The 42,544-nt window shown below is 71.2% G+C and carries 42 protein-coding genes and 1 pseudogene (1 of these 43 running past the window's edge); 22 read left to right on the top strand and 21 right to left on the bottom strand.

Features of this window, described 5'->3' with window-relative positions; translation table 11 throughout:
* Window positions 1-225: the 5' portion of a hypothetical protein gene (locus ACFPIH_RS44400; protein WP_381176953.1), read on the bottom strand. The gene continues 1,755 nt to the left of window position 1, outside the view; 225 of the gene's 1,980 nt are visible here — the first part of the coding sequence; its start codon is at window positions 223-225; the stop codon falls past the left edge of the window.
* Window positions 226-372: 147 nt separating this feature from the next.
* On the opposite strand from ACFPIH_RS44400, the gene ACFPIH_RS44405 reads away from it, so the two are divergent.
* Entirely contained in the window at window positions 373-1,650 is a 1,278-nt protein-coding gene (locus tag ACFPIH_RS44405; protein ID WP_381176950.1) for an MFS transporter, read from the top strand.
* Here the strand turns inward: ACFPIH_RS44405 and ACFPIH_RS44410 are convergent.
* Window positions 1,534-2,577, bottom strand: a complete 1,044-nt coding sequence (locus ACFPIH_RS44410; RefSeq protein ID WP_381176947.1) for a GlxA family transcriptional regulator — start codon at window positions 2,575-2,577, stop codon at window positions 1,534-1,536. The genes ACFPIH_RS44405 and ACFPIH_RS44410 overlap by 117 nt on opposite strands.
* A 71-nt stretch (window positions 2,578-2,648) precedes the next feature.
* On the opposite strand from ACFPIH_RS44410, the gene ACFPIH_RS44415 reads away from it, so the two are divergent.
* The gene (locus ACFPIH_RS44415) at window positions 2,649-3,968 is read left to right on the top strand and encodes an MFS transporter (RefSeq protein WP_381176944.1); all 1,320 of its coding nucleotides are present in this window, start codon (window positions 2,649-2,651) and stop codon (window positions 3,966-3,968) included.
* Between the two features lie 24 nt (window positions 3,969-3,992).
* Here ACFPIH_RS44415 and ACFPIH_RS44420 read toward each other — a convergent pair whose 3' ends face one another.
* Entirely contained in the window at window positions 3,993-5,522 is a 1,530-nt protein-coding gene (locus ACFPIH_RS44420; protein WP_381176941.1) for an AAA family ATPase, read from the bottom strand.
* 58 nt (window positions 5,523-5,580) lie between these two features.
* Window positions 5,581-5,796 (bottom strand): hypothetical protein, encoded by a 216-nt coding sequence (locus ACFPIH_RS44425; RefSeq protein WP_381176938.1) that lies wholly within the window; start codon window positions 5,794-5,796, stop codon window positions 5,581-5,583.
* A gap of 151 nt (window positions 5,797-5,947) precedes the next feature.
* On the opposite strand from ACFPIH_RS44425, the gene pglX reads away from it, so the two are divergent.
* Entirely contained in the window at window positions 5,948-9,433 is a 3,486-nt protein-coding gene (gene pglX / locus ACFPIH_RS44430; protein WP_381176935.1) for a BREX-2 system adenine-specific DNA-methyltransferase PglX, read from the top strand.
* A 38-nt stretch (window positions 9,434-9,471) separates the two neighbouring features.
* Here the strand turns inward: pglX and ACFPIH_RS44435 are convergent, their stop codons facing one another.
* Complete coding sequence (locus ACFPIH_RS44435) at window positions 9,472-10,056, bottom strand: flavin reductase family protein (RefSeq protein ID WP_381176932.1); 585 nt, start codon at window positions 10,054-10,056, stop codon at window positions 9,472-9,474.
* A gap of 61 nt (window positions 10,057-10,117) precedes the next feature.
* Here ACFPIH_RS44435 and ACFPIH_RS44440 point away from each other — a divergent pair, with 61 nt between their 5' ends.
* Entirely contained in the window at window positions 10,118-11,017 is a 900-nt protein-coding gene (locus tag ACFPIH_RS44440; RefSeq protein WP_381176928.1) for a hypothetical protein, read from the top strand.
* Window positions 11,018-11,020: 3 nt separating this feature from the next.
* Here ACFPIH_RS44440 and ACFPIH_RS44445 read toward each other — a convergent pair whose 3' ends face one another.
* The 5 genes from ACFPIH_RS44445 to ACFPIH_RS44465 form a co-directional block, all read right to left on the bottom strand.
* Window positions 11,021-11,821, bottom strand: a complete 801-nt coding sequence (locus ACFPIH_RS44445) for an enoyl-CoA hydratase/isomerase family protein (RefSeq protein ID WP_385878818.1) — start codon at window positions 11,819-11,821, stop codon at window positions 11,021-11,023.
* Between the two features lie 34 nt (window positions 11,822-11,855).
* Complete coding sequence (locus ACFPIH_RS44450) at window positions 11,856-14,081, bottom strand: acetate--CoA ligase family protein (RefSeq protein ID WP_381176922.1); 2,226 nt, start codon at window positions 14,079-14,081, stop codon at window positions 11,856-11,858.
* A gap of 145 nt (window positions 14,082-14,226) precedes the next feature.
* Window positions 14,227-15,744, bottom strand: a complete 1,518-nt coding sequence (locus tag ACFPIH_RS44455) for a flavin monoamine oxidase family protein (protein ID WP_381176919.1) — start codon at window positions 15,742-15,744, stop codon at window positions 14,227-14,229.
* 122 nt (window positions 15,745-15,866) lie between these two features.
* Entirely contained in the window at window positions 15,867-17,090 is a 1,224-nt protein-coding gene (locus ACFPIH_RS44460; protein WP_381176916.1) for a flavin-containing monooxygenase, read from the bottom strand.
* A gap of 298 nt (window positions 17,091-17,388) precedes the next feature.
* Window positions 17,389-19,017: a subtype B tannase gene (locus ACFPIH_RS44465; protein WP_381176913.1), complete on the bottom strand. Its 1,629-nt coding sequence runs from the start codon at window positions 19,015-19,017 to the stop codon at window positions 17,389-17,391.
* A gap of 166 nt (window positions 19,018-19,183) precedes the next feature.
* Here ACFPIH_RS44465 and ACFPIH_RS44470 point away from each other — a divergent pair, with 166 nt between their 5' ends.
* Window positions 19,184-19,633, top strand: coding sequence for a DoxX family protein (locus ACFPIH_RS44470; RefSeq protein WP_381176910.1), 450 nt, complete (start codon window positions 19,184-19,186; stop codon window positions 19,631-19,633).
* Entirely contained in the window at window positions 19,630-20,034 is a 405-nt protein-coding gene (locus ACFPIH_RS44475; RefSeq protein ID WP_381176907.1) for a Zn-ribbon domain-containing OB-fold protein, read from the top strand. Before ACFPIH_RS44470 ends, ACFPIH_RS44475 begins: the two co-directional genes overlap by 4 nt.
* Before the next feature lie 7 nt (window positions 20,035-20,041).
* Here the strand turns inward: ACFPIH_RS44475 and ACFPIH_RS44480 are convergent, their stop codons facing one another.
* Entirely contained in the window at window positions 20,042-20,713 is a 672-nt protein-coding gene (locus tag ACFPIH_RS44480) for a hypothetical protein (RefSeq protein ID WP_381176904.1), read from the bottom strand.
* A gap of 115 nt (window positions 20,714-20,828) precedes the next feature.
* Between ACFPIH_RS44480 and ACFPIH_RS44485 the strand changes: the two genes are divergently transcribed.
* Both ACFPIH_RS44485 and ACFPIH_RS44490 read left to right on the top strand, forming a co-directional pair.
* Window positions 20,829-21,440, top strand: coding sequence for a GNAT family N-acetyltransferase (locus tag ACFPIH_RS44485; protein ID WP_381176901.1), 612 nt, complete (start codon window positions 20,829-20,831; stop codon window positions 21,438-21,440).
* A 43-nt stretch (window positions 21,441-21,483) separates the two neighbouring features.
* Window positions 21,484-22,353: a GNAT family N-acetyltransferase gene (locus ACFPIH_RS44490; RefSeq protein WP_381176898.1), complete on the top strand. Its 870-nt coding sequence runs from the start codon at window positions 21,484-21,486 to the stop codon at window positions 22,351-22,353.
* Between the two features lie 8 nt (window positions 22,354-22,361).
* Here the strand turns inward: ACFPIH_RS44490 and ACFPIH_RS44495 are convergent, their stop codons facing one another.
* Window positions 22,362-23,033, bottom strand: coding sequence for a pyridoxine/pyridoxamine 5'-phosphate oxidase (locus tag ACFPIH_RS44495; RefSeq protein ID WP_381176895.1), 672 nt, complete (start codon window positions 23,031-23,033; stop codon window positions 22,362-22,364).
* Between the two features lie 300 nt (window positions 23,034-23,333).
* Between ACFPIH_RS44495 and ACFPIH_RS44500 the strand changes: the two genes are divergently transcribed.
* On the top strand, window positions 23,334-24,740 hold the full coding sequence (locus ACFPIH_RS44500; protein WP_385878822.1) for an RNA-guided endonuclease InsQ/TnpB family protein: 1,407 nt from the start codon (window positions 23,334-23,336) through the stop codon (window positions 24,738-24,740).
* Here the strand turns inward: ACFPIH_RS44500 and ACFPIH_RS44505 are convergent.
* Both ACFPIH_RS44505 and ACFPIH_RS44510 read right to left on the bottom strand, forming a co-directional pair.
* Window positions 24,656-25,633: an expansin EXLX1 family cellulose-binding protein gene (locus tag ACFPIH_RS44505; RefSeq protein WP_381176887.1), complete on the bottom strand. Its 978-nt coding sequence runs from the start codon at window positions 25,631-25,633 to the stop codon at window positions 24,656-24,658. The genes ACFPIH_RS44500 and ACFPIH_RS44505 overlap by 85 nt on opposite strands.
* Before the next feature lie 96 nt (window positions 25,634-25,729).
* Window positions 25,730-26,899: a thiolase C-terminal domain-containing protein gene (locus tag ACFPIH_RS44510; protein ID WP_381177302.1), complete on the bottom strand. Its 1,170-nt coding sequence runs from the start codon at window positions 26,897-26,899 to the stop codon at window positions 25,730-25,732.
* Window positions 26,900-26,990: 91 nt separating this feature from the next.
* On the opposite strand from ACFPIH_RS44510, the gene ACFPIH_RS44515 reads away from it, so the two are divergent.
* Together ACFPIH_RS44515 and ACFPIH_RS44520 are read left to right on the top strand one after the other, a co-directional pair.
* Window positions 26,991-28,184 (top strand): acyl-CoA dehydrogenase family protein, encoded by a 1,194-nt coding sequence (locus ACFPIH_RS44515; protein WP_381176884.1) that lies wholly within the window; start codon window positions 26,991-26,993, stop codon window positions 28,182-28,184.
* On the top strand, window positions 28,181-28,684 hold the full coding sequence (locus ACFPIH_RS44520) for a nitroreductase family deazaflavin-dependent oxidoreductase (protein WP_381176881.1): 504 nt from the start codon (window positions 28,181-28,183) through the stop codon (window positions 28,682-28,684). The genes ACFPIH_RS44515 and ACFPIH_RS44520 overlap by 4 nt, the downstream gene beginning before the upstream one ends.
* A 46-nt stretch (window positions 28,685-28,730) precedes the next feature.
* Here ACFPIH_RS44520 and ACFPIH_RS44525 read toward each other — a convergent pair whose 3' ends face one another.
* On the bottom strand, window positions 28,731-29,366 hold the full coding sequence (locus tag ACFPIH_RS44525) for a TetR family transcriptional regulator (protein WP_381177299.1): 636 nt from the start codon (window positions 29,364-29,366) through the stop codon (window positions 28,731-28,733).
* Window positions 29,367-29,500: 134 nt separating this feature from the next.
* On the opposite strand from ACFPIH_RS44525, the gene kbpA reads away from it, so the two are divergent.
* Both kbpA and afsK read left to right on the top strand, forming a co-directional pair.
* A complete protein-coding gene (gene kbpA, locus ACFPIH_RS44530; RefSeq protein WP_381176878.1) occupies window positions 29,501-30,247 on the top strand; it encodes an AfsK-binding protein KbpA in 747 nt (248 codons plus the stop codon).
* 191 nt (window positions 30,248-30,438) lie between these two features.
* A complete protein-coding gene (gene afsK / locus ACFPIH_RS44535; protein ID WP_381176875.1) occupies window positions 30,439-32,820 on the top strand; it encodes a protein serine/threonine kinase AfsK in 2,382 nt (793 codons plus the stop codon).
* A 259-nt stretch (window positions 32,821-33,079) separates the two neighbouring features.
* On the opposite strand, the gene ACFPIH_RS44540 is transcribed toward afsK, so the two are convergent.
* Window positions 33,080-33,292 (bottom strand): hypothetical protein, encoded by a 213-nt coding sequence (locus ACFPIH_RS44540; protein ID WP_381176872.1) that lies wholly within the window; start codon window positions 33,290-33,292, stop codon window positions 33,080-33,082.
* A 42-nt stretch (window positions 33,293-33,334) separates the two neighbouring features.
* Between ACFPIH_RS44540 and ACFPIH_RS44545 the strand changes: the two genes are divergently transcribed.
* The 8 genes from ACFPIH_RS44545 (at window position 33,335) to ACFPIH_RS44580 (ending at window position 40,240) form a co-directional block, all read left to right on the top strand.
* Window positions 33,335-33,811: a hypothetical protein gene (locus ACFPIH_RS44545; protein WP_381176869.1), complete on the top strand. Its 477-nt coding sequence runs from the start codon at window positions 33,335-33,337 to the stop codon at window positions 33,809-33,811.
* Window positions 33,742-34,284, top strand: coding sequence for a hypothetical protein (locus ACFPIH_RS44550; RefSeq protein ID WP_385878826.1), 543 nt, complete (start codon window positions 33,742-33,744; stop codon window positions 34,282-34,284). Before ACFPIH_RS44545 ends, ACFPIH_RS44550 begins: the two co-directional genes overlap by 70 nt.
* Before the next feature lie 111 nt (window positions 34,285-34,395).
* Entirely contained in the window at window positions 34,396-34,977 is a 582-nt protein-coding gene (locus ACFPIH_RS44555; RefSeq protein WP_381176863.1) for a SigE family RNA polymerase sigma factor, read from the top strand.
* A gap of 2 nt (window positions 34,978-34,979) precedes the next feature.
* Window positions 34,980-35,798 carry a hypothetical protein gene (locus tag ACFPIH_RS44560; protein ID WP_381176860.1) on the top strand — a complete coding sequence of 273 codons (819 nt, stop codon included), beginning with the start codon at window positions 34,980-34,982 and terminating at the stop codon, window positions 35,796-35,798.
* 53 nt (window positions 35,799-35,851) lie between these two features.
* Window positions 35,852-36,832 (top strand): hypothetical protein, encoded by a 981-nt coding sequence (locus ACFPIH_RS44565; RefSeq protein WP_381176857.1) that lies wholly within the window; start codon window positions 35,852-35,854, stop codon window positions 36,830-36,832.
* Window positions 36,829-38,292: a peptidoglycan-binding protein gene (locus ACFPIH_RS44570; RefSeq protein ID WP_381176853.1), complete on the top strand. Its 1,464-nt coding sequence runs from the start codon at window positions 36,829-36,831 to the stop codon at window positions 38,290-38,292. The genes ACFPIH_RS44565 and ACFPIH_RS44570 overlap by 4 nt, the downstream gene beginning before the upstream one ends.
* Complete coding sequence (locus tag ACFPIH_RS44575) at window positions 38,289-38,993, top strand: ABC transporter ATP-binding protein (protein ID WP_381176850.1); 705 nt, start codon at window positions 38,289-38,291, stop codon at window positions 38,991-38,993. The genes ACFPIH_RS44570 and ACFPIH_RS44575 overlap by 4 nt, the downstream gene beginning before the upstream one ends.
* Complete coding sequence (locus ACFPIH_RS44580; RefSeq protein WP_381176846.1) at window positions 38,990-40,240, top strand: ABC transporter permease; 1,251 nt, start codon at window positions 38,990-38,992, stop codon at window positions 40,238-40,240. The genes ACFPIH_RS44575 and ACFPIH_RS44580 overlap by 4 nt, the downstream gene beginning before the upstream one ends.
* 98 nt (window positions 40,241-40,338) lie before the next feature.
* On the opposite strand, the pseudogene ACFPIH_RS44585 reads toward ACFPIH_RS44580, so the two are convergent.
* The 5 genes and pseudogenes from ACFPIH_RS44585 to ACFPIH_RS44605 form a co-directional block, all read right to left on the bottom strand.
* A pseudogene (locus ACFPIH_RS44585) lies at window positions 40,339-40,494 on the bottom strand (IS5/IS1182 family transposase); the annotation flags it as partial.
* A 152-nt stretch (window positions 40,495-40,646) separates the two neighbouring features.
* On the bottom strand, window positions 40,647-40,979 hold the full coding sequence (locus ACFPIH_RS44590; RefSeq protein WP_381176843.1) for a hypothetical protein: 333 nt from the start codon (window positions 40,977-40,979) through the stop codon (window positions 40,647-40,649).
* A 182-nt stretch (window positions 40,980-41,161) separates the two neighbouring features.
* Complete coding sequence (locus tag ACFPIH_RS44595) at window positions 41,162-41,626, bottom strand: hypothetical protein (RefSeq protein ID WP_381176840.1); 465 nt, start codon at window positions 41,624-41,626, stop codon at window positions 41,162-41,164.
* A gap of 212 nt (window positions 41,627-41,838) precedes the next feature.
* On the bottom strand, window positions 41,839-42,066 hold the full coding sequence (locus ACFPIH_RS44600; protein ID WP_381176837.1) for a hypothetical protein: 228 nt from the start codon (window positions 42,064-42,066) through the stop codon (window positions 41,839-41,841).
* Between the two features lie 59 nt (window positions 42,067-42,125).
* Window positions 42,126-42,362: a hypothetical protein gene (locus ACFPIH_RS44605; protein ID WP_381176834.1), complete on the bottom strand. Its 237-nt coding sequence runs from the start codon at window positions 42,360-42,362 to the stop codon at window positions 42,126-42,128.
* Between ACFPIH_RS44605 and ACFPIH_RS44610 the strand changes: the two genes are divergently transcribed.
* Window positions 42,361-42,544, top strand: a 184-nt coding sequence (locus ACFPIH_RS44610; RefSeq protein ID WP_385878831.1) for a hypothetical protein, incomplete at its 3' end; no start/stop codon positions are given. The two genes, ACFPIH_RS44605 and ACFPIH_RS44610, sit on opposite strands and share 2 nt — an antisense overlap.

The raw sequence follows: 42,544 nt of genomic DNA on the forward strand, positions 1-42,544 counted from the left end.
CTCCGGACTCCCGGCCAGGCGCACCAGAAAGGGCAACGCGGCCGAGGCCGCCGAGCAGATCCAGCCGCCCTGGTGGAAGATGCGGATGACGAGCTCGAACGCCGCGTCGTCGGCGTCCTCCGGATCCCCTCCCGCGCACCGGCGCAACAGGGCGGGCACATCCTCGGCAGACCCGTAGCTGTGCTCCAGCGCCGCCCAGTCAACCGCGTCCAGTCCCTCCCACATGCCCGCGACCCTATAGCCGGCCTGCCACACGGGCGACGAGATATCGGTGCTGTGGGAAGCCGCGAATCGATCGCACCACATCGAGGTCCCGAGGGCCGGATGACCGAACCGAAGAACCTGGCAGGGAACGGCACCTACCGTGATTCCATGACCTATCGCGACGTCGCCTCGAAAAGGGTCATGGTCTGGGCCTGCACCGCGGTGGGCGCCCGTATGCCGGTGGCCATGGCGCCGTTGGCGTTGGTGTTCCTCGTGCGCGAGCGGCCCGGCGGGTACTCGCTGGGGGCGGTGCTCGCGGCGGTGTACGTGATCGGCGAGATCGTGGGCGCGCCGGTGCTGGGGATGAGGCTGCGTCCCGAGCGGGCCCGTGCGCACCTTGCCGTCGGCCTCGCGGCCGGAGCCGTCGGGTTCGCGGGGCTGGGGGCCCTTCCGGGCGCGCATCCGGCCGTCCTCGCCGCGTTCGCGGTCGTCGCGGGGGCCGCGCCCGCCGCTGCCACCGGGGGGCTGCGGACACTGCTCACCGCGCTGGTGCCGGAGCGTGCGGTGGCGCAGGCGATGTCCGTCGAGTCGATGCTGACGGCCGGGGTGTGGGCGCTCTCCCCGGCCGCGGTCGCCGGTCTGGCGCTCGGTGTCGCGCCGCGCGTTCCCCTGGTGCTCGCCGCCGTTCTCATGGCCTGCTCGGTCGGTGGGCTGCGGTTCCTTCCGGCTGCCTGGGGTGGGGGTGACGAACGGGAGGGTGGCGCTTCGCAGTTGCGGGTGCTGGCCGGTGCCTGGCCGGTGTACGTCATGGGCGCGGCGAGCCTCACCCTGCTCGGGCTCTCCGAACTCGTCCTGCCCGCGCTGCTCGAACAGCGCGGCATCGGCGTCGGCTGGTCCGGCCCGCTGCTGGCCGGAATGGCCGTGGGCGGAGGGCTCGGTGCGTTCGCGTACGGCCTTCGGACCTGGCCGGGAAGGCTGCGTACCCGCAGCGTGGTGCTGATGGCGGGGACGGCGGTGTGTGTGGCGGCTGCCGCTCTGATACCCCGCACGGCGGGCATCGCGCCGGTACTGGTCGTGGGCGGCGCGCTCCAGTCGGCCGCGATGCTCACCCGCAACCTCGCCCTGCGCGAGGCCCTGCCGCCGAGTGCCCTGGCCGCCGGCTACTCGGTCATGTACGCGGCTGCGGGAGCGGGTTACGCGGCGACCGGCTCCCTCGCCGGGGCGCTGCTCCAGGTGGTGGCGCCGTCGACGGCCGTTCTGGCCGGGGTGGGTCTGACCGTGGCGCTCACGGGAGTCGGCTGGTGGGGCGAGGCGCGCCGCGCCGCCGGTTCAGCGCAGGGCGCCGACACCGCCGTGGCTCTCGGACCCGCCGCCGATGGTTGCGGTGTTCTCGGTCCGGAAGGTACGGCGGTACGCGGTCGGGGTGACGCCGAGCGCCGCCTGTAGGTGCTGGCGCATCGACTGGGCCGTGCCGAAGCCGGCGTCGCGGGCGATCTGGTCGACGGACAGGGAGGTGGTCTCCAGGAGGTGCCGGGCCCGTTCGACGCGCTGCTGGGTGAGCCACTGCCCCGGGCTCACCCCGGTCTCCTCGCGGAAGCGGCGGGTGAAACTCCGTACGGACATGGCCTCCTGGGCCGCCATGTCCCGCAGCTGGATGGGCTGGTGGAGGCGGCCGAGCGCCCAGGCACGGGCGGTGGTGGTACCGGCCTGCTGCGGGTCGGGCACGGGCCGCTCGATGTACTGCGCCTGACCGCCGTCGCGGTGCGGCGGTACGACCGTACGGCGGGCGACCTCGTTGGCGACGGCGGTGCCGTGGTCGCGGCGGACCATGTGCAGGCACAGGTCGAGGCCGGCGGCGACGCCCGCCGAGGTGAGGATGTCGCCGTCGTCGATGAAGAGGACGTCCGGGTCGACGTCGATCTTCGGGAAGAGTTGTTGCAGGTGGTCGGCCTCGGCCCAGTGGGTGGTGGCCGGGCGGCCGTCGAGGAGGCCGGCGGCGGCGAGGACGTAGACGCCGGTGCAGATGGAGGCGAGGCGGGTGCCGGGGCGGAGATGGGCGAGGGCGGCGGCGAGGTCGTCGGTGAGCACGCCCTCCTCGAAGACCGGGCCGAGTTCGTACGACGCGGGGATGACGACGGTGTCGGCGGTGGCGAGGGCCTCCGGGCCGTGCTCGACCGTGATCGAGAAGTCGGCGTCCGTCCGCACCGGCCCCGGCGGCCGGATCGAGCAGGTCACGACCTCGTACAGGTGCCGCCCCCGGGCGTCCTTCGGGCGGCCGAAGATGCGGTGCGGGATGCCCAGCTCGAAGGGGAGCAGACCGTCGAGGGCGAGCACGACGACGCGGTGCGGGCGATGGTCACGGCCTTGGCTCATGGCCCGATCCTAGCGAATGCTGGCCTTCGGGCCAGTGGTCGAGGGAAGCCGGACATCGGACCCTTACTGACGTGACCCAGACAAGCCAGGCTCCCGCAGCCATAGAGGAACAGAAGCCCGCTTCCCGTACGCGCATCCACCGTGCGTGGTTCGTCGCCGCCGTCACCTTCGTCACGATCATCGGCGCGGCGGCCTTCCGCTCGCTGCCCGGTCTGCTCATCGACCCGCTGCACGCCGAGTTCGGCTGGTCGCGCGGCACGATCGGCGCCGCGGTCTCGATCAACCTGGCCCTGTACGGGCTCACCGCACCCTTCGCGGCGGCTCTGATGGACCGCTACGGCATCCGCCGGGTGGTGGCGGTCGCCCTCACCGTGATCGCGCTCGGCTCGGGGCTGACGGTGTGGATGACGGCGGCCTGGCAGCTGCTGCTGTGCTGGGGCCTGCTGGTCGGCCTGGGCTCCGGCTCGATGGCGCTGGCCTTCGCCGCGACGGTCACCAACCGCTGGTTCACCGAGCGCCGCGGCCTGGTCAGCGGCATCCTCACCGCGGCCTCCGCCTCCGGCCAGCTGATCTTCCTGCCGCTGCTGTCCTGGATGATCACACGGTACGACTGGCGCCCGGCGGCCGTGACGGTGGCTCTGGCCGCCCTCGCCGTCGTCCCCTTCGTATGGCTGCTGCTGCGCGACCATCCGGCGGACGTGGGCCAGAAGCCGTACGGGGCGAAGGAGTTCGTCGAGAAGCCAGCGCCCGTGACGGGGGCGGCGCGCAGGACGGTCACGGTCCTGCTGAAGGCTGTGCGCACGGGGCCGTTCTGGCTGCTCGCCGGCACCTTCGCGATCTGCGGCGCCTCCACGAACGGCCTGGTCCAGACCCACTTCGTGCCGGCCGCCCACGACCACGGCATGCCGGTCACCGCGGCGGCCACCCTGCTCGCGGTGATCGGCGTCTTCGACGTCGTGGGCACGATCGCCTCCGGCTGGTTCACCGACCGCTTCGAACCGCGCCGTCTGCTCGCCGTGTACTACGCGCTGCGGGGGATCTCGCTGCTCTTCCTCCCGATGCTGCTCGCTCCTTCCGTCCACCCTCCGATGATCTTCTTCATCGTCTTCTACGGCCTCGACTGGGTCGCCACCGTCCCGCCCACCCTCGCGCTGTGCCGCGAGCAGTACGGCGACGACAGCGCGATCGTCTTCGGCTGGGTACTGGCCTCGCACCAGGTCGGCGCGGCGCTGGTCGCCTTCCTCGGCGGTGTCGCACGGGACACCTTCGGCTCGTACGACGTCGTCTGGTACGCGTCCGGCGCGCTGTGCGCGGCGGCGGCGCTGATGGCGCTGGTGATCAGGCGGCGGCCGACGGGCCTGACACCGGCGGTGGCGACGGCGGCGGCCTGACGGCACACCGTCCGGACGGCGCACCTAGCTCAGAAGTCCGGTCGGCACTGCCCGGCCGTACAACTCGTCGAGACCGACCAGCAGCACGTCACCCCCTGCCGCCTCGGCCCGCAAGGAGTCACTGAAACCCGCCGCGCTGAAGCACGCCAGCCCGCAATGTGACGTGTCCATACCGCGGGTGGCGAGCAGGTCTCTGGCGCGGCCGAGGCGTTCGAGGTGGGCGTGCCCCATGACCGTGCCCCATTTCGCCTCACCCAGCAGGGCGACCGAGGGGCGGCTTCCGCCGGATCCCGGTTCGACCACGGCGACATCGATCTGGATCTGCCGACGGTCCCTGGGATCGGTTACGACTCCGCCGCCCACGGTACCCAGGGAGGTACTCAGCATCGCGCGGCCCGCTCCCAGCACGTACTCGCGGCACACCGATTCGAAGTGCGGACCGGCCACCTGTGCCGCGAAGCGTTCGCCCGCCTGCGCCCACACCTCCGCGGCCTGACCACCTTCCAGCCGGGCCCAGGCGGGCCGCATGACGGCCTCGTAGAAGTTGATCAGAGGTTCGGTGATGCGGTACTGCGACTTTCCGGCTCGGAAGACATCGGGTTCGCGTACCAGGAGATGGCTGTCCTCCAGCACGTTGAGCGGATGCGAGATGTCGACGGACTTGCGGCCGATGTAACCGGCGATGCCTCCGCGCGTCGTATTACCCTGCGCCACCGCGGCCAGCACCGAGTGGTACAGCGCCGTGTCCCGGATGTCGGCTTCCTCCGCAAGGAGGTACCGGGCCTCCCGGAACAGCGGGCTGAACGGCGAGAGCACCGTGCGGCAGATCCAGTCGTCGAAGCCGCCGAGGTTCGAGGGGACGTCGTCCGCCAGGAACTGGCGGCGGTACGCGGGGGTTCCGCCGAGGACCGCGTGCAGCCGGACGGCGAGGGCCGGGTCGTCGGCGACGCCCCAGAAGTCCGCCGCCGCCCGATAGCCGAAGGGCCGAACCACGAGTTCCAGCTGCGCCCGGCCGCGCAGCGGCGCACTGCTGGCCAACAGCCCACCCATGACGGACATGGCTGAACCGCACAGCAGCAGCCGCATGCGGCTTTCCTCCACTTGGAAGCGGTCGATCATGCGTTGGAAGAGGGACGGCAGTTCCGGGGCGGCCTTCACCAGGTACGGGAACTCGTCGATGACCACGAGGAACGGGCTGTCCACGGCCGGCCCCCCAGCGGTCCGGTGTCCCGGGACGGCGAGCCCGAAGAGATAGGAGACGGCGTCGTCCCAGGTGGCGAAGGAGAACGGCACCGGGGATCCCACGTGCTCGGCCAGAGCCGCGCTGAACTGACGGAGCGATTCCGCCTCGGTCGCGTCAGTGGCCCCGAAGTAGAAGCCGCCGCACTGCTCGACGAGCGCCCGCAGCAGGTACGTCTTGCCCATGCGGCGTCGGCCGCTGACGACCCCGAGCGCCGCGTGCGGCAACGGCCGCGTGACGAACGAGATGAGCGCGTCCCACTCGGGTGCCCGGTCGAAGACACGCGACGGTTTGGTCGGCCTGGCTTGCTGCACGAATGCTCCCTGGTGGGCTCGCTAGGATCGTACCCCTAAGGAGTGTAGTCCTAACTCGTCATGCGATCAGAAAGCTTCCGATCGTGATGCCCAAGGTCGCCACACTGAAGAAGGTGATCCCCGCCGCCGCGAGGGTGCCGGTGATCCGCTCTCCGGTCGGACGCCCCTGCGTGGCGAGCCAGAAGACGCCCGCCGCGACGATCGCGATCGTCACCCCGCCGATCAGGACGATTGCCACCCACATCCATCTGGCCTCGCTGCCGTCGCCGCTCATGCGAACCATCCACCCCTCCGTCGGGAACTGCTCCGAACCAACGGGAGAGGAGCGTAGCGGGCGGCTCCAACACTCACAAATATTTACGACACTCACGCGCTGATAGGGTTTGCCCTGCACAACACCGCACGAGGAGGACCGGCAAGATCTCATGTCCATCGACAGCGGCCTCCTGGCCGAGGACCTGCGGAGGCTCACCGCCCACCTGGAGTCGGAACTGGCTTCGAAGACCTCGGCCGACCCCGCCGTGAAGCAGCTGCGCGACGAGTACGACTCCGCCCTGATCCATCACCTGACGGCGAAGACGTGGCAGGTCTGGCTGGGCGACCGGATCGCCCGGGCCGCGACGGCCTGGGTGCTCGCGACCGTGATCATCCGGTTCTGTGAGGACAACGACCTCCTCGACATCTCCTTCGTCAAGGACCCGTCACCCGGTGAATCGGCCGTCCACGCTGTCGACCGGCTCCGTCGCCATCCCGCGTTGGCCACGGTGTTCGGCGGCGCCGGCAATTCCCTGTGGCGGATGAGGCCCGGCCCGGAAGCCGACGCCGAACTGCTCGCCTTCTGGCGCCGCCGGACCCCGGACGGGGCTCTCGTGCACGACTTCACCGACGAGTCGCGGTCCACTGGGTTTCTCGCGATTCTTCACTCGACGCTGGATGAGAGCGCCACGCAGTCGTACGGACAGGTGCCGACCCCGTGGTTCGTAGTCGATCTCATTCACGACCTCACCCTCGAACCCGCCCTGGCCGAAATCGCGTCCGATGCGGTGAGGCTGTCCGGCTTCCGGTTCGCCGATCCCGCCTGCGGCACGGGCGGATTCCTCCTGGGGGCATACGAACGGCTCTTCCGCCGGTGGTCCGAGGTCAGGCCGGGTATGAGCGCCTGGCAGCGGGCGGCCCGGGCGTTGCGGTCCGTGCACGGCTGCGACATCGACCCGTGCGCTGTTCTCGTCTCACGGTTCCGCCTGCTGATGGCCGCGATGAACAGCACGGGCGAGGGTCGCCTCGACGACGTTCCGGACCTACAGGTGGTCGTGGCGACCGGCGACTCGCTTCTGCATGGCCGCCCTGTCGCAAACGGTGTGCCGAGGTCGGCCGGCCTCGACTCGGCGGCCGACCTCGACGTGTACGCGGCCCGTCAGGGGCTCCTCGGCCTCGCCTCCTATCACGTGGTGACGACCAATCCGCCGTACGTCTCCGTCAAGGACAAGGCCCTGTTCGCGGCCTACCGCGACGCCTACGAGAGCTGCGGCGGCCCCTACGCGCTCTCTGTTCCGTTCACCGAACTCGCCTTCCGCCTTGCGCTGCCCGGCAGGGACGCGGGCCGAGTCGGCCTGCTGACGTCCAACTCCTTCATGAAGCGCGAGTTCGGACGGCACCTTGTCGAGCGCTTTCTCCCCACAGTGGAGATCTCCCACGTCATCGACACCTCCGGCGCCTACCTTCCCGGGCACGGCACCCCGACCGCGGTTCTCGTGGGCCGGAACCGTGTGCCCGGCCCCGGCACGCCTGTACACGTCGTCGTCGGTCGCCGAGGAGAGCCCCAGCAGCCGGCAGAAGCCGACAAAGGTGTCGTCTGGCAGGCACTTCGCGCCCTGGCATTCAAGGCCAGGGCGAAGAACGAGTGGGCGGAGTCCTACCCGCAGGACCGAGCACAGTTGCGCGCGTTCCCCTGGACTCTCACCCCGTCGGACGCCCAGGCCGCGCTGCGCCGTATGGAAACGGGACAGCGGCTCAAGGACCGAGTGGTTCGCATCGGATACGCCGCGAACACCGGCTCCGACGACCTCTTCTGCGCCTCCGCCGGCGCCTTCCGGCGAGCCGGGGCGGAGGAGGGTGCCACTGTCCCCGTGCTGACCGGATCCGAGGTGCGGGACTGGTCGGCGGATCCGGCGCTGAAAGCGTTCTTTCCTCGCTCCGGCCACGACCGGACACCCGTCGACCTGCGACAGCTGCCTGGTCACCATCGGCGTCTGTGGCCCTACCGGACAGTGCTGCGGAAGAGACCCGGCGCCAAGAAGACGGCACCGTGGTACGACTGGCATCAGATCACGTCCGGTTGGGACATGCATCCGTGGTCGATCGTCTTTCCCTGGGTGGCCACGCATCCTCATTTCAGCCTTGTCCGAGGCTCTGCCGTCCCGCTCAATTCGGCACCGGAGATCAAGCTGGCGTCGAGCGGCACGGAGGCCTCCCATCTTGAACTCCTTGGTGTTCTCAACAGCTCGGCTGTGTGTTTCTGGCTCAAGCAGATGAGCCAGAGCAAGGGGCAACCTCGTGCCGATCAGCTCCGTGGAGGTGAGGCCTGGGAGAAGATCTACGAATTCACCTCCACCCGCCTTCTCGATCTTCCTCTCCCCAGCGGGTTCCCGTTGAGGGAGGCGGAGGAACTGGACAGCCTCGCGGTCGAGTCGAGGCGTGTCCTGGCGGAGGTCACGGATCCCGGCAGCAGGCTTACCCACCGCTTCCTCGCTGAGGCCGAGAACCGGTGGCACGCGCTGAGATCGCGGATGATCGCCGTCCAGGAGGAACTCGACTGGAGGGTCTATGCCCTGTACGGCCTGGTTGCCGACGACGGACAGCTGACGACCTCGGGGGACGTACCCGGGATCGCCTTGGGTGAGCGGGCCTTCGAAATCGTGCTCGCCAGGAGAGTCGTGGCGGGCGAGGCACGCACCACGTGGTTCGACCGCCACGGGACGCAAGCGGAGCCCGGAACCCCCGAGAGCTGGCCCTCGGCCTACCGAGACCTGGTTGAGCGTCGTGCGCACGCCATCCAGGAGAACCCATGGCTCACGCTCCTGGAACAGCCTGAGCACAAGCGCCGCTGGGCTGCCCCGCCATGGAGCGTCCTCGTCCACGGCATCCTGCGCGACCGCCTGCTCGAACTCTGTGAGTCGTCCTGGCTGTGGCACGAGCAGTCGCCCGGCGGCCCGCGCCCTGTCGCTCGAACGGTTCGGCAATTGGCTGACATTCTGGGAAAGGACGAGGACTTCACCGAGCTGACAGAGCTCTACTCGCCCGGATCGAGCACGAGCGAGACGTTGCTGACACTGCTGGCCGACGAGCACGTCCCCCAGGCGGCACCCCTCCGGTACAAGGCGTCAGGCCTCGTCAAACGACGCCTGTGGGAAGAGCTGTGGGAGGCGCAACGCAGGGCCGACGGCCAGGGGCTCGCCGATACCGGAGTGCCTCACGACGTCCCGCCACGGTTCGCGGCGGTCGACTTTCTCCGACCGTCCTACTGGCGGCAGCGCGGCAAGTTCGACGTTCCGAACGAACGCTTCGTCTCCTTCGCCCCGACCGCCTCGCCTCTGTCGCCCACGACGACGATCGGTTGGGCGGGCTGGAACGCGTACGAACGCGCCTCGGTCGTGCTCGACCTGCTGGAATCCGACGCCCATGCGCACACGCAACGCCCGGAGTCTGCTCTGCCACTGCTCGGCGCACTCGCGGAGCTTCTGCCATGGGTCGCGGAGTACGAACGCCGACCCGACCAGGACCATGCCGTGGAGGAAGGGGCTCTGCGGCGTGCTTACCACGAGCGTCTCGCACGCATCGGCCTGACGGAGGAGGACGTGAACTCGTGGCGCCCTCCTGCGCCGAGACGAGGAAGACCGCGCCGAAACGGCTAGGTTCCTCTTTCGTCCTCCGGCCCGGGCCAGTGGGTCGGTCAGAGGAACCGGCCCTTGTGGAACAGCAGGGGCGCGTCGTCCCCGTCGGCCGCTCCCAGCGCGTCCACCCGGCCTACGACGATGAGGTGGTCGCCGCCCGGGTGCACCGCGTGGATCGTGCAGTCGATCCAGGCGTGCGAACCGGTGAGGCGCGGCGAACCGGACACCGGGGCGGCGTCGTACTCCACGCCCGCGAACTTGTCCGCGCCGCTCACCGCGAAGGCACGGCACAGGGCGCCCTGGTCCGCGCCGAGCACATTGACGCAGAAGACGCCCGCGCGGGCGATGCGCGGCCAGGTCGTGGACCTGCGGGCCACCATGAAGGCGACCAGGGGCGGGTCGAGGGAGAGGGAGGAGAAGGACTGGCAGGCGAAGCCGGCGGGACCGGTCTCGCCGTCGGCGGCGGGTGCGGTGACAACGGTCACGCCGGACGCGAAGTTCCCCAGCACACGCCGGAATTCGCCCTGGTCCACGGGCGCCCGCTCGTCCTCGCGGACGCAGCGCAGTTCGGGCCGGGGCAGCGGTTCGACCGGCCCCGCCCGCAGATAACGAACGGCCGCTGCCGCCATCCCCGCATGTCCCATCACGTCTTCCATTGAAGCTGACGGTCCATCAGATAGGAAGAGGTGCGCATACTCTGCCGCAATGGGATGGGACGGCATATTCACGAAGACGAGGCCGAAGCGGGCGCGACCTGAGACGACCGCGGCCGTCGCCGTCGCCGCGGCGCAGCTTCCGGCGCTCTTCCTGCTCTGGTGGATCCACGATTCGACCGCCGACACCTACGGCCGCGACTACGGCGGTGCCTTCGGTCTGCTCTGCCTGTTCGTCCTCGCGCCCGTGTACCTGCCGGTGCTCGGCCTGCTGCACGCGTGCGTGCAGATCCTGCCGGGCGCCGCCCTCGCCGACCTCGCGTCCGGCCGGGTGCGGTGGTTCTGCCAGTTGCCGGGTGCGGTCCTGGTCGGTACGGGGTGGGCCGCGGTGTCGTCCGCCCTGTGGGGTGCGCCGTTCGTGATCACCGCACCGGTGCTCGCGGGACTCGGCGTGCTGCCCGTCCTCGCGATGGCGTACGCGCGGCGTCGGGAGTGGGGTACCCGGGGCATCTGGTGGCGCGCGGCGACGGGGTCCGTCGCGTTGTCCGTACTCGCCCTCGCCGGCGGGCTGGTCGCCACCGCGACGGGGCTGATCGAGGAGTACGAGCCTCCGCGGCTGTCCGCCGCCCGGGTCACCGGTGTGTGGCGCGGCGCGAACGGGTCGGAGCTGCGGCTGTTGCCGGGCGGGCGGGCCGAGTTGACCAGGATGCCGGTGCGGGACTCGGCCGTGTGCGACGGCACCGGCACCTGGAGCTATGAGAAGGAACGCGCGTACGACTCCCGGGACGGCGTCGTCGTACGGCTCGGGGCGGGCAGCGGCACCGGCAGCGGCTGCGGGGACGAGACGGCCTGGACGATCGGCGGCACGGAGCGGGCCCCCGAGCTGTTCGTGATCCTCGGGGACCCGGACAACGGGGACCTGTGCATTCTGAAGCCGGCGGTCGCCGCCTGAGCCTCAACGCCCCCTGAACTCCGGCCCCCGGCGCTCCACGAAGCTTGTCACTCCCTCCCTCGCGTCCGCCGTCGTCATGTTGATCTCCTGCGCGGTGGCCTCGGCCGCGAAGGCGGTGGCGCGGTCGCTGTCGAGGGAGGCGTTGACCAACTGCTTGGTGAGGGCGAGCGCTCGGGTGGGGCCGGTGGCGAGGCGGGTCGCCCAGTCACGGGCCGTCTTGTCCAGGTCGGCGTCCGGGACGACCCGGTTGACCAGCCCCAGACGTTCCGCGTCCGGTGCGGTGAGCGCGTCGCCGAAGAACATGAGTTCCTTGGCGCGCTGCGGGCCGATCAGACGGGGGAGGAGATACGCCCCGCCGCCGTCCGGGACGAGTCCGCGCCGTACGAACACCTCGATGAAACGGGCCGATTCGGCGGCCAGGACCAGATCGCAGGCGAACGCCAGGTGCGCGCCCAGGCCTGCGGCCGTGCCGTTGACCGCCGCGATCACCGGCTTCTCGCAGTCCAGTACGGCCGCGATCAGGCGCTGGGCGCCCAGCCGGAGGGTGCGGGCCACGTCGCCGGCGACTCGCTCGCCCGCCGCCGACGCCCCGCCCCGCAGATCCGCGCCGGCGCAGAAGCCGCGGCCGGTCCCGGTGAGGACGACGGCCCTCACGGCGGGGTCCGCGGAGGCCTCGGAAAAAAGTTGGATCAGGCGTTCTCGCTGGTCAGGGGCGATGGCGTTGAGGGTTTCGGGCCGGTTGAGGGTGATGATCGAGACGTGATTGTCAGTGGCGTGCCGTACCAATGGAGTCGAAGCAGACATCACGGTCTCACGGGGGGAATCGGACATGTTCATCTCAGCTGCACACCGCCAACGCGTCCAGGGCCACGGCGCCCTGCCCCGAGGGCAGCACCAGCAGCGGGTTGATGTCGAGTTCGGCCAGGTCGCCGCCGAGTTCGAGGGCCATGCGCTGGACCCGCAGGACGACCTCGACGAGGGCGTCCACGTCGGCCGGGGGTCGCCCGCGGGCGCCGCCAAGGAGGGCGTGGCCGCGGAGCTCGGCGAGCATGTCGCGCGCCTGGTCCTCGCCGAAGGGGGGCACGCGTACGGCGGCGTCGCGCAGGATCTCGACCAGGACACCGCCGATCCCGACGGTCACCGTCGGCCCGAAGAGGTCGTCGTGGGTCATCCCGACCACCATCTCCACACCCGGCTCGACCATCTGGCACACCAGGACGCCGTCCAGGGAGACGCCCTCGTAGCGGGCGATGTCGGTGAGTTCGCGGTAGGCGTCGCGGACCTGGCTGGCCGAGGTCAGGCCGATCTTCACCAGGCCCAGCTCGGTCTTGTGGGCGATCTGCGCGCCGGACGCCTTCATCACCACGGGGTAGCCGACCAGCCCCGCCGCCCGTACGGCCGCCGCCGCGCTCGTCACCAACTGCTCGCGCGGGACCCGGATCCCGTACGCCCGCAGCAGCTGTTTCGCCGCGTGCTCGCTCAGCTGCTGGCCCGGTCGCATCAGCGCCCGCGCCTTGCGGAAGGACGGGGACGGCGTGCGGGGCGCCTGGTCGAAGGGGGAGTGGTAGCCGCTCACGAAGCGGTGGTGGTCGAGATGGGCGCGGACCGCGGTGATGCAGTTGGACAGGGTGCGGAAGGTCGCCACCCGGGAGGAGCCCAACAGCACGTCCCGGTAGGCCGGTTCCGTGCCCACCGGGGAGCCCCACACCACGCACACCAGCTTGTCCGTCTGTTCCGCCGCGTCCACCAGGTCCTGCACGAGACGATCGCTCAGCGGCGGGAAGGGACCGGTGATGGGGCAGATCAGCACCCCGACCTCGGGGTCGGCGAGAATCGCGTCGATGATCTTCCGGCCACGCCAGTCGCCCACCGGATGGCCCCCGTTGTCCACCGGGTTCGCCACGTTCAGGTACTCGGGGATCCACTCGTGCAGCTCGGCCTGCCGGGCGGCCGAGAGGGTGGGCAGCCGCAGGCCGGCCGCCGTCGCCAGGTCGGCCGCGTGCGCGCCGGTGCCGCCGGAGATGGAGTACACGACCACCCCGTCCGCCTGCGGGGGGCGGGCGCGGGCCAGCAGGGCGGCGGTGTCCTGGAGTTCGTCCAGTCCGTCGACGCGGATCACGCCGTACTGCCGCATCGCCGCGTCGACCACCTCGTCCGCGCCGGTCAGCTTGCCGGTGTGGGAGGCGGCGGTACGGGCGCCGGTCTCGGTGCGGCCGACCTTGACCGCGACGATCGGGATCCCGCGCCGGGCCGCCCGGTCGGCGGCCAGCAGGAAGGCACGGCCGTCCTTGAGGCCCTCGACGTAGCAGGCGATGGCACCGACCTCGGGACGTTCGGCGAAGTAGGAGAGGAAGTCGGCGGTCTCCAGGTCGGCCTCGTTGCCGGTCGGCGCCCAGTGGGAGAGCCGGATGCCGAGCTCCTGGAGGGCGAAGACCGGGCGGCCCTGGTGGCCGGACTGGGTGATGAGGGCGATCGACGGCCCCTCGAGGTCGTCACGGAAGTCCTCGAAGGCGTTGAGGTTGGTGTTGGGGCCGAGGAGTCGTATGCCGGAACGCTCCACGGCCGCCGCCAGCCGGGCCTGCGCCGCCGCGCCCGCCTCGCCCGTCTCCGCGAACCCGGAGGCGAAGACGACCGCGAACCTCACCTTCGCCTCGGCGAGCCGCTCGATCACGGGCAGCGGATCGGCGACCAGCAGGACGGCCAGGTCGACCTGTTCGGGCAGGTCGGCCACGGACGGCACGCAGGGGATGCCGAAGACCGACGCGCGGGTGGGGTGCACGGGGTGCAGCCGTGCCCCCACCCGCTCGGCCCAGCCCACCAGCTGCCTGGTGACACCGGTGTTCGGGCGTCCCTCGGCGTCCGAGGCGCCGACGATCGCGACCGACTCGGGCCGGAAGAACCGGTCCAGGTCGGGCACGTCCGAATACAAGGGGCGACCGCTGACGTCCAGGTCGCCGGTGTCGGCCGGCCGCCCGTGCACGGCGGGCCCGGGTTGCTCGCCGCACGCGATGACCCGGGCCCGGCGGGAGTCGGTGGTGAGAGTGCCGTGGGTTGATCCAAGCATCGGTCCGCCCCCTCCTGTTGTGACTGCCAAGTAGCTGACGCTCTGTCAGATTACAGAACTGACGGGATGTCAGGAATGGGCGTGCACGGACAGGAAGTTCCGCTGTGCGGACGGGTCGGTCCGGGCGTGGCCGGAGCGCCCCTGGCTACAGGACGGCCAGCACCTCCCGCGCGACCCGCTCGCCGGAGCGGACCGCGCCGTCCATGAAGCCCATCCAGTGGATGGAGGTCTCCGTGCCGGCCCAGTGGATGCCGCCCACGGGCTCGCGCAGGGACGGGCCGTACTGGGTCAGGACGCCGGGCGCGGCGATGGAGACCGGGCCACCTCGGGTGAAGGCCTCGTTGTTCCAGCGTTGCAGGACGAAGGAGGAGGGGGAGGCCGCTTTCGCGCCGAAGTACGTCACGTAGTCCTTGAGGACGGCCGCCTTGACGTCCGCCTCGCTCGCCGCGTCGTACGCCCGCATCTCGTCGGCCTCGATGAAGCCCATCAGGGCGCCGTAGGAGGTGTCGGGCGGGGAGTTGTCGAAGGTGGAGCTGACCACTCCGGTGTCGCTGACGACCTGGCCGTTGAGGCCGTCGGCCCGCCAGAAGGGGGTGTCGTAGATGGCGATCGCCTTGCCGACCGAGGCCATCGGGAGCCGCTGGGTGAGCTGGTCGCGGGCGGCGGGCAGCAGCGGGTCGTACGAGATACGGGCGGCGAGCGGCGGGGGTACGGCGACGACGACCTTCTTGGCGGTCACGGTGACGCCGTCGGCGGTCACGACGTACTTGGAGCCGGACTTGGCGACCGAGCGCACCGGCGCACTCAGCACCACCCGGTCGCCGAGGGTGGCGGCCAGCTTGATCGGGACCTGCTGGGAGCCGCCGACGAAGCGGGACTCCTGGGCGCCGCCCGCGGTCTCGGTGAGGCGTTCCAGGGTGCCGACGTTGGACTCGTTGCCGGCGGCGGCGATGTAGAAGAGGACGAACAGGAGGGAGAGTTCACGGGGTTCGGCCGAGAAGATCGACGTACAGGCCACGTCGAGCAGGAACTTGGCGGACGGGACGACGGCGTTGGCCCGCAGCCAGGTCTCGAAGGTCTGCCGGTCCCACTCGGCGGCCTTAGCCGCGGTCCAGGGCGCGTCGACGGGAACCGTCTTGGCCATGTCGTCCAGCGAGGCCTGCACGATCGCCGCGTTGGCGAGCCCGGCGACATCGATCGGCGGGACCGAGCCGAGTACCCCGTCGGTGGCGTAGGGGGTTTTCTTGCCGTCCTTGTAGAGGAGGTTGTTGCCCGTGTTGTAGGTGGTGAAGGTGGCCACGCCGAGGGAGTCGGCGAGTGCCTTGATGCGGTCCTGGGTGGGGCCGATGAACTCGCCGCCGCCCTCGGTGACCCCGCCGTTGGCCAGGGACAGGTTGAGGACCCGGCCGCCGACGCGGCCGCGGGCCTCCAGGACGGCGACGGTCTTCCCGGCCGCCACCAGGTCGCGGGCCGCGGTCAGCCCGGCCAGGCCGGCGCCGACGATCACGACGTCCACGTCCCGGGTGGCCGCCGCGGAGGCGGTACCGGCGGCGGTCGTGGTGAGGGCGGTCGCGCCGGCGGCTACGGCGGCGGTACGGCCGAGCAGGGAGCGACGGGAGATCCCGGTGCCGGTGTCGCGGGGATGCTGTCTTTCACTTGCCACGTGCGTCCTCCGTAGAGAGGGGGCGGAGCTGGAAAGGTGAATAGGGCTCACATTCTGGCTCCGCACGAGGGCGCAGGACAACGCTCTCGTCACATCTGACGCACGGGTAAGGAGGTTGTGGATCAGGAGAGTTGACGGCGAACGGCCTTCGCGATCCGCTCGGCGTCGATCGACAGCTCGCGGAGGGTGCCGCTGATGGGGGTGGTGAAACCGGTGAAGTACAGGCCGGGGGCGTTCTTCGGCGCACGCGGGCCGTTGACGACCGGGTGCCCGTGCTCGTCGAGCACGCCGAGGTGGCCGACCAGGTCGCCGAGGGCGCGGACGTATCCGGTGGCGGCGACGACGGCGTCCGGGGAGATCCGGGTGCCGTCGGCGAGGACGACCTTGCCGCCGTCCTCGAAGCCCTCGACGGCGGCGACGACCTCCACCCTGCCCTTCTTCACGGCGTCGATCAGACCGACGTCCTGCACCGGGATCGCGCCCTCCCGCACCCTGCTGTACAGCCCGGTGCCGGGGCGCGGCAGTCCGTGCTCCGAGAGGTCCGGCACGCTCAGCTTCGCCATCGGCCGGGCGATCCGGTCGACGAGGGCGACCGGCAGGCGTCGTACGAGGATCCCCGTGTACTGGGCGGCCCAGCCGGCGGTGGAGCGGCGGACGATGTGCGGCGCGGTGCGCACGGAGAGCCGTACCCGCGACGCCCCGCTCTCCACCAGGTCGACGGCTATCTCGGCGCCGGTGTTGCCGACGCCGATGACGAGGACGTCCCGTCCGGCGTACGGCTTGCCGTTGCGGTAGTCGGCGGCGTGCGTGAGCTCGCCGGTGAAGGTCGCGCGGCCGGGCCAGCCGGGCAGGCGCGGGGTGTGGTTGTAGCCGGTGGCGACGACGACCGCGGAGCCGGTGAGTTCGCGTCCGCCGGTGGCGCGCAGCAGCCAGCCGGCGCCGTCGGGGGTGCGTTCGACGCGGGAGACCTCGACGCCGGTGACGGTCTCCAGCTCGTGCACCTCGGCGTACTTCTCCAGGTACCGCACGACGTCGTCGCGGGCCACCCAGCGTCCGAACCGGCGCGGTATCGGCAGTCCCGGCAGGGCCGAAAGGCGCCGGGTGGTGTGCAGATGCAGCCGGTCGTAGTGGCGACTCCAGGACGCCCCGACATGGTCGGCCTTCTCCACGACGACGGCGCGGATCCCCCGGGTGCGCAGGGCGTACGCGGTGGCGAGTCCGCCGGGGCCGCCGCCGATGACGTAGACGGGGCGGTCGGCTGGGTTCGCGGAGGTGATCGCGGTCGCCGTCGTGGGGGCGGTGGGTCTGGGCGCGGGGGCTGGCTCGGACGGAGCGGAGTCTTCCATGAGCGCGAGCGTAATCACGTGGACGGTTGATGGGTCTCGGTCAAGAGGGGAATTGATTGCGGATCGATCACGCTTGGGGGAGGTGCGGGTGGGACCGGTGACGTACTTCACCTGGTCGTGGATGCCGCGTGACAGGACGAAAAAACAGCGCGCGAAAACAGCGCGACGCCTGGACCAGGTGCGCGTGGGCCAGGCGTCGCGTGCGGTCGACGTCAGTAGCTATGACGGGAAACGGACGCCGCCGCGTTCAGGATCCCTCCCGGAGGGGCCGGGAGGGAGGGGATCCGCCGAGGGCCTACTACTTCTTGACCTTGGTCCTGTGGCCGGTGACCTTGGCGATCCAGGTGATGAAGTCGCCGGGGTCGGTGTTGGCGCCGTGGCCCTGGTCCCAGTAGTAGAGGTGGTTGACGTCGTCTCCGAGGGTGTGCGCGGCGGCGGCGAGGTTCGCGGAGACCGTGTGCGAGGTGTCGGAGTCGTTCGTGCCGAGCCGGATCCACCAGTGCTTGGTGCGGGCTGGGTTGGGCTTGTCGACCAGGAAGTACATGGGGTTCATCAGCCGCAGCACTTCGGGGAGGTCGCTGTCGAGGCGCTTGCCCGTGACCCCGGTGGTGTCGTTCCTGAGGCTGTACGCCGTGAAGTGGCGGGCCTCGGTGGTGCCCTTGCCGAACAGGTTGTTCTCGCCGGCGGAGAGGTCGAAGGCGTCGAAGGCGGGGGTGGTCTTCTTGCGGGCGCCGACGTGGGTGAGGAAGTCGGCCCAGCTGAAGGTGGCCCTGCCGTTCTGCCAGGTGATGAAGGTGTTGGCGGCGAGGTAGGTCTCGCGGTCGGAGTCGGAGAGATCCGCGAGGTAGGTGGTGGCGGACGGCTCCAGGTACTGCCTGACCAGGTACTCGTCGTAGTTGCGGGCGGTCAGCGTGCCGAAGCGGCCCAGCCCCTTGACCTTCAGCGAGGCCTGGTACTCGGCGAACTGCGACTGCAGCGCCTTCGACACCGTCTGGTCGACCTGGCTGCCGGTGCTGAGCTTGTTGGCGCCCCAGTTCCACTCGTAGGAACCGTCGGCGTGCTCCAGGTCGGTGATCGGGCACCAGGCGCCGGTCGCGAAGATCGCGTCGGAGGCGTCGGCCGCGCCGAGCTCCTCGAGGTACGTGTCGTAGAGCGGGCTGTCGCCGGACGCGCCGAGGAGGGCGGACAGCGCGCCGCCTGCACTGGTGCCCGCGGACACGATCCGGTCGGTGTTGCCGGGGATGCGCCCCTTGTTGGCCCGCACATACCGCACGGCGGCCTTCAGGTCGACGATCGCCGCGGGCGCCACGCCGTAGTACTCACCGGCGGAGTCCGTGAGGGTACGGCCACGGGCGCCGGGCTCGACGACGACGTACCCGGCGGCGAGCGCGAGGAGCTGGTTGGAGCTGGTGGCGCCGCCGTCGGCGTTGGTGTTGCCGTTGCCGTTGGCGTTGGGGGCGGCCGAGGCGGAGGCGTCGCCGGTCGGCGCGCCGCCGGGGGCGCCGCCGGACATACCGCCGCTGCCGACCCCGGTGGCGTCGGCCACGGACGAGGGCATGTACCCGCCGACGGAGTTCGCGAACAGGATCGGCGCGTCGCTCGCGTCGACCGCGGTGCCGTCGATCACGACCGGGACGCTGACGGTCAGCGACTGGTACTTCTCGTCCACCGGGTCGGCGACATAGGTGATCGCCTTCCAGAAGTGGTAGGTCACGTCGTGTTCGTCGCCGTCGGTGTCCGTGACGGTGGTGGTGAGTTCGGTGTAGGCGTCGGGGTCGAAGGCGAGGGATCCCGAGGCGGAGGACGAGGCCGACGACGTGTTGTCGGACGCCTGCGCACTCAGGGCGACGCCGCCCACCGCGGCGACACCGGCGGTGGCGCCGATCCCTATGACGACCGACCTGCGGTTGACTGCCCTGTGCTTCACGGTACGACTCCCTCGCTGCTTTCCGGGTTGCGTCTGTGAACCTAGCGGGGTTGCGAACAAAATTGCCAACAATCCGCGGCCATTCATGGGGGACCCATAGCTTCATGGCGGACGCACAGCTTTCGCGGGCTTCCCGGATCCCGCGACCTGACGTACCGTCAGATTCATGGATACGATCTGGCTCACCGGTGCGGAATGGCTGGCCGTGCTGCGGATCGGGCTCGGGCTGTGGTGGCTGGAGAGCTGGCGGCACAAGGAGAAGAAGAGCTGGTTCGAGGGCTCCGGCATCGCGTGGGCGGCGGACGTCGCGGCCAAGCACCGCTGGAACGCCGTACGTTCCGGCTTCGCGATCGTCGTACAGCCGCGACCGCGCGTGATGGCGTACGTCGTCGTCTACGCGGAACTGGCCCTGGGCCTCGGCCTGATCGCGGGCTTCCTGACCCCGATAGCCCTGGTCGCAGGCCTGCTCCTCAACCTGGTCTACCTCGTCCTGATGATCCACGACTGGGCCGAACAGGGCCAGAACGGGATGATGGCGCTGATCTCGGTGGCCGGGCTGGGCGGGATGGCCTGGCAGACGTGGTCCGTGGACAACGCGCTGGGGCTCTTCCGGTGAGCGCGCGTTACGACCTTCCCGAGGCCGACGCCTTCACGCGGACCTACTGGGACGCGGCGGCGGAGGGCCGCCTCCTCATCCGACGCTGCGGGACCTGCGGCCGGGCCCACCACTATCCGCGCGAGTTCTGCCCGCACTGCTGGAGCGAGGACGTGACCTGGCAGCTCGCGAGCGGTCGCGCCACCCTCTACACCTGGTCCGTCGTCCACCGGAACGACCTGCCGCCCTTCGGCGAGCGGACCCCGTACGTCGCCGCGGTGGTCGATCTCGCGGAGGGGCCGCGGATGTCGACGGAACTGGTGGGGGAACCGGGCGAACTCTCGGCGGGGATGGAACTGGAGGTCGTCTTCCGGGAGGGCGTGCCGGTGTTCCGGCCTCTGGCGTCGTCCGAACGGCCGTGAGCGACGCCTACCAGCCGACGGCCGCCGGACCGAGGCTCAGCCCGGTCCTGCGGAGCCATTCCTCCTGGACGTCGCGGTTACGGGTGCCTATGGAGAGGTAGACCGCGTGGGTACCGGGGGCGGGTTCGGTGCACTGGTCGGTCCACACGCTGTTGAGACAGAGCTGTACTCCGCAGAGCTTCGACGAGGGCAGGCCCCGCAAGGCCCCGTACCAGGACACGTCGAAACCCAGCGGGCCCACGGCCTGGACCATGACGTCCAACTCCGCCTCCGTGCAGCTGTCGTCGCGGTCGCGCTCCCTGAACGACGGACCGCTCCAGACGGGAAGGTCCAGTTGGAGTCCCCCTTCCTCGATCAGGGGCCACACCTCGGCGATCTCGGCGCGCAACTCGACCTCAACCTGGTAGGCGTCGCCGACGCGCAACGCGTCGGTCCGGCCGATCACGCGCCAGAACTCGACCAGTCCGTCCGTCGGGAGAGGGCTGCCGTCACGGCATGTGAAGGCGCCCCAGGTGAAGTGGCGGCGTGCGTGGCGGAACTGGTCCACCGTCATGACAGGGCCGAACTCGGGAATGGGGTCGTCGACCCACTCCGCGAACACACCCAGCAGCTCACGGGCGCGCCGCAGGGCGCTCATGGCGTCCGGCAGCGGCTCGAGTACCTCATAAAGCAGGGACATTCCCATGCGCACCTCCCGGGAGCGGAGCGTACGCACGGCGCGCGTCGGCGTCGCCCGAATTGTGTGCCGCGGGCCGGTTGGGAGCGCGCCCGGGCCCGAGGTGTTGAATGGCCGGATGACCGACAGCCGCCAGTCGCGACACTCCCGTTCCGCCTCTCACGTCCCTGGCCTTCAGGGCCACGGCCTTGCCCTGCGGGCCTGGGAGCCGGATTCCGCCGTTGACGTGGACGCGTGGCTGCGTGGGCACCTCGACCCCGAGTTCCGGCGCTGGAACACGCCGATACGGACGGTTTCCGACGCCGTCGGCGCGCGGGAGTCGCTGAAGGCCAGGAGCGCGGATACGGCGGTGGGGACGAGTGTGTCGTTCTGCATCACGGACGCCGACGGCGGGGCGATCCTCGGGCAGGTCTCCGTGCATGCGATCGATCGGATTCTGAGTCATGGCGGGGTCGGGTACTGGGTGCTGCCCGAGGCGCGCGGCCGTGGCGTGGCCACCCGGTCCCTGTTGCTCGCGTCGCGCTGGGCCTTCGACGAACTCGGGCTGCATCGGCTGGAGTTGGGGCATGGCATGGGACATGACGCGTCGTGCCGGATCGCCGAGCGGTGCGGTTTCCGGTACGAGGGGACCCGGCGCGGGGCGATGTGGGAGCCGGAGCGGAGGAACGCGTTCCGGGACGTTCACGGGCATGGGCGGCTGGCCACGGATCCGGAGCCGGCGGCGCCGTAAAACGGGGGGCGGTGGGGCCACGGGGCGCGTCATGATGCGTGCCATGCGTCCCGATGGCTGGCATCTCACCCACGACCTCGAAGGCTTCCTCGCCCGCGCCGGCGACTTCCTCGCCTCGCGGCCCGCGCTGCACACCGTCCCGCTGACGGTGACGGACGGCCTGCGCGGCAGGGGACTGCATGTGTACGGCGACGAGGCCCCCGTCTTCGGCGTCCTGGTGGAGGAGGGGCAGGTGGCGGCCGTCTGCCTGCACACCCCGCCGTATCCGCTCAATGTCACTCCCCTCACCGAGGAGCAGGCCGACGCGCTCGCCGAGCGGCTGGCGTCCGCGGGGCATCCGCTTCCCGGGGTGTCCGGGGAGAGTGACACGGCCGCTGCCTTCGCCACGGTCTGGCGGCGGCGCACCGGTGCCCAGATCGCCGTCCAGCAGCGTCAACGTCTCTACCGGCTGGGTGAGTTGACCGTCGCGGAGCCGGTCCCCGAGGGCTCGCCCCGGGTCGCGACCGGCGCCCACCGTGCCCAGCTGATGCGGTGGTTCGAGGAGTTCGGGGAGAGCATCGGTGAGGCCGGCCTCCAGGACAGCGGGGGCTGGGCCGACTCCCGTATCTCCCACGGCGGGGCCGTCTTCTGGGAGGCACCCGACGGAACCCCCGTCTCCATGGCGTCCCGCACCCCCGAAGTGGCGGGCCAGATACGGGTCAACGCCGTCTACACACCGAAGGGACTGCGCGGTCGCGGCTACGCGGGCGCGGTGACGGTCGAGGTCAGCCGAGCCGCCCTCGCCTCCGGCGCCCGCGAGGTCCTCCTCTTCACCGACCTCGCCAACCCGACCAGCAACGGCCTGTACCAGCGGATCGGGTACCGGGCGGTGGCGGATTTCGCGGTGTACGCGTTCGGGGAGCGCGTGGCCTGATCAGGTGGTCACGGCCACAGCAGCAGCCGTGACCAGCCGCCCGTCTCTTCCTCCCTGCGGTAGGTCAGCCTTACGTGGCGCCGCCGCTCGTCGCCCTGGAAGAACTCCACCTCCGTCGGGTGGAGGTGGTACAGGGTCCAGGTCGGGGACTCGGCGGTCGGGTCCTGCCGGGCCTGGTCCCAGGCCGCCTGGGACACCTGCGCAAGTTCCTCCAAGGAGGACAGCGGCTCGCTCTGGCGGCCGGTCAGGGCCGCGGCCAGGGCGCCGGTCGAGCGGGCGTGCAGGTCGGCCCGGGCCTCCCCGGAGGGGGCGGAGGTGACCGGGCCGCGGACGCGGACCTGGCGGCCCAGGACATGCCAGTAGAAGGTGAGGGCCGCGTACGGGCGGGCGGCCAGCTGGCGGCCCTTGCGGCTCGTGGCGTGGGTCGCGAAGGACCAGCCGTCCGCGTCGGCGCCGTGCAGCATGACGACACGGGCGTCCGGGACGCCGTCCTCGTCGGTGGTGGCCAGGTTCATCGTGTGGGGTTCGGGCTGGCCGGCGGCGACCGCCCGCGCGAACCATTCCGTGAAGAGCGGCAGGGGGCCGTCCGGTGCCTTCCCCGTGTCGAAGGGCGGCAGCTCGGTCACCCCCGGCGCCCAGACGCGCAGTGACTTCAGCAGTTCATGGAGATCCGTGGCCATGCACCGAGTATCCGGTGAGTATCCGTTCCACCTGGCTTTCGGGCGGGGTGCCCGGTCCTTCGGGGCCGGGGTGAATGCCCGCTCCCGTGGTGCGGGGCAGGGGTAGCCGGGTCGCCGTCAGGGCGGTCCGGCGTCGTCGTCCGGGATGCCGAGGGTGGCTAGGGACGGGCGGTGGCGACGGGAAGTCGTGGGGCCTGGGGCCCGTGGTTGGCGGCCGGCAGTGGGTGGGGTGGTCACTCGCATGGGTGATGGTGATCGATGTTGTGCGCGGCCGTGGAACGTGTGGCCTACGTTCGCGGCGTGGCACGGTTTCGGTTGTATCCGACGGGCGGGCAGGTGCGGCAGATGCTGCTGCACTGCGCGCACTCGAGGTATGTGTGGAACCTTGCCGTCGAGCAGCATGCGCACTGGGAGCCGGGCCGCGGGTCCGCGCCGGGGTTTGCCGAGCAGTGCCGTCAGCTCACCGAGGCCCGGCGCGCCAATGAGTGGCTGGCGGCCGGGAACGCGGATGTGCAGCAGCAGGCCCTCAAGGACTTCGCCGCAGCCAGGCAGGCTCGTTTCACGTCCGGGTTCGGTGAGCCGACCTGGCGCAGGAAGTACCGGCATGAGGGTTTCCGTGTCATCGGCACCGACCGCGTCCCCGAGTACGACGAGGACGGCTCGGTGAAGCTGAACGCGAGGACCGGCCGGCAGGTCATGGGCCGCTCGGTCGTGGTGCGCAAGCTGAACCGGCGGTGGGCGCAGGTGAAGGTGCCCGGCTGCGGCTGGGTCCGCTTCCGCCTCAGCGCCGGCGGCAAGGGCGCGAAACTGCCCGACGCGAAGACGTTCCGCGTCACCTTCCGCAACGGGCAGTGGCATGCCGCGTTCGCCGTCGTCCCCGGGCCGGTCCCCGCGCCCGGCACCGGCGAGATCATCGGCATCGACCGCGGCGTCACCATCACCGCCGCCCTCTCCGACGGGCGGAAACTCAACTGCCCGCAGCTCACCACCCGGGAACGCGCCCAGATCCGCAAACACCAGCGCCGCGCAGCCCGCGCCCCCAAAGGCAGCGAACGGAAGGCGGCCGGGTACGCGAAGGCCGCGAAACTCAAGGCCCGCGAGGCCAACCGGCGCAAGGACTGGTGCGAGAAGACCAGTACCCTGCTCGCCCGCACCTACGACCTGATCCGGTTCGAGAAGCTGAACATCAGGAACATGACCCGCTCCGCGAAGGGCACAGTGGAGCGGCCCGGCCGGAATGTGGCGCAGAAGGCGGGGCTGAATCGGGGCATCCTCGCCCAGGGCTGGGGTCTCCTGCGTCAGCGCACCGGGCACAAGGCGCCGGGCCGGGTCGAGGACGTACCGGCCCCGTACACAAGTCTGCGGTGCAGTGCCTGTGGATGGATCGACAAGAACTCGCGCAAGAGCCAAGCCGAGTTCGTCTGTTCCTCCTGTGGCTTCACCTGCAACGCGGACACCAACGCAGCATCCAACGTCGCGGCAGGACAGGGCGGGATCCCCCGCCCCCGGCGAACAGCCGGTGCCGGAGGGGTGACAACGGCCACCAGCCGTGCGAACGCCCGTGAACCTCAACCCACCTGGGTTGGAATCCCCCTCTTTTCAGAGAAGGAGGATGTCAAGGGTCAGCGCCGGGTGAACTGGGCCCCCGTCGGCTGTACGGCGTCCGCGCGTACCGGGAGCGCGTCCAGCGTCAGCTGTTCGCCGTAGATGTCCGTCAGCCTGATCGCGCCGCCGCAGCCGGTGCCCTGTTCGGAGAGGAAGTAGTTGTACTCGGTGCGGGGGAGGGCGGTCCAGCCGCTGCCGGTGCGGAGCTCCAGACGGGCCAGCGGGTTGCGGTGGCCGATCGCCTGGATTCCGCACCAGTACTGGGTGGAGCCGGTCTTGTAGCGGACCGAGATCGTGCCGGCGTCCGCCGGGCTCAGCAGGCTCCAGCTGATCGGGATGCGGCCCGCCGAGAGAGGCGCCAGCTTGGCGAACGCCTGCTGGCTGAGGTCCAGTTGGCCCGGCTGGCAGGGTGCCGGGCACTCGTTGGTGATGCGGACCGTGATCGACGTGCCGCTCGCCGCGCGGACGGAGACGTACGCCCCGCACGCCTTCGACGTCTCGTAGTCCGCCGTGTTCATCGCCGCCGTCATGACGTCGGACGTCGGGCCGTAGGAGCAGGCGCCGTCGCCGTTTCCGACGTCGTAGGACGTCGCGACCCCCTGGTAGGTCGTGCCCGGCCGGATGCGGCCGGCCAGGGAACCGGTCGACGACGGTTTCCGGGGGGCGGCACTCGCGGCGGTCGGACGTGCCGAGGTCTTGGCCGGGGATGCCGAGGGGGATGTCGTCCTCCCGCTCGGTTTCGGGGTGGGGGAGGACGACGAGGACGACGTCGACGGGCTCGGGGACGGCGATCGCGGCGCCGTCGCCGTCGGGGTACCGCTTGACTCCGCTCCCGGGACCCGGCCGTCGGCGGCGGTCGTCCCGGTGTCGGGGCGGAAGGCCACGACCAGGGAGACGAGCAGCGCCACGGCTGCCACGGCGCCCACGGCCACCGCGGGGGTACGGAGTCCGCGTCGGCCCGGGCGGGGACGGCGGCGGTGCGAAGAGGATGCCACGGATGAATCCTTACGCGGTTCGGCGGAACATGTCCTGGAAAGCTTCCGACTCGTCGGTCGCCGCCGAAGCCCGAAAGGTTGCCGCCCACCCCGTATTCAATCCCGCCCCAGGACCACCGTCCCCGACGAGCAGAACCATCCCCCGGTGCCGGACGCGACCCCCAGGCGGGGCAACTCGCCGTCCCGGACCCGTACTTGTCGCTCCCCGCACTCCCCCCGCAGCTGTCGTACCGCCTCCACCAGCAGGAACAGCCCCCGCATTCCGGGGTGTTGGGCCGAGAGCCCGCCTCCGTCGGTGTTCACCGGGAGGGCTCCGGTCAGCGTCAGCCGGCCCTTCTCCACGAACGCCCCGCCCTCGCCCTTCTCGCAGAAGCCCAGGTCCTCGAGCGTCACGAGCGTCATGTAAGTGAAGGCGTCGTAGATCTGCGCGAAGTCCATCTCCTGCGGACGCAGTCCGGCGCGTGCGAACGCCAGGCGGCCGCTCACCGCCGCCGGCGACACGGTGAAGTCCTCCCACTCCGACATGCTCGCGTGCGAGACGTGCTCGCCGGTGCCCAGGACCCACACCGGGGCGGTACGGCAGTCCCGTACGTACTCCTCCGCCGCCAGCAGGACCGCCGCGCCGCCGTCCGAGCGGAGGCAGCAGTGGAGTTTGGTGAACGGGTCGGCGATCATCGGGCCGGACAGCACGTCGTCCACCGTCACCGGGTCGCGGAACATCGCCTCCGGGTTCAGCGCCGCGTTCGCCCTCGCCTGCACCGCGACCTCCGCCAACTGCTCGATCGTCGTGCCGTGTTCGAGCATGTGACGGCGGGCGGCCATCGCGTACTTCGCGATGAGCGTGTGGCCGTACGGCACCTCGAACTGGAGCGGGCCCCGGCCGCCGAACGCGAAGGTGCCGCTGCGGCGGCCCGCCCGGATGTCGGCGCGGGGCGTGGAACCGTAGACCAGGAGGACGGCGTTCGCGTGGCCGGCGGCTATCGCGTCGGCCGCGTGCGCCGCCATCACCTCCCAGGTCGCGCCGCCCACGGAGGTGGAGTCGACCCAGGTGGGGCGCAGGCCCAGGTAGTCCGCCACCTCGACGGGGGCCAGGGTGCCCAGGCCGGCGGAGGCGAAGCCGTCCACCACCTCCCGGGCCAGCCCCGCGTCCGCCAGCGCGCGGCGGGCCGCCTGGGCGTGCAGGGCGTAGGGGGTCGCGTCGTCCACTCGGCCGCAGTCGGAGAGCGCGACGCCCACCACGGCCACCTTCCGGCTCCCCGCGGTCATGGTCCCCGCAGTCATGAGAGGCCACCTCCCTCTGTGCATCTCGGTCTGGTGCTCCTAATATGACGGACCGTCAGATCCGGAGGGAAGTGCCATGGACCCCAGCTTCACCGCCGAGCAGGACGAGATCCGCCGCACCCTGCGAGAACTGCTCCGCAGGCGCTGCGGCCCCGAGGAGCTGCGGACCGCCCTCGCCACCCCCGCCGGACACGACCCCGCCCTGTGGGCCGCCCTCGCCGAACAGCTCGGGCTGCCCGGGCTCGCCCTTCCGGCGGGCCACGGCGGCGTCGGCTGTCCGCCCAGCGATCTCGCCCTCGCCGCCGAGGAGACCGGCCGGGTGCTCGCCCCGACCCCGCTCCTCGCCACCTCCGTCCTCGCCGCGCCGCTGATCCTCGCGCTCGGCACCGACGCCCAGCGCGCCCGGCTGCTGCCCCGGATCACCGACGGCACCCTGACCGCCGCCCTCGCCGTCCCCGGCCCCGCCCTCGCCACCGCCCTCACCCTCACCGGCCCGGGCGACGGCGACTGGGCGGGCGGGGGGCGGGCGGGGGGAGTGCAGGCGCGCCGTGCGGGCGACGGGGGCGGCTGGCGGCTCTACGGAGAGGTCGTCCAGGTGCTCGACGGGCACAGTGCCGGGTTGCTCGTCGTCGCCGCGCACGCCGGGGGGTTCGCGCGCTCTCGGACTCTGTTGTTTCTGGTGGCGGGGGACGCCCCCGGGGTCGTACGGACGCGGCAGACCGCGCTTGACGCCACCCGGCCGCAGGGCAGGATCCAACTGCGGGAGGTGGAGGTCGAGTTGCTCGGTGAAGAGGGCACGGATGTCTCGCCGGCGCTGGCTCGTGCCGGGGACTTCGCCGCGGCCTTCCTCGCCTGTGAGGCGGTCGGGGCGGCGGGGCGGGCGCTGGAGCGGACCGTCGAGTACCTGGGGCAGCGGGAGCAGTTCGGGCGGGTGGTCGGGTCCTTCCAGGCGGTGCAGCACCGGCTGGCGGACGTGTACGTCCAGGTCCAGGCGGCCCGGTCCGCCGCGTACTACGCCGCGTGGGCGGCGAGCGGGCAGGGCGAACGCGTCGGCGGCCTCGCCCTCGCGCAGGCGCTGGAGGCGTTGCGCCGCGCCGCCGCCGAGGGCATCCAGCTGCACGGCGGGATCGGCTTCACCTGGGAGCACGAGGCGCATCTGTACTTCAAGCGGGCCGCCGGCGACGAACTGCTGTTCGGGCCCGTGCACCGGCTGCGCGCCCACGCGGCCGACGCGGCCGGGCTGTTCGAGCGGACGGAGGTGGCGGTGTGATCGGGCTGCGGCTCGTACAGAAGGTGTCGTCGACGCGGGCCTTCGCGAAGGTCGCCCCGCATCTCGTTCCGGCGCTCGACCGGGCCGTCCACCGGCTCTCCCGGGGAAAGGTGCTGCTCAGCGCACAGCTGCTGCCGGGGGTGATCCTCACCTCGACGGGGGCGCGGAGCGGGCAGCCGCGGCGGACTCCGCTGGCCTGCATGCCGGACGAGGGCCACGGGGGCTGGATCCTCGTCGGGTCCAACTTCGGGCGCACCGGGCATCCCGCCTGGACCGCCAACCTGCTCGCCCGTCCCGACGCCGAGATCAGCTGGAGGGGCTCCGACATCCGGGTGACGGCGCGGCTGCTGGAGGGGGAGGAGCGGGCCGCCGTATGGAAGGAACTGCTGGCGTTCTGGCCGCCGTACGCGACCTATCAGGCGCGGGTGGAGCGGGAGATCCGGGTGTTCCGGCTGACGCCGGGAGACCGGAACGGCACGGGCGGTGGTCCACCCCAGTGAACCACCGCCCGCCAGACAGGACTTGGTGACCGCATCGTCGGTGCGACTACTTCGTCGGCTTCTTGCCGGTAACGCCCAGGTGCACCAACAGCGCCAGGTTCGGCTTGAGTTCAGCCTGCTTGACGCCCCACGTCTGGAAGCCCTTCTGGTGCGAGGCGACCGCCGCGAGCATCGCGACGAGCGAACCGGCGACCGCCGCCGGGTTCACGTCCTGGTCGACCCTGCCCTTGGACTGCAACTCGGTGACGGCGTCCACCAGGGAGTTGTTCACGGAGTTGAGGATCTTCATCCGGAGTTTGTAGAAACGTTTGTCGCCTTCGGCCGCGCCGAGGTCGACGACCCGCAGGATCGCGTCGTTCTTCTTCCAGAACTCCAGGAATCCGTCGACGAGTTCCTGCGCCGTCTGCCAGCCCGCCTTGCCCACCCAGGACCGGCCGGTCAGCACCTCGGTCAACCCGGCGCCCTCGGCGGCCATTTGCTCGGCGATCTCCAGGACGGCGCCCTCGACGTCCGGGAAGTACTGGTAGAAGGTCGCCGGCGAAGTACCCGCCTTGCGGGCGACGTCGATGACCTTGACGTCGCGGTACGGAGAAGAGCTGAGCATCTCGCTGAGGCAGTCGAGCAGCTTCTGCCGCGTCGCCTGCCCGCGCCGACCGGCCACGCGGCCGTCGACGGTACGCACTTGTCCTGTCATGACGTCAGCTTACCGAGGGGTGATCGGAGCGCTATTCGGCCGACTGCAAATGGGGTGCGCGGGGCTGCGCGGGAGGGTGTGCCTGGTCTGCGGCCCGCGTGAACCGCCGTTAGTTTGGCTGTATGGCCGAAAACAGGGCATCAGTGCACACGGAGGGACACCCGAAGGGATTCCCCGAGGGCGTCCCCTGCTGGGTGGACGCGCAGCTTCCGGATGTGCACGCGGGCGAACGGTTCTACGGTGAGCTCTTCGGGTGGAGCTTCGAAGAGGTGTACGGCGGATCCGTGTGGGCGCGGCAGGACGAGGCGGTCGTCGGCGCGCTGGCCCAGAAGACGGACGGGCGGATGCCCACTGTCTGGACGGTCTCGTTCTCCACGCCGGACGCCGAGGCCACCGTGGGCCGGATCCGGGCGGCCGGCGGGCAGGTGGTGATGGGCCCGCTGCCCCTGGACGGGCTGGGGAAGGCCGTTCTCGCCGCCGACCCCGAGGGGGCCGTCTTCGGGCTCTGGCAGGCGGGCAGCCACCCCGGTTTCGGGATCCGGCACACCCCGGGCAGCTTCGCCTGGGCGCAGCTGTACGCCAGGGACACCGAGGCCGCCAACACCTTCTACGGCCATCTCTTCCACGAGGCGCTGTTCGGGCCCGGCGCGGAGCCCGACTTCGGCCGGTCGCCCGTCGGGGACGTCTTCGCGGACGTCATGCCGCCGCACTTCCTGGTCCATTTCGGTGTCGAGGACTGCGAGGCCGTCCTCGGTGCGGTGAGCCGGCTCGGGGGGCGGGTCCAGGCGGGTCCGTTCACGGCTTCGTACGGAATCGTGGCGGTCGTCACAGACAATCAAGGGGCGTCCTTCGCGCTGCTCCAGCGCTGAAGGAGCCACTCGGCGCCCCGTTTCGTCCTATATGAAATGAGACACCCTGATTGCCGCCGGGTTCGCAACGAGCCGCCCGGCCAGGAAGAATCGGGGTGCGTGCCGCCACGGCGGTGCGGTGGTGAGACGCTGCACTTCGGTCGCGTACACATAGATGGGTGACGTGGCCCGTACGGGGAGGTGGCAGGCAAGTGGTGGATCAGCTGACGCAGCACGATCCGCGGCGGATCGGGCCGTTCGAGGTGCTGGGACGGCTGGGGGCCGGCGGCATGGGGCTGGTCTATCTGGCGCGCTCCGCGTCGGGACGGCGCGTGGCGATCAAGACGGTCCGCACCGAGCTCGCCGAGGACCAGCTCTTCCGTGTGCGCTTCACCCGCGAGGTGGAGGCGGCCCGGGCGGTCTCCGGCTTCTACACGGCCGCCGTGGTCGACGCCGACCCGCGCGCCGCCGTGCCCTGGCTGGCCACGGCCTACGTCCCCGCGCCCTCCCTCGAGGAGATAGTGAACGACTGCGGGCCGCTGCCGGCCCAGGCGGTGCGCTGGCTGGCGGCGGGCGTCGCGGAGGCGCTCCAGTCGATCCACGGCGCCGGGCTCGTCCACCGCGACCTCAAGCCGTCGAACGTGCTCGTCGTCGAGGACGGGCCCCGGGTGATCGACTTCGGTATTGCCTCCGGTGTTTCGAACACGCGTTTGACTATGACGAACGTCGCTGTCGGTACGCCGGCCTACATGTCCCCCGAACAGGCCAAGGACTCCCGCAGCGTCACGGGCGCCAGCGATGTCTTCTCGCTCGGCTCGATGCTCGTCTTCGCCGCCACCGGGCATCCGCCCTTCCACGGCGCGAACCCGGTCGAGACGGTCTTCATGCTGCTCCGCGAGGGCCCGGACCTGGAAGGACTCCCGGAGGAGCTGCGCCCGCTCATCGAGTCCTGTATGCAGATGGAGGCCACCGGCCGCCCCAACCCGGCCGACCTCCAGGCCCAGCTCGCGCCTCATCTGTTCGGTTCCGGCTCGGACGACAGCGGTACGGCGTCGGCGTGGCTGCCCGAGAAGGCGGTCACGATGATCGAGACCCGCCGGGGCGGCCGTCCCGCCCCCAAACCGGCGCCCGCGAGCCCGCGCAGCCTCGGCGGCGGCCGGGGTGCCGTACCGGCCCCGGGTCCTGCGCCGATCCCGCCTCCGCCCTCCCGCGACCCGATCGTGCCCGTCGCCGTGGGCGCCCCCGACACCGGGCCGGTCCGGCTGGCCGGCGGCGCCGTGCCGATCGGGCCCGGCCCACGCGTCGCCGACGTACGCGCCACGGCCGCCATCAAGGCACCGATGCCCGAGCCCGGCCTGGTCGCCTCCTGGACCCGGGTCCGCCCCGGCCTCAACGGCGCCGACGGGATGGGCAACGGCCTCGCCGCCACCGCCGCCCCGCAGAGCGCGCCCCCGGAGACCCCGCCGGGCTGGCGGCCCTGGCGCTTCCGCATGTCCAACGACGTCTGGGGCACCCCGGCCGTCGCCGGCGACCTCGTCTACGTCACCTCCTTCGAGGTGCACGCCCTCGACGTGGCGACCGGCCGGCGCCGTTTCAAGACGCGGGACGTGGCCTGGTCGATGGCGGTCGCGGACGGCCGTGTGCACGCCTCCGACGGCCCGACCCTGTTCGCCCTGGAGGCCAGGGAGGGCGCCGACCTCTGGCGCCTTCAGACCGACGCCTGGGTGTACTCCCTCAAGGCCGACCGCGGGACCGTCGTCACCGGCACCCGGGGCGGCGGCGTACAGGCCTGGGAGGCGTCCAACGGCCAGAAACTCTGGGAGATCAGCGGCTGCCAGACCGACTTCGAGTCCCCCGAGGCCGGCCCCACCCTCCACGAGGGCACGGTCTTCGTCTGGCAGGACGCCCGGCTCAGAGCCCTGGACGCCCGAACGGGTGACGAGCGCTGGTCGTACCCCATCGGCGACGCGGCCTCCTGCGGCGGCGTCCCGGTCCGGGTCACACCCGCCCCCGACGGCCATGTGTACCTCTCCGCGGGGACGCGCGTGCTCGGCGTGGACGTGACGAGCGGCAGGGTGCGCTGGCACTTCGAGGCCCCCGCGGTGTTCCTGTCCCCGCCGGCCTTCGTCCCCGGCCCCGCGGTCACCGGCGGCGGTGTCTACCTCGCCGACTACCTCGGCACGGTCTACGCCCTCGACGCCGCCGACGGCCGCGACCGCTGGCGTATCGCGACGGAGGCCCGGTCCTCCGTCGACCCCGTCCTGGTGGCGGCCGGCCACGTCCACGTGGGCAGCGGCAAGGGCCTCTACACCCTGGACGCGGTCACCGGCACCCCCAAGTGGCGCTTCCAGGCGGGCGGCGACATCGTGGGCTCCCCGGCGGTCGCCGAGGGCCGTATCCACTTCGGCTCCACCGACCGCCTCCTCTACACCCTCAAGGCCGACGACGGCCGGCTGCGCTGGAAACTGGCCACGGGCGGCGAGATCACCGGCTCCCCGGTGGTCCGCGACGGCGTGGTCTACGCCTGCAGCAAGGACCGCTGCGTGTACGCCCTGGACGCGGAGAAGGGCACGGGAACGGCACGTACGGCTTGATCCCGGTGCGGGTTGCCGGGGACGGCCGTCGCTGATCCGCGGCGCGCTCAAGCTCGCCGGGTACGTCAACACCGCCACCGGAAGCCCACACCGAACGCCACCGCGTCCTCGCCGTCTACGGCATCACGTGATCAACCAGACATCCGAGGCACACGCCGGGGCCCTGAGGGGCCTGCCGATCAATAACTCGTCGATCTTGGTAGGGATTACGGGAGGGCGGGGTCGTGCCCGGCGATCGCGGCGAGCCGTTGTGCCGTGGTCACGGTGAGGGCGCCGACCGGGAGATCACGCCGCCGCTGATGTCGTGGTCGACGCCCTTCCCGGCGTCCATCAGGGAGAGGAGGGCGCCGAGGTAGACCGGCTCGTCGCGGGCGTCGCGCAGCTCGACCGGGTAGCCGATCTCCGAGATCCGGCCGGTCCTCACGGTCGGGTCGGCGACCTTCAGGCTCTTGGCGTAGAGCGGCTCGGACACCGTGAACGGACCCGTGAGCGCGGGTCGCTTGCCGAGGCGAAGGTGACCGAGACACTGCGCGACCGCTGGGCGTGGGTGCTCGACGCGATGGCGGAGAGCGGCGCTATCACGGCACGGCAGCGCGCCGAGGCCCGCTTCCCGGCGTTCCGGTTCTATCCGCCGGGCACGACCGAGGGCCAGCGGCAGTACATGATCGACGTGGCCGCGAAGGAGGCCGCCGACCGGCTCGGCATCCCCGAGGACGAACTGGCGCGCGGCGGCTACACCGTGCGGACCACCTTCGATCTGGCGCTCCAGGACAGCACCACCGAACGGCTGAAGGACCTCAAGGGCCGCAAGGGCACCCGGCTGCACACCGCCGTCGTGGCGATCGAGCCCGGCGACGGAGCGCTGCGGCTGCTGTACGGGGCGGCTCGGACTACGACGCCCGGCAGCCGTGCAACGACGCGGTGGACGGGGCGGTGGAGGCGGGCACGGCACTGGATCCCTTCAGCAGGCTGCCGCTGGGCGACCCGCTGAACGGACTGCGTGGGACCGCGGCCCCCACGCCGCTGAAGCCGGCCTCCGCGTACGCGACGCCGGCGGCGGACGGTGTGTACGCGACGCCGTACACCGTCGCGAAGATCACCAGGGACGGCCGGACGGTCTACACCGCGCACGCCGACACCCGGCGCGTGCTGGAGGAGAAGCACGCGTACGGGGTGCGGGAGAAAGTGCTCAGCGGGGCGGTCGACCGGTCCTCCGCCGGCGCGGACTCCGCGCCGACCTTCCTCACGGCCGGGGCGGGCGGCGGGATCACCCGCCGGACCATGTGGTCCACCGGACTGGACTCCCGGCTCGCCCTGACGGTCGTACGCTTCGCCGACCGGCCCGGCAAGAAGAAGAACACGACCCTGCCCGCCCAGTTGCCGAACGACCCTCCGCAGGACAAGGAGACGGAGCTGACCGCCGCCCAGATCTGGGAGCTGGCCACCAGCGGACACGGGACCTGAGCCCGGCTCGAAGGACGGGGCGAAGGACGGGTCAAAGGTCGCTCACAATTTTTTCGCATCCTTTTTCGGATCGGTGACAACCTCCCCCGCACCCCGCCCCGTAAGAACGGCATGGAGTACTACTCACCGCGCACCGCAGTCGAAGTCGAGCGCGACTTCGACGAGTTCGCGCGCAGCCGCCAGGCGCATCTGCGCCGCACGGCGTATCTGCTGTGCGGTGACTGGCACTTGGCCGAGGACCTGACGCAGACGGCGCTGGCGAAGCTGTACGCCGTGTGGCGCCGGGTGCGGAAGGACGCGCCCGACGGCTACGCCCGCAAGGTGCTGTACCGGACGTTCGTGGACGAGACCCGCCGGCGCCGCTGGTGGGAGCGCCCGAGGGCGTACGAGTACGACGCGACGGCCCCGGCGCACGACCCGGAGCTGCGGGTGACGCTGCTGGCCGCGCTGCGGCAGGTGCCCGCGCGCAGCCGGGCGGTGCTGGTGCTCCGGTTCTGGGAGGACCAGAGCGTGGAGGCGACCGCGGCGGCCCTGGGATGCAGTGTCGGCACGGTGAAGAGCCAGACCTCCCGGGGTCTGGACGCGCTGCGCCGGATCCTGGGCGACACACCGCTCGCGCCGTCGTCCTGGAGCGGCGGCGGGGACGGCACGGGCAAGGACACGGGAACCGACTATCTGACGGCGGGGTGGTGAGCATGGCTGGGGAGCACGGTGCGGGCGGAGGCAGAACCGGAGGTGGCGGCGGGGGCGGTGACGCGTACGAGTTCGCCCTGGTCGATGCGCTGGGCGGGCTGAGCCCGGGGGCGGATGAACCGCCGATGCCGGATCTGCTGCCGGGCGCGGTCTCGCGGGGCCGGCGGATCCGCCGTCGGCGCCGGGCCGGGGTGGCGCTGGGCGTGGCGGCGGCAGTGGTCGCCGTCGCGGCCGGCGGGTACGCGGCGCTCCTGCCGCCGCCGCAGACCCGGTCCTCCGTGCCGGCCGTGCGGCCGTCGGTCTGGTATCCGTCGCTGGCGCTGCTGCGGACGGTCGTACCGGCGGAGGCCGGCACGGTCGACGCGGCGGGTACGCGGCCGGCGGACCGGTCGCGGCCGTACTACCGGCTGCGCGACGCGTCCGGCGCGGAGACCCATCTCTATGTCTCGGTCGCCCGGTCCGTGGGCGGCGGACCGCCGCCCACGGACGACCAGGCGAACTGCCGGGGCGAGGACGGCCGGGTGTTCACCACCCCGTGGGGCGGCCGGCCGATCAAGTGCCATCTCGTCCAGTGGAAGACGGGCGACAGTCTGGTGGAGTTCTACGTTCCGCAGGAGGAGCTGCCCGGACCCGGCAACCACGAGGACGCTCCGTACGCCGTGGGGGTCTCCAACGTGACCTCCGGGGGCTGGACCGTGCAGGTGATTGCGGGCCAGGCCGACGGGAACCCCGCCAACGCCTCGGACTACGCGACGTCGATCCATCCCCTGCTGTACCAACTGGCCACCGAACCGCGGCTCTTCGACGCCGTGACCCCATAACCGAAAAACCGACCGAGCAAGTGACCTACCCTTCACACGAACGGAGATGTGGCATGCCCATGCCCATAACGCTGCCCAAGAACGCCTTGCGCGATTCCCTGATCGCTGTCTGCGTGGCCGGACTGCTCCCCCTGCTGGCCGCCTGCGGCGGCGGAGACAGCTCCGCAGACGGCTCCGGGGACGGCAAGACCGCCGCCGGTTCCACCGGCGACGCCGGCACCAAGACGGTCGACGGCGCCGTGCAGCTCAACATCCCGGAGGGCGTGGACGCCGACACCAAGAAGCAGTACATCCAGGAGAACGCCATCGCGGCCTGTATGAGGAAGCAGGGCTTCAGCTACACACCGCACGTCGCGGCGGCCGGCGTGGTCAACCCCAACCACGACGGGGACGGCGCGGACTACGCGCTGGCGAAGAAGTTCCGCCAGAAGTGGGGCTTCGGCACCTACGCCGCCGCCGCCTACCCTGACGACCCGAACGCCCCCTTCAGCAACGCGGGCGGCAAGGTCGGCGGCAAGTCCACCACCCCCCTGGACGACGACCAGAAGGGGATGACCCCCGCGCAGCTCAAGGCCTACGACGCGGCACTGTACGGCCCCCCGGCCAAGACCAAGGCGGAGGAGAGGGACGCCGGCTGCAGCCTCGAGGGCACGACCGCGGCGTACGGCGCTCCGGCCAGCGCCGAGCAGGAGAAGAAGAAGCAGAACGCCAAGAACGAGGAGAACCGGCAGAACGGCCTGGCCCTCAACGGCGATCCCGAGCTGGTCCAGCTCGCCCAGGACTACGCCGCCTGTCTGAAGCGGGAGGGCATCGAGCCCTCCACCACCCAGCCGACCGGCATGGCCACCGTGGTGCGGATTGACCTCAGCAACAAGCTGCCGGAGAACTCCGGCGACCTGACCAAGGAGCAGGCGGTGCCGCTGCTCACCGCGGACATCGACATCGCGCTGAAGGACCTGGAGTGCGGCAAGAAGTTCCGCGCTGCGTACTTCCCCAAGGAGAAGGCCCACCCGTACTGGGGAGCCGGAGTATGAGCCGTCTGGGCAGCCGCAGGAAGCTCGGCGCCCTGGTCGGGGCCGTGGTCATGGTCGGCGCCGGGGGCTGGGTCGCCGGTACCCAGGTGCACTCGCCCGCCGACGCCGCCGCCGCGCGCCGCGCGCCGAAGGCCGGACCGGTGACCGTGGAGGTGGGGCGGCGTTCGCTCACCGCGACCGTGGTGGCGACCGGAACGGTGTCGTTCGCCTCGCCCCGCCCCCTCTCGCTGGCCGGCTCCGTCGGCGCCGGCGCGATCGCGGACGCGGCCGGCGAGGGCGCCGAGCAGCGGGTCACCAAGGCGCCGGCGGCCGGTACCAAGGTCAAGGAGGGCGACGTACTGATGACGGTCAACGGCCGCCCGGTGCTGGCCCTGAGCGGATCTGTCCCGATGTACCGCCCGATGGGCCCCGGCGCCTCCGGCGACGACGTCAAGCAGCTCCAACGGGCCCTGCGGCGGCTCGGGTTCGAGCCCGGGGCGATCAGCGGCACCTTCGGCCAGGGCACGGCGGCGGCGGTCACCGCCTGGTACCGCGCCAAGGGCTTCGAGGCCCAGCAGCCCGGCGCGGAGGACCAGCAGCAGCTCGGCCAGCTCCAGCAGGCGGTGTCCAGCGCGCAGGAGACCCTCCTGACGACACAGAACCCGCAGACCGGCACGGAAGGGAGCCCGCAGGAGAGCACGAGCCCGTCCAGCGGGCCGTCCGCGACCGACCAGCAGGTCCACGCGCTCCAGCTCGCTTCCGCGCGCAGGTCCCTGACCATGGCGAACGCTGCCCTCAGCACCTTCCAGGCCACCTACGGCACCAAGGTCCCGGCCGGTGAGGTCGTCTTCTTCCCCAAGCTGCCCGCGCGGCTGGACAAGGTGACCGTCAAGGCGGGCGACGCCCCGTCGGGGCCGATCGGTACGGTGACCAGCTCCGACCTGATAGTGGAGGCGACCGTACCGGGTTCGGACGCCGAACTCCTGCGGCGCGGCATGTCCGTCGCGGTGACGACGGCGGACGGCGAGAAGGTAAGGGGCGAGGTGGACGCGATCGGCTCCGACGCGGCGCCGGCCACCGGGTCGACGGGGGACGAGTCCGCCGCCACGGACACATCGGACACCGGCGAGACGGATGACTCGGGCGATACGGCCGACACAGCCGACCCGGCCGGCACCGGTGGCGGCTCGGGTCCGGTCCAGCTGCGGATCGCCGTCCCCGAGCCCGGGCCGCTGGCCGGGCAGGCCGACGCCGCCGTGAGGGTGACCATCGAGGTCGGCGCCTCCGACGGCAAGGTGCTCGCGGTGCCGATCGCCGCGATCCACACCTCGTCCGACGGGGAGGCCCGGGTGCAGGTCGAGCGGAACGGCGGGGTGCGCGACGTCTCCGTGACCGTGGGGCTCGCGGCGGCCGGTCTCGTCGAGGTGAAGGCGCCCGGGGGGACGCTGAAGGAGGGCGACCGGGTGGTGATCGGCCGGTGACCCCCACGAGCGCCGCCCCCGTCATCGAAATCACCGACGTACGGCGGACCTTCGACTCCGAACCGCCCGTGCACGCCCTGCGCGAGGTGTGTCTGACCGTACGGCGCGGCGAGCATCTGTCGATCGTCGGGCCGTCCGGCTCCGGCAAGTCGACGCTCCTCAACACCCTCGGCCTGCTGGACCGGCCGTCGTCGGGCTCGTACCGGCTGGACGGAGTGGAGACCACCGGGCTCGGCGATCTCGAACGCACCGCGCTGCGCGGCAGCCGGATCGGGTTCGTGTTCCAGTCCTTCCATCTGCTGCCGTACCGGACCGTGGACGAGAACGTGATGCTGGCGGAGGCGTACCGCAGGCCCCGCCCCGGCCGGGCACGCGGCGGCCGGCTCGACCGGGCCCGGGTGGCCCTGGAGCGGGTGGGCCTCGGTCACCGCTCGGGGTTCCGGCCCGACCGGCTGTCTGGCGGCGAACGCCAACGGGCCGCCATCGCACGGGCGTTGGCCGGCGACCCGGCGCTGCTGCTGTGCGACGAGCCGACCGGCAACCTGGACAGCGAGAACACGTCCTCCGTGCTGGGGCTCTTCGACGAACTGTGCGCCCAGGGCATCACGCTGGTCGTCATCACCCACGACGAGGCGGTCAGCCGCCGGGCCGGCCGGCGGGTACGGATCACCGACGGCCGGCTCACCGAGGAGAGCGGATGAAGCGCGCGACACGGCATGCCGAGGGTGCCGAGCGCCCGTGGATGGACGTCCGGGACCTGTGGACGGAGGCCCTGGCCGGGGTGATGGCCCGCCCGGTGCGGTCCGCGCTGACCACGCTCGGCACCGTGCTGGGCATCACCACGCTCGTCATCACGATCGGCGTGGCCACCACGGCGGGCAACCAGATCGTCGGCCGGTTCGACGCGCTGACGGCGACCTCGGTGACGGTGACCGTGCCGCAGACGCCGCCCGGTCTGGACGACACCGGGCCGCTGGTGGACTGGTCGGGCACCGACGCGGTACAGCGGCTGGCCGGGGTGGACTCGACCGCCGCGCTGGCCGACTCGCCGGCGTTCACCAGTGTCCAGGTGCGCTCCAGCAACGTGAACGTGCCCGGCGGCACCTCCGCCCAGACCCTCGCCGTCGTCGCGGCGTCGGCCGACCTGCCCGCCGCCGTACGCGGCGCGATGACCGTCGGACGGTTCTACGACGCCGGTGACATCGCCCGCCGAGACCAGGTGGCGGTGCTCGGTGACCAGGCGGCGCGGCTGCTCGGCATCCACCGGGTGGAGGACGCCCCGGCGGTCTTCTTCAACGGCCAGTCGTACACGGTCGTCGGCATCCTCGGCGGCATCGAGCGCGAGCGGCAGCTGTCCACCGCCGTGCTCCTCCCGCCCACCACCGCCGCCGACCGGCTCGGGCTGGAGGACGTCACCCGCGTCCTGGTCAACACCGCGCTCGGCGCGGCCCGGCAGGTCGCCAGGCAGGCGCCGATCGCGCTGGCGCCCGGCCACGAGGACGCGCTGACGGTCGTGGCACCACCCGATCTGTCCAAGGCGCGGGACGGCGTCCAGAACGACGTCAACGGTCTCTTCCTCGTCCTCGGCCTGGTCTCCCTGGTGGTGGGCGCGATCGGCATCGCGAACGTCACCCTGGTGACGGTGATGGAACGCGTCGGCGAGATCGGCCTGCGCCGGGCCCTGGGCGCGTCCCGCCGCCAGGTGGCCGCGCAGTTCCTGCTGGAGTCGACGACGATCGGCCTGCTGGGCGGGGTGATCGGGGCGTCCCTGGGCATCGCGACGGTGGTGTCCGTCGCCGTCGCCAAGGACTGGACCCCTGTCCTCGACCTGCGCCTCTCCCTCGGCGCCCCGCTGGCCGGAGCCCTGGTCGGCCTCCTCGCCGGCCTCTACCCCTCGCTGCGTGCGGCCCGCCTGGAACCGGTCGACGCCCTACGCGCACCGTCCTAGTGTCCTGCGCCAGTAGTTGATCGTGAGAAGTTGCATGACTTCTGCTGCTGGTGCGTCAGTTCCTCGTCGGGGCCCGAAGCTTGAACCGTTGTTGCTGTCCGCTCTTTGTAGAGGTCAGCGTCGTGGCGTGTGGGGCGGCCACCCTGGCTGCCCTTCTTCTTCCGGTTGGCGGCCTGGTCCTTCTTCTCCGGGATGACTGCCTTGATGTTGCGTCTGCGCAGGTAGGAGCGGTTCGCGCGGGAGGAATAGGCCTTGCCGCCGACGCGGAGCCGCTCGACGGATCAGCAGTGCACCGACCATCCACGTGCGCCCTACCAACCCGTTCCATGCCGCGCCTCAACCCGGAGGGGGGACGTTCGCGCGCCCAACCCTCCGATGCCACAATCGGCCCGCCGACGGCCAGCCCTCAGTCCCATCGCCTCGCGAACTCGGCTCCGGCCAGCAGGTCGACGATCCGCACGAGCGGATCATCGAGCCCCATGGCGACCAAGACATCGGCGGGAAGGACTACGTACTTTCCCTTCTCCTTCGTGACACGGCAGGGAAAGCGGCCCGCCCTCACCAGTCCGCCCGCCTTCGCTGCGTCGACTCCGAGGAGATCTGCCACCTTGCGGAGGGGCGAGTAGTCGTCGTCAAGGAGGCTCGCACGGTCGACAAGACTGCGCGGATCCGTCGTGCGCTCGCCAACATCGCGATGGACCTCCAGGACTTCAACTCCCTGATGGCGCTGGGCATCCACCAGCTTTCGTCCCCTCCGGCAACCCCCGCATCCTACGACCCAACAGCCCACGAAAACCGAGGAGTTATTAATCGGCAGGCCCCTGGCTCCGCCCCTGAGCGGGGCGGAGCTGTTACGGCCGTTCATGCAGGCCAGACGTCTTCCGCCTGGCTTTGTTCAATCGGGCCGCGACGGAAAGCTGGTCAGCAGCTCTCGACCGACCGGCAGATCATGAAGGACACGGCCTCCATACGCTTGTTCTGCCCGGTGGTGCCGATCGCGTTGGTCTCGCCGTTGACCCCGCAGTACCAGACCGGGTTCCAGCCCACGCTCTGCACATAGGAGTTGCCGCAGATCGTCCCTGTCTGCACACCGAAAATCACCGCTTCCAGGCGGAGCCCCGAACCTGCGGAGCCGAGCGTGATGCGGGTGCCGGACGCGGCGCACTTCTCAGCCCCCCACCCGCTGCCCTGCCGATAGCCCCTGGCACAGAGACTGCTCCCGGCGACCGCCATCTGAACGGCCTCGATCGCGCGCCCCCCTCCGGCCGCGCCGACCGACACGGACTGTCCGGCGTTGGCACACTGCTCGGCCGTCCAGCCGGAACCCTGCACGTACACCTTGGCGCAGACCCTGTTCGCCGCCGCGGCCGAAGCCGGGGAACTCATGGACAACGCCAACGCCACAGCCGCCACACCGACTGTCAGAATGCGTCCGATCCCGCTGTTTATTCGTGTCACGGCCATTCCACTCCATCTATCTGGACAACGATATTCGGGGACCACTATCGCGGACTGTGCATAACGGACAGGCCAGTCCGATCTTTTCCTGATGAAGGGGAGGGGGCGCGTCCGCACCCCCTCCCCTTACCGAGCCGGGTCTACCAGACGTAAAGGGCCCACGCGTTGTCCTTGGTCTGGGCACATCGGAAGCCCGTGATCTTCCCCTGCTGGGCCCAGGTGTTGCCCGCGGTCTGACAGGCGACGGCGCTGCTGAAGAGGCGCGGACTGGCGGTGGCGGCGGAGGCCGAACCGGCTCCCAGCGCCAGAGACGAAGCGGCGATGGCGCCTACAGCGGAAACAGTCAGAACGCGACGTATGTTCTTCAATTTTTCTCCCCATTGGGTAGGACAGCGGGCGGTTTGACGCCACCGCAAAGCCGTGAGGATCACGACACCACTGCCGTTTCCTGCAGACGGCGATCATCGCGGAATGGTTGCTTCGACATCGCCTCGTTCTGTGCCCAGGTTTTGCCCACGCCCGCCTGGACGGTAATGACGACCTGATGGAAGAAGGAGATTTTCCCAATTGGCCACGAAAGATCAGACCGCGGATGCACCCCACTCGCCGGAATCGCATCCTTCCCGGTGATGGCCCGATCCCGATCATCCGAGAGGACACCCATGTCGCCCAGCCCGTCCCGAGGCGCGCGCCGAACTGTCTCCGGTCTCGCCGCCACCGCTCTGCTGGCCCTGGCCGGCCCCCTGGCGGCCCCGGCCTCACCCGCGTCGGCCGCCACGGGAACCGGGCAGATCAGTACGGTCACCTATACGGCGGCGGAGCGGACCGCGGCCCTCTCGTACTGGA

Source organism: Streptomyces vulcanius (genome assembly GCF_042653945.1).
GTDB lineage: Bacteria > Actinomycetota > Actinomycetes > Streptomycetales > Streptomycetaceae > Streptomyces > Streptomyces mangrovi.

Bases quoted from the DNA above. Each gene is read 5' to 3' on its own strand.
- ACFPIH_RS44410 (WP_381176947.1), bottom strand. From the start codon at position 2,577: ATGAGCCAAGGCCGTGACCATCGCCCGCACCGCGTCGTCGTGCTCGCC.
- ACFPIH_RS44470 (WP_381176910.1), top strand. From the start codon at position 19,184: ATGGATACGATCTGGCTCACCGGTGCGGAATGGCTGGCCGTGCTGCGG.
- ACFPIH_RS44565 (WP_381176857.1), top strand. From the start codon at position 35,852: ATGCCCATGCCCATAACGCTGCCCAAGAACGCCTTGCGCGATTCCCTG.
- ACFPIH_RS44490 (WP_381176898.1), top strand. From the start codon at position 21,484: ATGCGTCCCGATGGCTGGCATCTCACCCACGACCTCGAAGGCTTCCTC.
- ACFPIH_RS44485 (WP_381176901.1), top strand. From the start codon at position 20,829: ATGACCGACAGCCGCCAGTCGCGACACTCCCGTTCCGCCTCTCACGTC.
- ACFPIH_RS44460 (WP_381176916.1), bottom strand. From the start codon at position 17,090: ATGGAAGACTCCGCTCCGTCCGAGCCAGCCCCCGCGCCCAGACCCACC.
- ACFPIH_RS44495 (WP_381176895.1), bottom strand. From the start codon at position 23,033: ATGGCCACGGATCTCCATGAACTGCTGAAGTCACTGCGCGTCTGGGCG.
- ACFPIH_RS44595 (WP_381176840.1), bottom strand. From the start codon at position 41,626: ATGAGTTCCCCGGCTTCGGCCGCGGCGGCGAACAGGGTCTGCGCCAAG.
- ACFPIH_RS44515 (WP_381176884.1), top strand. From the start codon at position 26,991: ATGGACCCCAGCTTCACCGCCGAGCAGGACGAGATCCGCCGCACCCTG.
- ACFPIH_RS44570 (WP_381176853.1), top strand. From the start codon at position 36,829: ATGAGCCGTCTGGGCAGCCGCAGGAAGCTCGGCGCCCTGGTCGGGGCC.
- ACFPIH_RS44480 (WP_381176904.1), bottom strand. From the start codon at position 20,713: ATGTCCCTGCTTTATGAGGTACTCGAGCCGCTGCCGGACGCCATGAGC.
- ACFPIH_RS44450 (WP_381176922.1), bottom strand. From the start codon at position 14,081: ATGCTTGGATCAACCCACGGCACTCTCACCACCGACTCCCGCCGGGCC.
- ACFPIH_RS44445 (WP_385878818.1), bottom strand. From the start codon at position 11,821: ATGTCTGCTTCGACTCCATTGGTACGGCACGCCACTGACAATCACGTC.
- ACFPIH_RS44425 (WP_381176938.1), bottom strand. From the start codon at position 5,796: ATGAGCGGCGACGGCAGCGAGGCCAGATGGATGTGGGTGGCAATCGTC.
- pglX (WP_381176935.1), top strand. From the start codon at position 5,948: ATGTCCATCGACAGCGGCCTCCTGGCCGAGGACCTGCGGAGGCTCACC.
- ACFPIH_RS44435 (WP_381176932.1), bottom strand. From the start codon at position 10,056: ATGGGACATGCGGGGATGGCGGCAGCGGCCGTTCGTTATCTGCGGGCG.
- ACFPIH_RS44405 (WP_381176950.1), top strand. From the start codon at position 373: ATGACCTATCGCGACGTCGCCTCGAAAAGGGTCATGGTCTGGGCCTGC.
- ACFPIH_RS44510 (WP_381177302.1), bottom strand. From the start codon at position 26,899: ATGACCGCGGGGAGCCGGAAGGTGGCCGTGGTGGGCGTCGCGCTCTCC.
- ACFPIH_RS44555 (WP_381176863.1), top strand. From the start codon at position 34,396: ATGGAGTACTACTCACCGCGCACCGCAGTCGAAGTCGAGCGCGACTTC.
- ACFPIH_RS44605 (WP_381176834.1), bottom strand. From the start codon at position 42,362: ATGGGTGTCCTCTCGGATGATCGGGATCGGGCCATCACCGGGAAGGAT.
- ACFPIH_RS44580 (WP_381176846.1), top strand. From the start codon at position 38,990: ATGAAGCGCGCGACACGGCATGCCGAGGGTGCCGAGCGCCCGTGGATG.
- kbpA (WP_381176878.1), top strand. From the start codon at position 29,501: ATGGCCGAAAACAGGGCATCAGTGCACACGGAGGGACACCCGAAGGGA.
- ACFPIH_RS44560 (WP_381176860.1), top strand. From the start codon at position 34,980: ATGGCTGGGGAGCACGGTGCGGGCGGAGGCAGAACCGGAGGTGGCGGC.
- ACFPIH_RS44440 (WP_381176928.1), top strand. From the start codon at position 10,118: ATGGGATGGGACGGCATATTCACGAAGACGAGGCCGAAGCGGGCGCGA.